Genomic DNA, 57,671 nt, shown 5'->3' on the forward strand with positions numbered 1-57,671 from the left:
CCTCCTAAAGTAAGCGTTTTCAATAATTTCATTATATAAGTTGTGTAGTGTTTTTTCAATTGTTATAGCAAAATTACTACTAGATTTGTAGGAATTTATGACAATTCTCCGACTTTATAATATTGCTCTTCATCAAAAGAGGTAATAATTTCGGGATAATTCATTAAATAAATACTATCTGCGCTATTAAACAACGTATGTTGTATTTGCGCCACTTCCTCATAAGTTTGAAATAGTGCTTTGTTCATTTGATAAGGTGCTGATAAATAATATTGTTTAATCTGATATTTTTTAAATGTATCGCATACTGTTTCTCCAATTACTACATGAAACGTACTATTAACCTGACCTGTCGGTATAATAATATTAAAATTTGTATTTTTTGCTGCATAATGAATAATATCCGTTGAATAACTTACTACTGAAATCTTTGTATTATTTTGGTTTAGAGTATCTATGACTCTGTATGACACAGGATGATTATCAAATGCAATAATATCATTATCTGCTATAGTAGCAATCTTCTCTTGTAATACTTTGTCAGACGCACGCATTTGATTCCCCCCTATTGTTCTAACTTTTTAATACTTTTAGCATAATTCAATTAATTAACAAAGTTCAACTACAAAAAGCAAATTACCTAAAAAAATACTATTATTAATAATAAATAGTAAAATATTTAACTTTTTATTAATTTTTGCCATTTCAGTCATTAACTATGCTAATATTATTGATTAATTAGCTATATTTTTTATATAATTACTAAGAGTAGATATACCGTTGAACTAATAATATACAATTATTAAACACTGTTTATTTATATTTTAAATTTTAAGTAGATTAGGATGATAAAGATGTTTCTTACTATTATATTGTTGATAATCATCTTTTTATTGATTATTGCTTTATATCTTGACCACCGGTTCATGCAAAATAAATTAGATACTGAAATTTATGCTAAAACACAATTAGTTAGAAAAATTAGCACAGTAACTAGTGAAAATACAAATTTGCGCAACCAAATGCTTAGCTTTGATGCTAATAACGATAAGCACCATCATGGTATTAGAAAGGCAAAACAAGATTTAACTGATATCATGACTAAACTTGTTGATAATAATCAATTAGCAAAATTTGAAATCATTTCGACGAGTAATTTGGCTGTCAAACATCCATTTTTTGAATACGCCCGTCCTTTTGACTATATTGTTATTACTGAAAAAGGATTATTCAATATCGACGTAAAAAACTGGAAGCAAAAAACGTTTTATCACTTTAATGTAGATCCTGAACAAGAAAACGACAATAACAATGATCTTAGCGATAAAACTGAAGACCAAATTGTTGGCCGTTATATCGCCAATAAATTTCATAGCCAATTTAATTCAACGCGTATGACAAGCTACACATTTATTGAACGTATTAAAAAGCACACTGTTATCTTTGATTTTTATAGCCAAGATCCATACAAAGAAGCAGCTTATAATACTAAAATGTTACAAGAAAAAATTAAAGAAAACGCGCATCACAACATTAAAAACGTTGGTCTGGTTTACTTTACAGATGGTTCAGTTAATCTAATAGATGGACCAACTGAACGTGAAAAATATGTTGAAACTGTTTCTTCAAAATCAAGTCTTAAAGATATTATAGAAGAAACTATAACTTCAGCTGACGAATCACTATCTAAAGAGCAATTTGATAGATTAGTTGCTCGATTTGAAGATTAAATTAAAAAAGCATTGTTATCGTTATTGATAACAATGCTCTTTTTTTATCCGGAATTATGTCACTTTAAACCATAATATTTTAAAAATATTAGTGATTTTTGCTCCAAATATTTAAATGTTTGGATTGTGCATCTGCTTGAGCTTTTTTAAACACATCACGATATTTACCATTTGGTGCAAAATATTTTTCTCTAGCTAAACCCTTTTGAACTAATACTTCATTAAACATCGTTTTCTTGTCTAACCATACGTATGCCAAGGTACGTCCATATCTATCTTTTGGTTCTTTATCGTATTCCAAATATACATCTTTGTTTGTTAAATGTTCTTTGGTAAAATTTGAAGCCGCTTTACCAAATGGTTGCACTGGTGTATTGGGTTTGACTGTTTCAGGTGTATCCATACCAATTAATCGTACTTTCAGTTCATTATTATCCTTATCTTTAGCGACAAATGTATCGCCATCTACGACTCTCTCTACATGGACTTTACTCGTTTTATCGGGACCTTTTTCTGATGTTTTACTATCGTTATTAGCAAATGGTCCACTATGATTTATAAATTGAAAAAACAGTACTCCGATTACGACAACACAACAGATTAATATAGTCACTTGTTTTGAAGATTTCATTGTTGCACCTACTTTACTAAATTAGTACCGATTTATCATATATAATATATTAAAGACCGTCAATAACTAATTCATTTATTGAATAAATAAAGCGTTTTTAAATGAATTTAGCAGTTTAGTGACAATATGATTTTTTGTATCTTTCTATAACTACATCATGTTATAATATCGATTGATAGGAGTTGAATACACTTGAGTATTTTTAAAGAAAATATGATTACAATAATTGCTGTTGTCATCGCAATTATTGTTGGATTAATCTTACAATATCAATTCCAACTACCAATGATCGTTTCTGCTATGTTAGCAATCTTTTTAGGGATTTTCGTAGGATTTATTATTGTAGTGATACAATCCATTATTGCTAAAAAAAATAAGAAGTAATAAAAGAGACAAACTTGAGCATTTTACATCATTATTACGTTATTGATGATGCTAAATCGACGTTTGCTCTTTTTTCAGCTTATATTTAATATTTTGCACTTCTTAAGTTTTAATTCGTATTTATCGGGTAATATTTATTTTAGTTATAAGAATAACTAAAGGTTTTATGGTGACAATGTTTTTCAATTTAGTAAGTGATGATATTACAAAGGGGCCGAACGACGTTCATGAAAATTATTAATCTTTTAAAAGAAACTGAAGATATAAAATACACTGTTCAAACAAGAAAAGGTAACATGTTTGAACATCGCATACCAATTCATACACCTAGTGATCAAGTAAGTAAAATACTTTTTCTAGTTGAACAATATAATGATAAATAAAATTAAACCTTTAGGTCAATCAAAGATGACCTAAAGGTTTTTTATATCCACCCTTTTTCATGGGCTTTCTTCCATGCTTCAAAACGATTTTCAACTGCTAATTTATCAATAATATTGGAAGTATAATTTCTAACGGTACCGTCTGATAAAAATAAAGTTTGCGAAATTTCTTTGCTTGTTAAACCCTTGCCTATTTCCGTTAACACAAGTTGTTCTTTCGCAGTTAAAGGGTTTTTGTCTTTGAACATCGTAGTCACTAGTGAATCGCTATATTCTTTATTTCCTGCCATTACATGGTGCATCGTCTCTACAAGTTCATCTACCGAACGTTCTTTTAATACATATGCATCTACATCATTTGCTACTGCCGATTCAAAATAACCTGGTCTTTTAAATGTAGTCACTATGATAACTTTAATATTTAATTGTGCTTCCCTAATATGACTTAAAATTTCAAGACCGGTCATAGTAGGCATTTCAATGTCTAAAACTGCAATATCAGGCTTATACTTTTGTATATCTTGCCATGCTTCGCCACCATCACCTACTGTTGAGACAATATCTATTTCATCATGGAGTTCCATTAATTGAACCATTGCTTGCCTTAGCATAGATTGGTCTTCTGCTATTATTGTCGAAATCATTGTTCAACACTCCTTGGTATTAAGACTTCAATACATAAACCCTCGTCATTATATGTGATTAACGTGCCATTTAATATATTGACGCGTTCTTGAATACTTTTCAGTTCAAGTTGTTCCACATCATCTACGCCAACTCCATCGTCTTTAATAATGAGTTTCAACTCTTTGTCACCCAATTGTATTTGTCCTTCTATTTTAGTGGCTTGTGCATGTTTTACTATATTATTAATTGCTTCTCGTAATATCATTGCCATTATAGATTGTCTAGTTGTTGATAGCTTTTCAGCATACTCCGCATTACTAAATTCAAACGTTAAATTTGCCTCTCTAAGCATATAACCTACAGTATCTACTTCTTCCTTAAAGGAACTTATTTTGAGATCGTTAATAATCGAACGTACTTTGTTTAATGAATCTTTAGAAATACGATTTACTGCAGTCATTTCTTCTATAGCTTTATCGGGTTTATTAGTAACTAATTTAGCAGCTAATTCAGATTTTAAACTAATACTCGCAAAAACATGACCTAGCGTATCATGAAGATCCTGAGCAATACGTGTTCTTTCTTGTTCAGCAATAAGCATATTAATTTGAGCATTCTTTTCATTCATTTTTATTTTAAGTTTACTTGTTTCTACTCTCTTAAAATTACTAATTGTGATCATTAAAATAACTAAATAATAAACAAATAGCATGAGTGCAGTATCGTATTCGCTAAACCACGTAATTATTAAACACGAAATCATAGTCAACAGCATTAATGTAAATGCTAACGACTTTATGGTCACCTTTAATAAAAAAGGTAACGCAAAAGCACTAAAAAAGAAATATAAACTCATATACGGTGAAACATTATAGACAAAGTAAATAATACAAAGATAGTGAATCAATAAAGATAGCATTAACCAGTGCTTAGATAATACGGTAAATAAAAATAAAAGTGTACAGTAAGAAATTACAAATATTATAAAAATAATTACATAAATCCAATAATCGCCATTAATTTCCATAGTAAACAAAGGTGTTATGGCAAAAATTAAATATACTAAACTCGATAATTCCAGAAATCCTACATTAAAGCGTTTAATCATACTTCCACTTCTCTTCTTTTTCTAATAAGTAAAGCTATTATCAAAAATAGTATACTATAACCTATTAAAATAAAGAAAGCATGGTAGCTAAATGGGTCACCTTTCCCAATATCAAAAGCAACCTTTTTCAAATTATACGTTGGCGTTGCATGTGAAATTTGTTTTAACCAATCTGGAAATTGTGTTGTTGGATACCACAATCCGCCGATAACAGCTAAACCTAAATATAAAATACTGCCAATGCCACTCGCTTTTTGAACATCGTTTAATTGTGCAATTAACACTCCTATTCCTAAAAATGTACTCGCCCCTATCCACAATATGACTCCCGAAGAAATCCATTCAGTTAATGTCATATTAACGTTTTTAAAAAAATGAGCTACGGTAAATATTACTACTATAGAGATTGCAAATTGAATCATGACTTTGAAAATTTTAGCACCATAATATTGATAAGGACGTAAAGGTGTACGGATAATGTTTTTATACCAACCCGTTACCTTTTCAGTTATCATTTCCATTGGAAATTGCATTAAACAAAAGTTTGATAAACTGAAAGCCGTCATGCTATACATATATTCTTTGTCGAATGCTTTTTCAGCATCTTTTGGCAAATCTAAAATCGAAGTGAAAATGATATAAAATATTAATGGTAGTAAGATTGCTAACATTAAATTTACTCGTTTTCTTAACGTTAAGCGTATTTCAGTAAGAAAATATTGTTTCATCATACGTAGTCCTCCTCATTTTTACTAAAAATTGATTCTAATAGACTCGTTTTTGTAATTTCAATTTCATTCAAATCCACTTCTGCCTTTAATAAAATTTGTATTGCTTCATTTACATTATCTGTTTGTATTTGATAACTATCTTTAACTTTAGTTATTTGCTTATTATTAAACTGAGATTGCAAATATTGATGTTTTAAAGGTAATTTAATTACCGAAGTGTGTTGATTTGCTTTTAAATTATTAGGACTATCATTCATAACAATTTTACCTGCTTCAATAACGACAACTTTGTCAGCCATACGCTCTACTTCTTCAATATAATGCGAAGTATATAAAATCGTAACGCCTTGGTCCTTTAAATCATCTACAATATCCCAAAAATGTTGTCTCATTTGCACATCCATCGCGCTTGTAGGTTCGTCCAAAATTAAAAATTTAGGCTTACCGATTAATGCAAGACCAAAATCAAGAATTCTCTTTTGCCCTCCGGATAATTTGTTAGCAAACTCAGACATCTTCTGTTCACCAAAGCGTGTAATATTAGTAAATTGTTCATAAGAAATAGGGTTTTTATACATATTGGCAAATAAATAATATAATTCTTTAACCTTGATTAATTCGGGAAATACTGTTTTTTGAAACATAATACCTAAGTGAGCTTCATTTAATAACGCTTCATCATCGTTAATTGTTCCAGTCGTAGGGTAACGGTCGCCAATAATGATATCTATTAAAGTAGATTTACCAGCACCATTGGGCCCAATTAAGGCAGTGCACATACCTTTAGTGATGTCAAAAGTCGCATTGTTTACTACCGTTTTATTTTTATACTTTTTTGATATGCTATTTATTTTAATCATGCTCTTCACCTCACATTTAAGTTACTTTAATTGTAAAAAATAACTAATTAAACATGTAGTGTATATTGTCATAAATACGGGATGACAAATGTCATATAAATACTAAGTTTACATAATAAAATTATTGTTTTATAAAAAACAAAAAAACCACCAAAGTTAAAAACACTTTGGCGGCATTAGATATGAATATATTAGTTTTTTACTAAAGTTAAAAAAGCAGTGAACTTTTCTTCTGTAGCAGGATATCTTTGTTCTTCAAATTCACGTACTGTCGAGTTTAATAGTTTATAATCTGATACATCATCACTTTTAAGATATTCGTTAATTTTCTTTTCCAACTCTTTTAATGAATCTGCTTCTAAAATTTCTAATTTAACTTCTTGCATGTTCTTCACTTCCTTAAATTATGGTTATCATTTATATACCCAATAAGTTGTGAAATATTCAATAAAAAAACGACCATAGTCTTAACTATGATCGTTTAGATTAAGTGCTAGTCCCCTTTACTTAGCACCTAGTATTGTTTCATGTATTGTTCTCTTTCCCATTCAGACACTTGTGTTCTATAGTAATCCCATTCAATTGATTTAGAATTTAAGAATTGATTATAGATATGGTTACCAAGTGCTTCTTTAATCACTTTGTTTTCACGCATTGATTTAAGCGCAGTGTATAATTGTGAAGGTAAATCTTCGATACCGATTGCTTCACGTTCCTCACGGTTCATTTCATAGATATTTTGGTTTACTGGTTCTGGTACTTCTAATTTATTTTTGATACCGTCTAAACCAGCTTGTAAAATAGCAGCTAATGCCATGTATGGGTTTGCTGCAGGGTCTACTGAACGAATTTCAACTCTTGTTGATAATCCACGTGAAGATGGTACACGGATAAGTGGTGAACGGTTTTTACCACTCCAAGCGATGTAACATGGTGCTTCATAACCTGGAACTAAACGTTTGTAAGAGTTTACTAATGGGTTACATACAGCCGTGAAACCACGTGCATTTTTAAGAATACCAGCAATAAAGTGGTAAGCATCTTTTGTTAATTGCATGTCGCCATCTGGATCAAAGAACGCATTTTCTTTACCGTTAAACAATGATACGTTGAAGTGCATTCCGCTACCATTAACACCAAATAATGGTTTTGGCATAAATGTCGCATGTAGGTTATGTTGACGAGCAATTGTTTTAACAACTAGTTTGAACGTTTGGATGTTATCACAAGCTGTTACAGCGTCTGCATATTTAAAGTCGATTTCATGTTGTCCTGGTGCTACCTCGTGGTGACTTGCTTCAATATCGAAGCCCATGTCTTCTAATTCTAGTACGATATCACGACGACAGTTTTCACCTAAGTCTGTTGGTGCCAAGTCGAAGTAACCACCATCATCATTTAATTCTAATGTAGGTTCACCTTTTTCATCTAATTTGAATAAGAAGAACTCTGGTTCAGGCCCTAAGTTTAAGTCAGTGAATCCTAATTCTTGCATTTCTTTTAGCGTACGTTTTAAGTTCGCACGAGGGTCACCTTCGAATGGTGTTCCATCTGTTTTGTAAATATCGCAAATTAAACGAGCAACTTTACCTTGACCAGCTGTCCATGGGAAAATCACCCAAGTATCTAGGTCTGGATAAAGATACATATCAGATTCTTCGATACGTACGAAACCTTCGATAGAAGAACCATCAAACATCATTTCATTATCTAAAACTTTTTCTAATTGGCTGACAGGAACTTCAACGTTTTTAATAGTTCCTAAAATATCTGTGAATTGTAATCTTAAGTATCTTACATTTTCCTCTTTGGCAAACTTGTGAATATCCTCTTTTGTAAATGTACGTTTTGGCATTATGTAATGTCCTCCAGTAATTTTATTTAATAAATCGTGATAAATCTCCACGATTTATCGGTAAAGCTTCGCGTTGTGGTTTTTGTGTAGTATCCACAATCATTCTTTTTCTAATCTCTTGTTCTTCTGTTGTTAAGTGTGCATGATCATCATTGAAGATTTGTTTAATACCTTTAATATTAAAACCTTTTTCAATTAAGTTTTTAATTTCTAATAGTTTTTCTAAATCATTTAATGAAAACATGCGCTTGTTGCCTTCTGTTCTTGAAGGTGTAATGAGTTCATGTGTTTCGTAATAACGTATTTGTCGCGGTGATAATTCACTTAATTTACTAACAACACTCATAGAGAAGACGGGCATATTTCGTCGCAATGCATCTTTTGACTTCATCTCCATCACCTCTATTTTTGAACTTATAAATAATTTAGCATACTTAACAAAGTAATTCAAAGATATGTCATGTTTCCTAACATATTTACAAAAAGCGTCATTTCAGTACTTCAAAAGACATCTACACTAATCGCTTATAAATTTTTTGAAAATTTCCACATTTTTTTCGTAATAATTCATAATTTCAACATAAAAAAACACCAATTCTTATTAAATAAATTGATGTTCTTTCTATTAATTAATTTTTAAAATTATACTAAGTTATTTTCTTTTAAACGTTCAACTGCTCTTGTAACAGCAATTTTGACATGCTCATATGTTAAACCACCTTGAATATATGCTTCGTAAGGCGGTCTAATCGGCCCATCAGCTGATAGTTCAATAGATGACCCTTGAATAAATGTACCAGCAGCCATAATCACATCATCTTCATAGCCTGGCATATAAGCTGGTTCAGGACTGAAGTGCGCATTTACCGGTGATGCGTGCTGGATACTTTGGCAAAATTGTATCATTTGTTCTTTATCTGTAAATGTTACTGTCTGAATTAAATCAGTTCTCGTAACATTATATTTTGGTGTTGTAGTCATACCGAGCTTATCTAATAATAGACTCGTAAATAACGCCCCTTTTAAACTTTGGCTCACCACGTGTGGCGCTAAAAAGAATCCTTGATACATATCTTGTAGCGTATCTAAAGATGCACCCGCTTCTTTACCAATGCCTGGTGCAGTTAAACGATAACCACAACGTTGAATCAAATCTTTTCTACCAGCAATATAGCCACCTATTTTCGCTAAACCGCCGCCTGGATTTTTAATTAATGACCCTGCAATTAAATCTGCTCCACATTCGATCGGCTCACGTAACTCAACAAATTCACCATAACAGTTATCTACAAAGACAATGACTTCAGGAAATTGTGCTTTGATTAATTGAATTGCGCACTCAATTTCATCTAAATTGATAGATGGTCGTTGATCATATCCTTTAGAACGTTGAATTGCGACAACTTTCGTTTGGTCACTCATATGTTCTAACACTGCTTGGGTATTAATAGCACCATCTAGCAAATCAACCTTATTATAGATTACACCATGTTCTTGTAAACTTTCTATGCCATCGCCATTGATACCAATCACTTCTAACAATGTATCGTATGGATCACCAGTGATATATAGCAATTCATCATTGTATTTCAATGTGCTTTGTAAAGCTAATGTTATAGCATGTGTACCCGAAATGATTTGAGGACGGACTAATGCATCTTCAGCTTTAAAAGTACGTGCATAAATTTCTTCTAAATGATCTCGTCCAAAATCATCGTATCCATAACCTGTTGTCCCTTGTAAATCACTTTCGGTAACTTTGACGGCATGAAAGGCATCTAATACTTTTTCTTGGTTAGTTAGCGCAATTGCTTCAATTGCATCAAAATATGGTCTTAATGTTGTTTCGGTTTCTTTTACTAGTTGCTTAATGGCTGTCATTCACTTTTACTTCCTTCATTTACTTTTTCATAACCTTTAATTTCATATGTTTCTTGTTCCTCATTAAAATTCAATTCGGTAACAAGTGTGTGTTGTTTTAAATAATATAATCTATCCGCTTCACTACTAGCTAATGTTTCTTCGTAATAAGTTAATGTTCTTTTTATTTCTTCAATAAGTAGATTATTAACTACATCGATATCTTGTTTATCTTGGCTAGATACAAATACATGCGGTTTATTAGAAGATGGTTGTACACCTTCATGTAAATCCTTTTTATTAAAAATAATCGCCTGTGGAATTTGTTCCATATTTAAATCTTTTATTATTTTATTTACTGTATCATATTGGGTTTTATATTCAGGATGACTACTATCTACAACATGCAATAATAAATCAGCATCTTTAGCTTCTTCTAATGTAGACTTAAAGGCAGCAATTAAAGTTGTAGGTAATTTTTGAATAAAACCTACCGTATCTGACAAGATAAAATTAAAGCCTTCATTTATTTTGATCTGACGCGTCTTAGGATCCAAAGTAGCAAAGAGTAAATCTTGTTCATACGTACTCTCTTGCGCTAAGGCATTAAACCATGATGATTTCCCCGCATTAGTATAGCCAATTAATGCGACTTGAAAGACATTATTTTGTTCTCTCTTAGCTCTATAGCGTTCACGATGATCTACTACAGTTTGTAATTGATGCTTAATCTCATTCATACGTGTACGAATATGACGTCGATCCATTTCTAACTTCGTTTCACCTGGACCTCTCGTACCAATACCGCCACCTAATCTAGATAAACTTCGACCATGTCCTTGCAGACGTGGCATTAAATAATCTAATTGTGCTAATTCGACTTGCAGTTTACCTTCTTTACTACGTGCACGTAAGGCAAAGATTTCCAATATTAACTGCGTACGGTCAATTACTTTAATATTAAGTTGACCATTTAAAGATTTAGACTGTGCAGTCGTTAATTCGTCATTTGTTACTACCACATCTATATCATTAAACGTAATATAGTCTTTTATTTCTTCTAATTTACCTTTACCTACATAATATTTATTATCAAAGTGTGTTCTATTTTGTGTGAATTGTGCTTTAACATCTAACTTACAAGTAGTTGAAAGTGCTGCTAATTCTTCCATAGTGGATTCAAAATCAAATTCTTCTTCCTCTTGGGCATGCACCCCAACTATAACTGCACTTTCGAGTTTTATTTTTGTATCATGTGTTTTCTGTTGGCTCATGTCATGCACCTCATTTCAAAGTTTTTCTAAGCCATTTTATCATAGTGTGAATATAAAGACTATCATAGTAAATTATGTTAAATTAATATTAACAGAGGTGATAACAATGAGTATTTATGATATTGCGGTACAAAAGACAAACGGTGAAGAATATACATTAGACACTTATAAAGGAGATGTACTTCTCATCGTTAATACAGCAAGTGAATGTGGATTCACACCACAATTCGAAGGATTACAGCATTTATACGAACAATATAAAGATCAAGGTTTAATGATTCTTGGTTTCCCATGTAACCAATTTGGTGGTCAAGAACCTGGTTCTGGTGAAGAAGCTACGCAAAACTGCAAAATTAATTATGGCGTCTCTTTCCCAATGCATGAAAAAATTGATGTTAAAGGACCAAATCAACATCCATTATTCAAGTATTTAACGGATTCACAAAATGGTTTCCTCAATGAAAAAATTAAATGGAATTTCACAAAATTTTTAGTTGATAGAGAAGGTAATGTTATTAAGCGCTTCTCTCCACAGAAGAAACCGGAACAATTAGAAGAAGATATTAAAGCATTACTTTAATTTACATTTTCAGAAATATAAAAGAGGTTATAACAAAGCTGATTTTATACGTTACGCTAACGTAAGCTATCAGTTAAGTTATAACCTCTTTACTTTGACATTAATATTTTGGGGTTACTCGCTATCGTCGATTGTAAAAGTACTAATTGCATGCTTGTAAATCAAGTGTTGTTTTTCTTGTGAAAACAAGCATACTGTTGACTCATCAAAATCTTCGATTACACCTTTAATTTGAAAGCCATTAATTAAAAAGACAATCACGTTTGTCTTTTCGGCTTTAAAGCGCCCTAGGAATTGGTCTTGGTTGTTGTTCTGTGTAGTCATCTTACTAACTCCTTCTGTTTATTTGGGCGGAAACCTCATCTAAGATTAATGAAAGTGACTTCGTCTCTTTATTTAACCAAATCACGTCCAGTTTATTCTTAAACCAAGTCATTTGGCGTTTTGCATAATTTCGTGAGTGTTGCTTTAGCTTTTCTGAAGCTTGTGCTAACGAAACACTCCCTTTTACTACTGGTACTATCTCTTTATATCCAATAGCTTGCATACTTTGACATGATTCATATCCATGTTCAACGAGCTGTTCTACTTCACTTAATAATCCGTTCTCCAACATTATATCTACGCGTTTATTTATTCTGTCATATAATAGGTCACGCGACATTTCCATCCCTAATAATAATGTATCATAATTTTCTGTGAATTGTTGCATTTTCTTGCGAGAACTTAAAAGTTTTTTTGTTTTTAAATAAAATTGGATTGCGCGTAATACTCTTTTTCGATTATTTGGATGTATTGCTGTTGCTGATTCTGGATCAAACGACTTTAAGTAGTCATGTAATTCTTGATTTGAATAATTTTCAAATTGTTGCATTTTCTCGTCTAACTCTTTGGCTTTATCCTCACTAATCGTCTCATCCTCAAAAGCATAATTGTAAATAAGTGATTGTATATAAAGACCCGTACCGCCTACAATGATAGGTGTTTTACCTTTAGCAGTTATCTTGCTTATTAATGTTTGTGCTCTATTTTTAAAGTCGTATGCCGAAAAAGTATCATCTGGGTTTAAAATATCGATCATATAATGTGGAACGCCATCCATTTCTTCTGTCGATACTTTTGCTGTACCAATATCCATACCTTTATATACTTGCATAGAATCTCCACTAATAATTTCACCATTAATTCGTTTTGCTAATTCAATACTAAATTCAGTTTTCCCCACAGCTGTTGGTCCAACGATAACAACGATGAACGGTTTCTGTTGTTGCAAAATTATCACTCACTTTTCTGTATTCTCTGCGCTCTTAAAATTTGTTTATCAATCCATTCAAACATATGGTGCCATATCGTATCATGTTCTTTTTCCAATAAAATTTCATGGCGTTTATTTTTATATAAATGCACCGTAATATGTTTTACGTTGCCACGTTTAAATAATTTACCAAGTTTGTGGATACCTTTTCCGTAATTACCCAATGGGTCTTCTTTCCCAGAAATCATTAGTATCGGCATATTAGGATTCATCTGAGTTATAAATTTATGCTTACTCGTTTTGACAATATATTTTACAGTTTGATAAATCAATTGATTTGAAACTAAAAATCCTGTTCTTTTATCTTTAATAAATGCTTGAACTTGTGCATCATCTGATGACAGCCAATCACTTTTAGTTTTCAGATGTTCAATTCGTTTATTTAATGATTTATACATTAAATTGTTTACCCAGTTTAATCTTTTACGCTTACCACAAATGAGTGTTATACATTTCAGTGCTACTTGTAACGTATAGCCTACAATTTTCGGATAATAACCTGTACCTGTTAAAATCAATCCGTTAATGGACTGAGGATATTTTTGTGCAAACACTCGTGCGATAATTGACCCCATTGAATGACCAATGACAATATATGGTAGATCTTTATAATTGGCACATAAAGTTTGCGCGATTTCAAATGCATCTTCTGCTACTTGATCAAAATCATCTATATGTCCTATGTTCTTTTCAAGTTCTTCTTCATTATGACCTCTATGATTATGTCGAATGACATCATATCCTTGTTGATTTAAAGCTGCTACCAATTCGTCATATCGTCCCATATGTTCTGCCATGCCATGAAAAATATGCACTACACCGATTGTAGACTTTTTAGCCTTATTTAATTTAACTTCTAACGTTGCACCGTCAGCAACAGTTATTTTTAAATTATTTTGTCCCATGTAGTTTGCCTCCGATCATGACTTTAAAGATTATCTTAATTCCATATACAATGTTATTTACCACAAATAATAAGATTATAGTCACTATAGCATATTTAAAACAATACTATTTTGAACTATGCGTTTGTATATACATTTTATAGAACTTAGTACTCTCATACAACAACCACACTCAAAATTTTATCTTCCCTTATGTAATAAAAAAGTTACTCTAGAAAGGCATATCCAATCTAGAGTAACTTTTAAAAATTAAATTTTTACGAAAAGCGAACTGTGTAACTTTATTATTCTTTAACCGCTGGTTGATTGTTACCAGTTTGTGCTTCGTTGATTGCTTTTTCAAGTTCTTTAGTATATAAATCTTTTTGAACTTCGTTGTAGCCTAATAATTCAGCCATTACGTTGATAACTTTTTCTTTATAGTTTAATACATCTTTGATGTTGAAATAAAGTTTACCAGTACGACGAATTAAGAAGTCTGTTGGTTTAAATACCATTTCATTTTGGATTGAGTAAATAAGTTCAGTATAAATATCAAGAGGTAAGCCACTGTCTTGATTTTTAGCTGTTTGTGCAATTTTGAATAAATCTTCAGCATTTGAACCGTATTTAGAAGCAAAGTGACGTGCATTCTGCTCATCAATTTGGTAAGCTTTCGCATCTTCAACTTTTTGTTCAATGAAGTTTTCAAAGTTTGCACTACCACCTACGTCACCACCAGAAATTTTCAATTCTTTAGTAGCACAAGGTTTGAATTTAAGTTTGTATTCTTCTTTCAAGCGTTTAGCTAGTAAATCAACGATTTCTAGAGCCATGTGACGGTAACCAGTAAGTTTACCACCAGCAATAGTTAGTAAGCCTGATTTACCTTCCCAAACTTCGTCTTTACGAGAAATTTCAGATGGGTCTTTACCTTCTTCTAAGATAAGTGGTCTTACACCAGCCCATGATGATTCGATATCACTGTCTGATACGTTTACATCAGGGAACATATAATTAATTGCATCAATTAAATAATCTCTATCTTCTTGAGTTGCTAATGGTGAAGTTTTGTCGTTGTCGTAGAACGTATCAGTTGTACCAACATAAGCTTTACCTTCACGTGGGATAGCGAAAATCATACGTCCATCTTTTTCAGTATCAAAGTATACTGCTTGGCCTAATGGGAATTTAGATTGGTCGATTACCACATGGATACCTTTTGTTAAACGTAATTGTTTATTATTACGTGCATAGTCACCGCTACGTACTTCATCTACCCATGGGCCACTTGCATTGATAACTTTTTTAGCTTTGATTGGGTAAGTTTCACCATCAAGTTGGTCTTCAACATGAATACCATTTACTTTTTCGTTGTTATCATATGTGAAATGCACAGATTTAGTATGGTTAATGATAGTTGCGCCTTTTTCTTCAGCACGTTTCATAACTTCAATTGTTAAACGCGCATCATCAGTACGGTATTCAACATAAGAACCGCCACCTTTAAGGCCGTCTTTTTTAACTAATGGTTCTTTTTCTAAAGTTTGTTTTTTGTTTAACATTGTTTTACGTTCAGCTTTTTTAACGCCTGCTAAACGATCGTACATAGTTAAACCAATAGCAGTAGTAAATTTACCCATGCTACCACCTTTATGCATTGGTAATAACATACGTTCAGGTGTTGTTACGTGTGGACCATTTTCATAAACGATTGCACGTTCACGACCAGTTTCAGCTACGACACCAACTTGTAGTTGTTTAAGGTAACGTAATCCTCCGTGAACTAATTTAGTAGAACGTGAACTTGTACCTTGGGCAAAGTCTTGCATTTCTACTAATGCCACTTTCATACCGCGGTTACTAGCATCTAAAGCAATACCAGCACCTGTGATACCACCACCGATAATTACAACATCGTAATTATCTTCTTTTAAATTTTTCTTAATCTGTTCTCTTTTTAGTGTAGATAAACTCATAAACTGAGCGCCTCCTATAAATTAAAAAAGTAGAGACCTATCCTATACATATATTATTGTACGAACAGAGTCTCTACTTCTCATGTGTATTATTAACTTACCCACATTGTAGCATAGTTAATTATTAAAAGTCTAATTATATTTATTCTTCGTCTAATTTAAAAACTTGTGTTGCTTCAACAGCTTTTTGCCAGCCTTTATATAATTTCTCACGTTGTTTTTCTTCCATCTTAGGTTCAAATTTTTCTTCAAGTTTCCAACGATTAGCAATTTCATCTTTACTACTCCAGAAACCTACAGCTAAACCTGCTAAGTATGCAGCACCTAATGCAGTTGTTTCATTGATTTCTGGTCTTTCAACACCAACGTTTAATAAGTCAGCTTGGAATTGCATAATAAAGTTATTTTTAACTGCGCCACCATCGACACGTAAGTTATTAACTTCAATTTGAGAGTCACTGTTCATAGCTTCTAGAACGTCACGAGTTTGGTAACATAGTGATTCTAGTGTTGCACGAATAAAGTGTTCTTTTTCAGTACCACGAGTTAGACCAAAGATAGCACCACGAGCTTCGGCATCCCAATATGGTGTACCAAGACCAACGAATGCTGGTACAACGTATACGCCTTCAGATGATTCAACGCGTTCAGCATAGTTTTCAGTTTGTGGTGCAGAGTTAATCATGCGTAAACCATCTCTTAACCATTGAATTGCTGATCCTGAAACGAAGATTGAACCTTCTAGTGCGTAATTGACTTTCCCGTCTAAACCATAAGCAATTGTTGTTAATAAACCATTTTTAGATACTACAGCTTCTTCACCAGTGTTCATTAACATGAAACCACCTGTACCGTAAGTGTTTTTAACATCACCACGGTTGAAACATGCTTGACCAAATAGCGCAGCTTGTTGGTCACCGGCAATACCTGCGATTGGTACTTCATGTCCAAAGAAATGATAATCAATAGTTTTTGCATAAACTTCACTTGATTCTTTAACTTCCGGTAACATACTTTCAGGAATTTCTAGAATATCTAATAATTCTTTATCCCATTCTAAGTCATGGATATTGTAAACTAATGTACGGCTTGCATTAGTGTAATCAGTGATATGCGCTTTTCCACCTGATAATTTCCATACTAACCATGAATCGATTGTACCGAATAATAGATCGCCATTTTCAGCTTTTTCTCTAGCACCATCAACATTATCTAAAATCCATTTAACTTTAGTACCTGCAAAGTAAGGGTCTAATAATAAACCAGTTTTTTCACGGAATTTATCTTCTAAACCTTTATCTTTAAGCTCTTGACAAATACCTTGAGTTTGACGAGATTGCCAAACGATTGCGTGGTAGATTGGTCTGTTTGTTTTCTTATCCCATACGACAGTAGTTTCACGTTGGTTTGTAATACCAATACCTGCAATTTGTTCTGGGCTTATATCGTTTTCGTTAAATACTTCTGCAATGACTGCTAAAACAGAAGTCCAAATTTCGTTAGCATCGTGTTCAACCCAACCAGATTTAGGGAAGAATTGTTTGAATTCACGTTGTGCAACTCCTTTAATCGTACCGTCCTGATTAAATAAAATTGCTCTAGAACTAGTTGTTCCTTGGTCTATAGATAGAATATATTTTTCCATAATAGTCTAACTCCCTTTCTCAATATCATCTCTTATACGTTCAATAACCATTTTAAAGTTAAATAAATCATTATTAAAGATTTTTGCTATAAATTCTTTTTTTCATAATTAAATTAATATTATCCCATTTACTGTAACATGCGCTTTGACTTAATTAATAAATAGATTCAACATCTTTTTGTTTATTGCTTTTGTTCAATACTAAACCTAATACTAATGCAACGATAACTACGATAAGACCAATCACTGATCCAGCATCAAAGTCACCTTTGTAGAATAATCTATAAACTACTGCACCAAGCATACCGCCTGCGATCGGTCCTAAAACTGGAACGATTGCGTATCCCCAATTTGATTTCCCTTTACCAGCGATTGGGAAAATAGCATGTGCAATACGAGGACCAAGGTCACGTGCAGGGTTAATAGCATATCCTGTTGGACCACCTAAACTTAAACCAATTGCAATGATTAAACCACCAACAATTAGTGGGTTTAGACCGTCAGCAATTTTGTTAGTACCGATATATAATAATCCTAAAGTAAGAATCATAGTACCAATAATCTCACTGATAAAGTTTGCAAAGTAGTTTTTAATTGCAGGTGCGGTAGAGAAAACACCTAACTTCGCATCTTGATCTTCTGTAGCTTTCCAATGTGGTAAATACATTAACCATACAAGCATACCACCAAAAATACCGCCTAACATTTGGCAAATTATGTAACCTGGAACCATACCCCAAGCAAGTTGTCCATCCATTGCCATTGCTAAAGTTACTGCTGGATTCAAGTGTGCACCTGAAATATCGCCTACTGCATAGGCACCCATTGATACTGCAAGTCCCCAACCTACTGCGATAACTATCCAGTCAGCTCCAAAGCCGCCTGTTTTTTTCAAATTGACGTTGGCACAAACGCCACCACCAAATAATACTAAAATTGCTGTTCCCAAAAATTCAGCAAAATATACACTCATAGAGATTCCTCCTAAAAAAAGACAAAGAGACTTCTACAAATTAAAGCCAGTTGAACCACCGGTTTTCTCACTTGTAGAAATCTCTCATCTCTGTTCTAATATTAACTTGATTTAATCTTACACTTATATTGTAAGCGTTGTCAACAAATTCGTAAAAATTTTGTCACATTTATTTTTTAAATATGCAATTATTCATGTTATAAATTTTTTATTTTACACGTAAATACTGTGATATATCATATGTTAGCGATAATTAAATTATTTAAGATTACACATGCAAAAGACCGTTAAAGTAATTACTTTAACGGTCAGATATTTTACCATAAGCTACGATCGCTCGAAGTGATATATTTTGCACCAGAATTTATTGCCTGTTTTACTTCATCTTGTTCTTTAATTAAACCACCAGCTATTACCTTAGCATTTGTTTCATCTCCAATAACCTTTATGGCTTTACTAGCTATGCCAGGTAATACTTCGACAAAATCAGGTTCTACTCGGTTGATCAACTCAATACTACGGGTTAGTGCATGGCTATCAATAACAAATACTCTTAGTATTGACGTCGTATTCAACGCCTTAGCTTTTTTAATTACTTTTGTTTTAGTAGAAACAATACCTTTAGGTTTATAATTTTGAATAATATATTCACATGCAAATTCATCATGACTCATCCCTTTAATTAAATCAATATGGATATATGTCTCTAAATTATTTTTGTCTAGTAGCTCCATTATGCTTTTTAAATGTCCGATATGTGTATCTAACAGTACACATTCTTTATAATCCGTGTTAATTAGCTTTTCTAAATCCTTCATTGTTCTAATTGCAGGTAAAATATGTTGTTGCATTGGTTATGCCCCCTACATTATTCGTTTGAATAGTCTTTCTAATTCATAATTACTAAAATTAATTATAATTGGTCTGCCATGAGGACAAGTGAATGGATCTTCAGTTTCTCTTAACTGATCTACTAAATCGGCCATTTCATTATTTTTTAAATAGTGATTGGCTTTAATTGATTTTTTGCAACTCATCATAATTGCCGCTTCTTCGCGAATTTTACTAATGTTAACTTTTTTATGTTCTAATACGTATTCAATCATGTTTTTAATAATGTCTTCGGCTTCGACTTTAGGAAACCAAACGGGATAACTATCAACAATATAATCATGACCACCAAATGGTTCTAATTTCACACCTACTTTAGCTAATTCATCTTTATATTGTTCGATAATCATCAGTTCATCTTTTGAAAAATGAAAAGTTAAAGGTATTAATAGATTTTGTACTTCATTAGAAACGTCGCCTATCTTATCTCTAAAATATTCATATTTAATTCGTTCTTGTGCTGCGTGTTGGTCTATCATAAACATACCATTCTCGTTTTGAGCGATAATATAAGTACCATGAACTTGACCTACAACTTCCATGTAAGGTACACGTCTGGATGGAGAACTCGTTACTTTATCTTTAACTTCATCCTCATCATTAAGCGTATCATCCATCGTATCATTAGTTTCAACATCTGCTAAAACTTCTCTTTGCTGTGCTCTATAACTATCTACGTCTTCTTTTATATTATCAGTTGATGTATGCGTCGTTTGAATGTCATTCTGTTCTTTTGGCTGCTTAGTTTCTTCCACACTATCATATGACTGTGTAGGTTGTTCAGATTGTGTCTGTTGCGTATCTTTACGTTGTTGATCAAATTGAATTTTTTGTTGTTCAAATTGTTCTAAAACTTTATTCTTTTTATTGATTTTATCAATATCATTATGCGGAATTAATATTTTATCTTTAAATGCGTGTTGAATCTTTTCAACTATAAGTTTATATAATTGTTCTTCTTTAGATAATCGTACTTCTAGTTTAGTTGGATGCACATTCACATCTACTAATATAGGGTCCATCGTAATATTAATATAACAAATAGGATAACGACCTATTGTTAATAATGTATGATAACCTTCTAAGATTGCCTTATCCAATATAAAGTTTTTAATATAACGACCATTGATAAAAATAGAAATATAGTGTTTATTACTTCGTGAATGTTCTGGTTTCGCAACAAAACCTTCTAAATGATAGTCACTTGTATCACCAGCTATATGCACTAAATCTTTGGCCACTTTCATACCATATATTTCGGCCATGACTTCATTTGTTCTACCAGAACCATTTGTATGAATAATCGTCTTACCATCAGCTACTAATGAAATACGAATATCTGGATGACTCATGGCCATCCTGTTAATAATATCGGTAATTTTACCCAATTCTGTATATAAACTTTTTATATATTTTAATCTCGCAGGAGTATTATAAAATAGTGATTCGACTCTTATGTCCGTGCCTCGTTTAGCTTTTGCAGGCTTTTTATTTAAAATAGCACCATTTTCGGCATAGATTTCATGTCCTTCTTCATTATCGGTACACGTCTTCAAAGTCACCTTTGCTACAGATGAGATACTTGCTAATGCTTCACCACGGAAACCTAACGTTCTAATATGGAATAAGTCGTCATCATCATCTAATTTACTCGTTGCATGACGATGAAATACTAAATCTAAATCATCTTCACTTATCCCAGTACCATTATCTACAACTCTAATAGAAGCTACACCTGATTCTTCTACTTCTATATTAATTTCGGTTGCTTGTGCATCGATAGCATTTTCTAATAATTCTTTTACTACTGAGCCGGGTCTTTCTACCACTTCACCCGCTGCAATTTTATTTGCTAGTGAGGTTTGTAATTCTTTAATTTTACCCACTAAAGCTCACCTCTATTTCAATTGATTTTGTAATTCACTTAATTTAACCAATGCTTCAATAGGTGTCATATTTGATAAATTCATATTTTTAATGGCTAATTCCGTTTCGCTTTCTGCCGGTTGTTGTTCAAACAAGTCAAAGGCAGCTTGTTCAAATTGATTGCTATTAGAATCCACTTCTTTTTGCTCATCAACTTGCATGTCACCTTCATCTTGTGGTGCCTGTTTAGCAACCGATTGACCAGCATTATGTTGTTCAAATTGTTCTAGTATAATTTGTGCTCTGTCTATTACTTCTTCAGGTAAATGTGCTAATTTCGCTACTTGAATACCATAACTATCATCCACTGCACCATCTTTTACCTTATGCAAGAAGATTAGTTCACCTTTATATTCATTTGCAGCCACATGAACGTTTTTCAAACTTGGTAGTGTTTGATCTAAAGTCGTCAATTCATGATAGTGCGTAGAGAATAACGTTTTGGCTTTTGATGTATGGGCTACATACTCAATCATAGACTGAGCTAATGCCAAGCCATCATAAGTAGAAGTACCACGACCGATTTCATCAAAAATAATTAAGCTATGTTCAGTCGCGTTAGCCAATGCTTTTTGCGCTTCTAACATCTCTACCATAAAAGTACTTTTACCAGACACTAGGTCATCGGCTGCACCAATACGTGTAAAAATTTGGTCGAATATCGGTACCACGGCTGAACTACATGGTACATAAGCGCCCATTTGAGCCATAATACTTATTATCGCTACTTGACGCATATAAGTAGATTTACCTGACATATTTGGTCCAGTAATAAGATAAATAAATGTGTCTTGGTTAAGTTTACAGTCATTAGGCACATAGTCATTGTGATCCATCACTCGTTCTACGACTGGATGACGAGAATCTTGTAATTGCAATGTTTTATCTTGACTGAAAGTTGGTCTAACATAATTATACTTTTGCGCAATTTCCGCAAAACTTTGAAGACAATCAAGTTCCGAAATAATTTTAGCTTGTTGTTGTAGTCTTTCAGTATAAGCCTTAATATGTTCACGTAATTCACTGAATAATTGGTACTCTAACTCAATAGCTTTATCTTCCGCACCAAGAATAATATCTTCTTTTTCTTTTAACTCATCTGTAATAAAACGTTCTGCATTTGATAATGTTTGCTTACGGTTATATCCAAATTGGCTTGGATCGAACCCTTGTAAATTCGCTCTAGTAATTTCAATAAAATAACCAAAGACTTTGTTGAAACTAATTTTTAGTGATTTTATGCCGGTACGTTCCCGTTCTTTACTTTGTAATTCAGCTAACCAAGACTTACCATTTTGTGACGCTTCTAAATATTCATCAAGTTGTTTATTAAATCCTTTTTTAAATAAACCACCATCTTTAACGGAAATTGGTGGTTCTTCCACTATACTATTCTCTAATACAGTCAATAAATCATCCAACGGTTCTAATGCTTCAAAATGAGCAGGCATTTTGTCATCAAAATCGTTAAGTAAAGCTTTAATATTAGGAATTTCCATTATAGAATGTTTGAGTTGGATTAAATCTCGTGCATTAACATTACCGTAACTAACACGTCCTACTAGACGTTCAATATCATATACTTGGTTTAAATATCCACGTAACGTATCTCGTTCAATAAAATGCGCAATAAATTGTTCCACAGTATCTAAACGTGCATCTATTTGCTGTTGATGAATTAATGGACGATCAATCCATTGCTTTAATCTTCGCGCGCCCATTGGCGTTTTCGTTTCATCCATTAACCATAGTAACGTGCCCTTTTTTGATTTTAATCTAATACTTTCGGTTAATTCTAAATTACGCTTAGCGTAAAAATCCATTTTCATAAAGTCGACCGCTTCATATTTTGCAACGGATTCTATATGAGACAAATCTCTTTTTTGCGTATGATGTATATAATCTAATAATAATTGTGTCGCAGTGTACATCGTTTCATCTTCTAACTGATTGACGCCATATTTCATATCCGAAATTGTTTCCGACACAGTTATTGTTTCGGTAGTTAAATTGATTTGTCTTTGTAATTGATCAGGTATTGGCTTATGAACGACAATCTCATTAGGATTAATCGTTGTAATTTCATTAATTAAAGTCGCTTCATCATCAAAATGCGTAGCTTTTAATTCACCGGTAGAAACGTCACAATAACTTAGTGCATAACAATCGTTATTATGAACAAAACTTAAAATATAATTGTTTTGCGTATCGTCTACGCCACCGTGTTCCATTACTGTACCTGGCGTTACGATTCTTACGACTTCTCGTTTCACCATACTTTTTGTTAATTTAGCATCTTCCATTTGCTCGCATATAGCAACTTTATAACCATTATTTATCAGTGTTTCGATATAACTATCTGCTGAATGGTATGGTACACCACACATTGGTATCGGATTTTCTTTCTTGGCATCTCTTTTTGTTAACGTAATTTCTAATACTCTTGATGCTTCTTTTGCATCTTCAAAAAACATTTCATAAAAGTCGCCTAGTCTAAAAAATAATAAACAGTCCTGATATTGTGCTTTAATTTTTAAATATTGTTGCATCATTGGAGTTTCATTTGCCATCTCTATAGTTCACAATCCTTTTTCTTCTATATGTAATAGAATAATATTGATACAGTTTATGTATATATGACATTTTTATTATTCTCTATATATTTAACTCTTAAATTTTAACATAAAAATATCTTGAAACCTATTTATGATAATTTATAATACACCATAATATAAGTAAAAAACACGAGACTTTTAATTAACTTTTCCATAACCTAAACAATCTTAGGAAACTCAAAATTAAATGTTAAAATCTCGTGTCGTCTAATATTTATGATAAGAATTTTTTTAATAATCCTTTACGTTTTAAAATCATTAAGATGATGTAGCTTATAACGGAACCGATAACACTTGAAACTATAAAAGCTAACATTAAAGGTTTAACTACAAAGTTATCTAACCCAATAATCCAAGCCACTGGTATACACATTAAGCTACCAATAATACCTGTACCAATAACTTCTCCAACCGCAGCCATAAAAATATGCTTACGATAATAGTAAAATCCACTTGCAAGTAACACACCGATTATACTTCCAGGAAAGGCAAAGGCGCTACCTGTACCAAAAATTAATCGTAACACCGATGAAATAATAGCTTGTGCCAGTCCGAACCAAGGCCCAACAAAAACGGCACATAATACATTGATTAAATGCTGAACTGGAGCAGCTTTAATTGGTCCTAATGGTATAACTACGATACTACTTAACACAACATTTATAGCTATAAACATCGCTGTTAATGTTAATTTTTTTGTGTTCAACTTAGCTTCACCCTTCCCTCTTACGATTCACAATTTATTTATTGTCGTCATTTTCATGCAATCGATTCAATTGATCAGCCATTGTACTAATCATCATTTGCAATAAATCATTGGCTTCATATTGTAATGCTCTAAATTCTTCAACGATGGGCAGTGCATTGATATCTTGCTCAATCCCACTTATTTTACCTTCTGATTGTTTCAAAGCTTCAGTTTTGCCGTAATTTTGCAGATTAACCGATTGTTTTTGATTACGTTTTAACTCTTTCATACGTGCTTCAATATTAACATTGTTATGAATTTGTTGTTCTACATCATGATAATCACGTACCGTATCAAGTGATTGAATTTTTGCTACAATGTCATCTGCTTCAGCTAAAATATCTTCTTTACTATACACTAATGGGTCACCACAGCTTTATTAGTTTCTTCAATAAAAGTACCATTTAATGAATATTGTTTTGCTTCGTCTATTTTTACTTTTACAATTTTACCAATCATAGACTTAGGTGCTTTAAAGTTTACTAGTTTATTCTTTTCAGTATAACCAGATAATACAGTATCATCTTTTTTACTTGTTCCTTCACAAAGAACATTTACTGTAGCACCTTCATATTGGCTCATTGCTTTTTCTGAATAATAACCGACTTTTTTATTTAATATTTGTAAACGTTCTTTTTTGACGTCTTGCGGCACGTTGTCTTTCATTTTAGCAGCTGGAGTGCCGTCACGTTGTGAATAAATATAAGTATATGCATGTTCAAACTCAACTTCATCATACAACGATAACGTTTCTTCAAATTGTTCTGCCGTTTCATTCGGATAACCAACAATAATATCCGTCGTTAACGCTACGTTAGGAATAGCTTCTTTAATGCTATTAACTAATGCTAAATAACTTTCGCGTGTATATTTACGTCCCATAATTTTTAATACTTGGTTATTACCTGACTGTACTGGTAAATGTATATGAGGGACAATATTGCCACCATTCGCAATCACATCGATCATTCTATCAGTGAAATCCCATGGATGACTTGTTGTAAATCTTACACGAGGAATATCAATTTTTGAAATATCTTCTAATAAATCACCTAAACCGTAGTCAAGCCCGTCGATATCTTTACCGTAGGAATTTACGTTTTGTCCTAGTAAAGTGATTTCCTGATAACCTTGACGTGCCAAGTCTCTCACTTCATCGATAATATCTTCTGGTCGTCTACTACGTTCCTTACCTCTTGTAAACGGCACGATACAGTATGTACAGAATTTATCGCAACCATACATAATATTAACCCACGCTTTAATATTACCAGCTCTTACTTTAGGTAAGTTTTCAATGACATCGCCCTCTTTAGACCACACTTCGACAACCATTGCTTTTGCTAAATACGCTTCTTCTAATATTTGAGGTAAACGATGTATATTATGAGTACCAAAAATCATATCAACGTTTTGATAAGATTTTAAAATTTTGTTAACTACTGATTCTTCTTGTGACATACAACCACAAACACCAATTAGCGTTTCAGGACGTTCTTTCTTAAGATGTTTTAAATTTCCTATTTCACTGAACACTTTATTTTCGGCATTTTCTCTTATTGCACAAGTATTAATTAAAATAACATCAGCTGTATTAATATCGTCAGTGGCTTCAAATCCTAATGCAGATAATATGCCCCCCATAACTTCTGTATCATGTGCATTCATTTGGCAGCCATATGTTTTAATTAGGAAAGTTTTCCCTTTCCCCATATTGCGATATTTTTCTTCTATTTGAAAATCATCATTGTATTTAATTGTTTCTTTACCGCGTTTTTTTGCTTCTTTTAAACTTGGTGGCTGATAAACGTGTTCGAAATACTTACTGTAATCTTTTGTTTCTTTCTTAGCAGCTTTTTTATCACGTTCATCTAATATGTTAATTGAAGTATGCTTTCTCTGCTCTTCATTCACTTTACAAAACCCTTTCTATGTCAAAGCACGAACAACACTTCTCTGTGAAGCGTTGCTTATGGCGTGCTAGTTATATGCCGTAAACCATTATTTTATTATATTAAATTTAATATCAAAGTGCAAAATGAATATAAAATTGAAGTGACTTAATCACAAAGTAGAAAATTGAATTACTCTTGGGGTATGTTGTTAAAATTCGTCATATTTACCAGTTAATGTTTCAATCGTTATCCCTTCAGGTACATGATAAAACTTTACTTGGCTAATCGTGCTTGGTACTTCTAGCTCAACCATACGATCATTTAATTTCTGAATCAAAATAAGACATTCATTCATGTCACCTTGAATTGTAGTTTCTAAAGGTCCCACTCTATATGGTAAACCTGAATCTTGTATTATTTTGATTGCCTCATCTACGTAAGGTATAACATCTTCATTGTTAGGCGTTTTAGGTATAATTTGAATACTCATTAATGTATCATCCATAACAATCGCCCCCTCATTAATTTTATTTAAGTTTAACAAATTAAGCGCTTATGAGATAGTTAAAATCGAGTATTGCTTATTTTTTGCTATTAATTATATAGAATAACAAAAAGATTAATATAAATTATTTTAATTGCCCTAATATTTCAGCACATGTATTGGCTAATTCATGCATGCGTGGAGACCAATTTGTTTCATCTTCTCTATCGTATAAATTAAATTTATTATTTTTAAATAGTTTTTTACGTAGTGCAACGGTAATTTCCAATTGTACTCCTTGTGAAGTCGTACTTTGATTAACAAAATTATCTTTATGTATACCTGACATATGGTGAGGTGCAGGTGCCACTGTTATGCCTATATTAGTAAACGCTTGTGCTAGTTTTGCTTTTAATTCTTTATCTCGCCCACCGATATATATAACTTCTTTTGTCCCATTACAACCATGTATTGAAAGTACATGCTTTTTTCGAGGTACCATTTGTAATAATTGTGGTTCATCAAAATGTCTTGAAGTTACATGCAATTCATTATTTTTATTTCTTTTACACCCTTTAAAAGTATAAAATGAAAAATCACCTTTACGCGCTATGAGTTGAGCGAGTTCAGATGTACCACGTTCAATTGCGCCTCCATGAACGGCAGTAATGAGGTTTGGGCTCGAATTATCGATGAGTTCAATGCAAAAATCTTCATTTTCTTGATTGTACTGAAAAAGTTGGGTCATTGACTGATACTTGTCTACCATGGTTCATCTCCCTCCGGGTTTTATTCCACATAGTAAAACCTAGAACGTTTTATTGACAAAACTCGCTCTAGGTTTACTTACATAGTTAATTATACAAATTGTCCAATTAATTCATTAAATTGGTTTTCATCAATCTTAATATCTTTTTTAGCTAAAGGTGTATCGTCTAGTTCTGCGATTTGAGATTCATATGAAGGCGTTTCTGTATCTTGGTATACAATACCTTTTAATAATGACTCATAAGCTAAAACATTTTGCATTGCTTTTTGCTTGTCTGTAACATCATAATCTTCGATATCATCGATGCTAGTCAAGTTCTCTTTAAACCAATCATAAGTGTTTACTTTATTGTAAGTTACACATGGAGAGAATACATTCACAAATGAAAAGCCGTCATGATTAATCGCATCTTCTATCATTTTAGTTAAGCCCTTGATATCGCTAGAAAATCCTTGTGCTACAAATTTTGCACCAGAAGAAATAGCAATTTCTAATGGGGCTACATTTTGTTCGATATTTCCTTTAGGCGTTGACTTCGTTATAAAACCTGGCGCTGATGAAGGTGAAGTTTGTCCTTTAGTTAAACCATATATTTGGTTATCCATGACAATATAAGTCATATTCATATTTCTGCGTAAAGCATGGATCGTATGGCCCATACCGATAGCATAGCCATCACCGTCACCACCAGAAGCAATAACTGTTAAGTCTTTATTTGCCATCTTCACGCCTTGCGCTAATGGTAATGAACGACCATGTATACCATGTACACCATATGCATTAATATAACCAGACAATCGTCCAGAACAACCTATGCCTGTGATAATCGCAACTTCTTCTGGTTCCAGTCCTACATTTGCTGCAGCTTTTTGAATCGCGGCTTGTACTGAAAAATCACCACAACCTGGACACCAGTTGGGCTTCACATTATTTCTAAAATCTTTAAATGTTGCCACTTAAACCAGCTCCTTAATTTCTTTAGCTATTGCTAAACCTTTTTCTTCAATTTCATGAGGCAAGAACGGCGTACCGTCATATTTCGTTTGATTTACTAATTTATCGCCTAAATTTACATTCATTTTTATTATATTTGCAAGTTGACCTTGATAGTTGTGCTCAGCGACAACTACTTTTGATGCTTTATCAACTGCTTCTTGAATAATTTTATTCGGGAATGGATGTAATTGTCTGATCTGTATGTGATTAACTTTGATGTCTTGTTTTTCCAGACGTTCCTTTCCTTCCTGAATAGCACCTTTAGTTGAAATAAAGCCTATATATAAAATATCCGCTTCAGAATGTGCTTCGTCTATTTCAACTGGCTCATTAATCAATAAGTGTTGTGTTTTACGCATACGTTTTTCCATTTGTTGTTGTCGATTGTCTGCCGCTTCACTCGTTTTACCTTCTTCGTTATGTTCAACACCTGTAACGTGATGTATACCACCTTTTAATCCTGGTATTGGTCTAGGAGATACACCGCTTTCTGTTAAAGCATAGCGTTTGAAGTAAGCTTTATCATCTTCATCTCTCTCAATGTCACTTTGTAGTAATTCACCACGATTAATTTCTATCTTATTGTAATCTAATTGTTTCACCGTTTGTTTACCTAATGATAATTGTAAATCACTTAGTACGATTACTGGACATTGATAAGTTTCAGCTAAGTTAAATGCTTCCATCGTTAAATAAAAAGCATCTTCTGCATCTGTCGGTGCTACTACAATTTTAGGAATATCTCCGTGTGTCCCGTAAATCATTTGCATTAAATCTGATTGCTCTTGTTTAGTAGGTAAACCTGTAGATGGACCACCACGTTGCGTATTAATTACGACGAATGGTGTTTCAGTCATACCAGACAGACCAATTGCTTCCATCATTAAGGACAAACCTGGCCCAGCACTTGCTGTAAATGAACGTACACCAGCATAGTTAGAACCAATTGCCATATTAGCAGCAGCAATTTCATCCTCAGTTTGCACAACTGTACCTCCAACTTTAGGCAAGTTCTCTATCATATACTCCATTATTTCTGATGCTGGAGTAATAGGATATGCAGCCATAAATCTTGAACCTGCAGATAATGCGCCTAAACCAATCGCATCATTTCCAATCATATATAAATGTGGATTTTCGTTAGTATTGTCTAATTCGAAGTCACCAGTAACTGTTTCTAATTGTTCTTGCATCAAACGATAACCTTCATTTAATGCTTGTATATTCATTTCTACAACTTTATCGCCTTTCTTTTCAAACATATTCGTGATTAAAGTTTCAAAAGTTGCAGTATCTAAATTCATAAGTGAACAAGTAGCACCCACTGCTACCATATTTTTCATTAATGCAGTGCCCAAGTCTTTGGCAGTTGCAGTAAAAGGTAAATCTATTAATTGTGCTTTGCAATCTTCAGGCTTTTCAGGTTTCGCCTTACTGTCTGCAAGAATAACGCTATCTTCTCGCATTTCGTGATGGTTCACTTCGATAGTTTCTTGGTCAAAAGCTATCAAAATATCTAAATCATCGCTTATCGCATGGACAGGCGTTGTTGATACTCTAATTTTATTGTTTGTATGTCCACCTTTTATACGACTAGAAAAATGTCTATAGCCATATAGATAGTAGCCTTTGCGGTTCATCGCCGTAGCAAAGATTTCTCCAGTTGATTCAATGCCTTCACCTTGTTGGCCGCCCACTTTCCATGATACTTGTGATTTCATATCAACTTGCCTCCTAGTGGTAAAATAGTTCATCTTTAATAATACCAAATAAAACCACCCTATTACTATGTATAGCGCGGTTAAAATTTATTTTCATACTAATGGACGATACTAATTAAACGGATGATCGTCATTAATTAACACACGTTCAATATGTTTAGTCTGTCCGTTTTTATCTAAATCAATAATGACTCCAGACAGTACACTTCTACCTTCTTCTGGAAGTACATGTCTTTGCGGTAGACTCGTAATAAATCTATTGATTACTTCGTCTCTATTAATACCTAAAATGCCATCGTAGTATCCAGTCATACCAACATCAGTAATATAACCAGTGCCATTTGGTAATATTCTTTCATCTGCAGTTTGAATATGAGTATGTGTCCCGACCACCGCACTTACACGACCATCTAAATACCAACCCATTGCATTTTTTTCCGATGTTGTTTCCGCATGAAAGTCCACGAAAATATAGTCCGTTTCTTTTTTCGCTTCTTCAATCAATATATCTGCTTTTTTAAATGGGTCATCTATGTCTTGCATAAAAGCACGACCTTGCAAATTAATGATTGCTAGTTTAATGTCATTTATCTGAATAAAACGCATACCAACACCTGGCGCTTCATCTGGAAAGTTTGCAGGTCTGACCATTCTTTTGGCATCGTCTATAAAGTCATAAATTTGGCGCTGACCATAAGTATGATTGCCCATAGTCATAAAATCGACGCCTTCTCTTAATAATTGCTTATAAATCTTCTCTGTTAAGCCTTTGCCGTGTGCGGCATTTTCAGCATTAACTATCGTGACCGTTGGACGATAATGTTGTTTCAACTTAGTTAAATAAGTACTAATCGCCTCTCTGCCAATTTTGCCAACCAAGTCACCTATAAATAATATTCTCACTGCGAGTCATCCTTTCTCAGTGCTAGTTTAATGCATATTTCGACTTTAGGAAAGTATAATGTAAAAATTTATGTTAGATATTTGTTAGATATTTGCTAGATATTTTGTTTTAAGTTGTGTTCACGTGGTAATTGAAATATTGTAAGCTTAAAATAATTTATTAGGAGATGTAAATAATTCATGTCAATTAATATTGATCCCGAAAATTTTGCAAACTTAGTAGTTTCAGCAAATCCTTCTAAGAGTGATGATGCTGAGGAAGTAGCTAAAGAAAGCTTAGAACTTTATATTAACGCTTATCGTTTAGCGGAACGTTATTCTAATATTTCAACAAATTCTTATGATACAGCTGAAATTATTCAAGAAGTGAAGAAAACTGATTTAGAACTCACATAATTTTATTATTTTAATAATGAATGTATATAAAAAAGGTTGCCATATTGGCAACCTTTTTATTTTGCATATTCAACTGCCCTAGTCTCACGAACAACAGTCACTTTAATATGGCCAGGGTATTGAAGTTCATCTTCAATTTGACTTTTTATGTCCCTTGCTAAGCGATGTGATTTTAAGTCGTCTATAGCATCCGGTGATACAATTACTCGAATTTCTCTACCAGCTTGTATTGCAAATGCTTTATCTACACCATCGTAACTTTCTGATAAAGTTTCTAAACGCTCTAGTCTTCTGATATAGTTTTCTAAAGTTTCTTTACGAGCGCCAGGTCTAGCTGCTGATAATGCGTCTGCAGCTGCTACTAAAATAGATATTATAGATGTAGGTTCTACATCACCATGGTGTGAATGAATAGCGTTAATTACTGTTTCATTTTCATTGTATTTTTTCGCTAATTCCACACCAATTTCAACATGGCTGCCTTCAACTTCATGATCAATTGCTTTACCAACATCGTGAAGTAGTCCCGCACGTTTAGCTAATGATACATCCTCACCTAATTCAGCAGCAAGCATGCCACTTAAATATGCCACTTCAATAGAATGTTTAAGCACATTTTGGCCATAGCTTGTACGATATTGTAAACGACCTAGTATTTTTACTAAATCTGGATGCATATTATGCACATTTATTTCAAATGTAGCTTGTTCCCCTGCATCTCTTATAATATCGTCTACTTCTTTTCGAGCTTTATCTACCATATCTTCAATCCGTCCAGGATGGATTCTTCCATCTGAAACAAGATTTACTAATGCTGTTCTAGCAATTTCACGTCTGATTGGGTCAAATCCTGATAGAATTACCGCTTCAGGCGTATCGTCTATGATTAAGTCGATACCAGTAAGCGTTTCAAGAGTTCTAATATTTCTACCCTCTCTACCAATAATTCGACCTTTCATTTCATCGTTAGGTAAATTAACAACTGATACTGTTGATTCTGACGTATGTTCCGCCGCCAATCTTTGTACAGTAGTTGCTAATAACTCTTTTGCATTTTTATCGACTTTTTCTTTTGCTTCTTTCTCTTTTTCCTTAACAAGTATTGCAATATCTTGTGACAGTTCTTCCTCAACTCTTTGAAGTTGCTCGTTAGCTGCTTCTTCTTGACTGAGACCAGAGATGCGTTCTAATTCTTGTTCATGTTTATTTATTAATGATTGAACACTACTCTCTTTTGCATCTACTTGTTGTTGTCTTTCTTCAAGTTTAGATTCTTTTTGCTCTAAAATTTCATCTTTTTTATCAAGCAAATCAGATTTACGTTCCAAATTTTCTTCTTTTTGAAGTAGGCGAGATTCTTGCCTTTGAAGTTCTCCTCGTCTTTCACGAAGTTCATTTTCAACTTGCTCTTTTAAGATTTGGTTTTCTTCTTTTGCTTCAAGTAGTTTTTCTTTTTTTACATTATCTGCTTCTTTATTCGCCTGATCGATGATATCTTCAGCAGTTTGTCTTGCTTGGATTTGTTTTTGTTGCAACAAATTTCGGGCAATAAAATACCCTACAACAACGCCCAGAATAATTCCTAGCAAAATGAGTAGGAGGCCTAATAAATTCACATAAACACCCCCCTTTTTCTAGGATTTGCGCTTTATATAAAAATAAATATGATTTTATTGAACTATATAATAATCATACAATGTAATTGTACGTTTAAAAACTAAGAAGTGTCAAGGTATCAACCTACAATAATATAATTTCATTTTAAATAGCGTTTTAATAGTATTTAAAAATATCTTAATTACTTTTTATTATAACTAATAAATGAATCATTTATGCTATTAAATAATAATTAAACGTTGCTATAATGCACTTTTCGAAGGTTGCTCATTTATAATTTATCTTAGCTGTATCTATTTATATTCAATCAATAAACTCACCTTATTATCTCAAAAATTTTACGACTTTAATATTCGCACATTAAGCAAAAAAGAGAAGTTTTATCTTCAAGCGATAAAACTTCTCTTTTAATGAAATGCTATATTATATTATTCTTCATCAAATAATGAATCTGGAACGTTATCTTCACTTTCTGATTCTTCAACATCACCATCAAATATACCTAATTTTTCACGTAATTTTTGGTTAATGTCTTTTTTGATTTCAGGGTTTTCTTTAAGGAACATCTTAACATTTTCCTTACCTTGACCCATACGTTCTCCATTGTAAGAATACCAAGCACCTGATTTATCTACGATTTCGTGCTCAACACCTAAATCAATTAATTCGCCTTCTTTAGATATACCTTTACCATACATAATATCTACTTCGGCAACTCTAAATGGTGGTGCAACTTTGTTTTTAACTACTTTAATTTTTGTTCTGTTACCGACAATTTCTTGTCCTTGTTTTAATTGTTCTGCACGGCGAACTTCTAATCTTACAGAACTATAGAATTTAAGCGCACGGCCACCAGGTGTTGTTTCAGGGTTACCGAACATAACGCCGACTTTTTCTCTGATTTGGTTAATAAATACTGCTGTTGTATTTGATTTAGAAATCGCACCTGATAATTTACGTAATGCTTGAGACATTAGACGTGCTTGTAAACCAACGTGTGTATCTCCCATTTCACCTTCAATTTCGGCTTTCGGTGTTAATGCTGCAACAGAGTCGACTACTACGATATCCACTGCGCCACTTCGCACGAAGGCTTCTGCGATTTCAAGACCTTGTTCACCATGGTCAGGTTGAGATAAATATAAATTATCTATATCTACGCCTAAAGCTTCTGCATAAACTGGATCTAGCGCATGTTCAGCATCGATAAATGCTGCAATACCGCCTTTTCTTTGCACTTCTGCAATGGCGTGTAGCGCAACAGTAGTTTTACCAGAACTTTCTGGTCCATAAATTTCAACAATTCTACCTTTAGGGTATCCGCCTACTCCTAGTGCGTTATCTAATGTTACTGAGCCACTTGAAACACTTGAAACTCTGCGCCCTTTATTATCGCCCAATTTCATAACTGAACCTTTACCAAATGATTTTTCCATATTTTTTATTACTGTATCTAAAGCTTTTTGACGATCGTTATCCAATGATGAACCTCCTAAATGAGTTTAATCTCTATTAATTATCTTAATCACATCATACATGGATTATGATAATTTATCAAGCATTTTGCGAATATTTGTTCGCTATTAAATTGTTAAAACTTCATATAATCGAACATGCGTACCTATAATTTAAAAATTACGCCATGCCATCAGTGTTTAATAAAATTTAGTAATCTTATAAGCGCATAATTTGGTGTTCTAGATTTAATTAGGTTTCTAGATTGTGCAATGTTGAATGATTGTACGTGTAATTTATCTTCTGACAATATTCCTAAATAAACTTTACTATCGTCATATAATAATGCAATTCCCATTTCTGTTTCAAATAAATCTTTCACAATCGTTGCGCCGACTGCTAACTGATTATTGATACCATTGCTCTTTGTTATAAACTTATCAGAATGAGGTAACATGCCTTTCAATTTATTTGCATCATTGTAATCTTGCAATCTACTATATAGCTTGCCATCGGTTACACCATCATATATTGCAAACGAATGACCTACTTTTTGCATAACGGCTTGTTCAAGTTTAATATCATCTGAACCATAATAATAGTCACCGATTCGTGTTAAAATTTCTTGCTTAATAGGCGCAATTAAATCATGGCATTCACGCGTAGTTTGTCCATTAGCAGTTAAACGTATATTAACCTCATGTGTCCCAGCCAATGGCGCAATTGTTGGATTACTTTGATCGTCGATTAAATCCATTAGCTCCGTTTCTACGCGAGATTCTCCAATACCAGCAAATCTAAGTAGTTCTGAAAAGATAACTTGTTCTCCATCTAGCAAATGAGGTAATAGTTCATTTTTAGCCATTGGTTGCATTTCTTTTGGTGGACCTGGCAGTAAGGCGATACGTTTGCCATCAGTTTCCACTAACATTCCTGGTGCCATGCCGACCTTATTTTCTAATACTTTTGAACCTTCAATAACTAATGCTTGTTGTTTATTATTAGGCGTCATAACTTGATCTTGTTGTTTAAAATAATCCTCGATATACGTTAATGCTTGGTCATCTGTAACTAAAGAACGACCAAGTATGTTAGCTACTGTATGTTTAGTTAAGTCATCTTTAGTAGGTCCTAATCCCCCGGTTAGAATTACGGTGTCGTTATTATTTAAAGCATTCGTCACTACACGTTCTAGTCGTTCAGGATTGTCACCTACCACAGCATGTTCTAACACACTGTGACCGATACCGTTTAATAGTTTTGATAGGTATTGTCCATTAGTGTTGGCAATTTGACCTAATAATAACTCTGAGCCAACTGCTATAATTGAAACTTTCACAATTCATTACCTCCTTCAATATGTATACAATGTACGTATTAACTATACCCTCTATTATAAAACTAAATTTCTTTAAAAATCTAAGAATAGTAATTGGGAAAATTAAACGCTACGTATGATTAAAATAATTATTTTACCTACTGACTTTTTGTACAATTTAAAAAAAGGCAGAAACCAAATTGATTTCTGCCATAGTTCATAACAATATATTATTTTGCTTTAAATACATCTCTGCCTTTATAGAAATATTCAACACCAGAAAGAATAGTAAAGAATACGCCAATATAAAGGAGTACTTGGCCTAATGGGAAACCTATCCATGTCGCTAATGGGTCACCCAATAGAATCCAAATTAACGCTACCATAGTAACTGCAGTTTTAATTTTACCAAGTTGACCTGCAGCACTTACGAAACCTTGTTCGATTTGTAATAAACGCAGTCCTGTAACTGCAAATTCTCTAGCGATAATAATTATTGCAACGACAGAATTAGTTAAGTCTATTTGTACCAATGCAATAAGTGCAGCAGATACTAATAATTTGTCCGCTAATGGATCTAAGAATTTACCCATATTCGTAACTAATTGCCATTTTCTAGCTAAATAGCCATCGGCAAAATCACTTAATGAAGCTACTATAAATATTATGCCACTTATAATTAACTCGATTCTTACATTATAACCACCGATAAACGACACTGTTCCAAAACCAAAATTTGCCAATGCAAAAATTAAAAATACTGGAATTAGTATAACCCTAAAAACCGTTATCCAATTCGGTATGTTCATATAAAATCCTCTTTTCTATTTATATCTTAACTCGTTGACTTCTTATAATATGATTACCGCTAAAATCCATAGCACGATAGTAATAAGAATAACGGCACTAATAACGACTGCCAATTGCAGTGGTTCTTTATCTTTTCTTCTATATGACGGCGCTTCACCATTAGAAAAAGCATGAATTGCTTCATTGATGTCACTATTTCTTCTATTCGGAATTTCGTCTCTATGAGAATCAATCAGCTGCTCCGAGTCAATATTAACTGCCTTAGCATATTTAATAATGAAACCTTCAGCATAATCAGCTTTTTTTAAGCCGTTAAAATCATTGTTTTCAATTAACTTTAACGTTTCACGTTTAATATGTGTTTTACCTTCTAATTCATTTAGCGTCATGCCCAAACGTTCACGGCGCCCTTTCAATGTCTGACCAATAGTATTCACGGCAAGATTACTCCTTACTTCACTACAATTTTATTAAAAGAAACCAAAACCATCACCGAAGTCACCAAATCCATTTTCGCCAAAATCTAAATTATTTTTTCTTTTGACAGTATTTTTCTTCATTTCTTCATAATGAATTTCTTGGTTTTTATTTTCTCTTAACTCAATTATATAATCAAAATCATTCATTTCGTAATCACTTGTTTCGACAAATAAATCTGGATGTTCAACGACTTTAATCGCTGGTAAATTCATAACTTCTTTCACTAACTCTTGGTGTTTAGAATCTGATTCTCTAGCGGTAACGGCACCATCAATAATGTAAACATGGTCAGAATCATATTCTCCTTTAATCAATGAACTACGCACAGTCTGTTTAATAAGTGTAGAACTAATAAACAACCATCTTTTGTGCGCACATACACTACCAGCAACGATTGATTCTGTTTTACCAACGCGAGGCATACCTCTAATACCTATCAATTTATGTCCGTTTTCTTTAAACAATTCCGCCATAAAATCTACTAACAAACCTAAATCTTCGCGTTCAAAACGAAATGTCTTTTTATCATCGGCATCTTGCTCTATGTAACGTCCATGTCTTACGGCTAGTCGGTCACGTAATTCAGGTTTTCTTAACTTCGTAATAGAAATATCGTCGATTTCGCTTACGATGCCTTCAAAACGGCTAACTTTTTCTAAGTTGTCCGATTTAATAAGTAAACCACGTCGTGCTTGTTCAACACCATTAATGGTAACAATACTAATACCCATCATGCCTAAAAGACTTGAAATATCACCTAATAAACCTGCGCGGTTCATAGTAATTTCATATTCTAAATACCATTCTTTTTTTGTAGTAACTGTCATATTTAACACCCCTTAGTTTTCGAGCAGTGACAAGTTTAAACAATGATACAAACGGACGTATATATGTTTGTTATCGTTTGCATTTAATTATATGGTCATTATAACACTGAATATTAATTTCGTGGAACAAATTATCGGCTTACTTTTATAAATACCAACCACCGTTAACTTTTTGAACGGTACCTGTAACACTTTTAGCAAAAGGATGGCAAAGATATGCACAAGTATGCGCAATTTCTTCCGGTTCAATTAAGCGTTGTTGTGGTAGCTCATCAAGGATATGTTGCAATTCCTCATCACTCCACACCTCAGACATACGCCCTCGTACAATACCTGGAGTAATTGCATTAACCGTAACAGTCGTTAATGCTAATTCTTGACTCATCGCTTTAACAAAACCAATTTGTGCGCTTTTCATTGCCGAATACACTGATTCTAAACTAGCGCCAGTTTCACCCCATATAGATGAAATCACGATAATTCTACCATTATCACTGCGACGTAGTTGATCTACAAAATATTTAGACAATCTTATAAATTCACGTACATGAAGACGATAAGCGTCATCAATTTGTTCATCCTGCATATCTTGAATTTGTCCATAAAGCGCATTGCCACCTGAATATATTAAGCAATCTAAATTATGTATAAAACCAAAAACTTTATTATAATCAGATGTTGCTAATAAATCGCATTGTACAAATTGCACCGCACGATTTTCAAATTGATTGGTTAAGTCAGTTAAATTTGCCGAATTATACTGCACGATAACTTCATAACCTTCATCTAATAAGCGTGTAACGATCGCTTTTCCTATCGAACCAGAACCGCCTATAACCAAGGCTTTCATATTATTTCATCTCCAAACGGCTATCAACCATTTGTTCTAAATTTAAACATTGTTTAGCAGTGTCATTAACACTTTCTAGCGTAATATTTTCTACTATTTCTAACATATCGAATAGGCTTACCCCTTCAAAATGTAATTTAGTATACTGATTGGCAATATATTCTGGTGAGTTTAATCCTGAAATAAATTCTCCAATAAATTGTTTTTTCAACAATTCAAAAGCTTCATTATCTGTTAATTTACCTTGAGATTTTTCTAATTCTGCTAATAATAATTGTTTTAGTTCATCTGGCTTTTGAGTCGCACTTGAAATGATTGAAAAGCTATACGTTGGTTCTAATATAAATTGATAACCAAATGTATCGTCTATCAATTCACTATTAAGTAACGATTGGTAAAAATCTGTTTCCTCACCAAATACAAGTTCAAAAAACAATGTCATTTCTAAATCTTTGCGTACATATTGATCGGCAGAAGCATTTACTAATGGTTTATTTTTAAAACCGAGCATTAATCTTGGTGATTGCAATTTCATTTTTTCTGACACAAATTGTTGATTAACTTCTTCTTTTTCAATTAATGGATCGCGTTGTATTTCAGGTTGTGCTACTTTATCTCTTTTATCTTCATGTTCAGTTACGATATTTAAAATTTGTACTGGGTCGACATCGCCCACCACGAACAACACCATATTAGATGGATGATAAAAAGTTTCATAACATAAATATAAATCATCTTTAGTTATCTCATATATACTGTCGACACTACCGGCAATATCTACTTTAATTGGATGAGTGTCATACATCGCTCTTAATGTGTTAAACATGATTTTATAACCAGGTTGTTCTTGGTACATTTTAATCTCTTCGGCAATAATACCTTTTTCTTTGTCTACAGTTTCTTTCGTAAAGTATGGCGTTTCGACCATCGTGAGTAAACGCTTAATATTCGTTTCAATTTGGTCTGTAGCACTAAATAAATAACTCGTACGGTCGAAACTTGTAAACGCGTTGACTTGCGCATTATCTTCTGCAAATGCTGTAAATAAGTCATCTTCTTCATTTTCAAATAACTTATGTTCTAAAAAGTGAGCAACACCATCTGGAACTGTTATGTATGAATCTTGATTATGAGGTTTAAACTTACTATCTAATGAGCCAAATTGCGTTGTATATGTAACAAATGTCTTTTGAAAGCCTCGTTTAGGAATAATAAAAACGTCTAAACCATTGTCTAATGTTTCTTTGTACACATATTCGTCTATTTGTTGGTAATATTGTTCCTCCATTATGCTTCTCCTCCCTTAGTCAAAATATATATAGTATCTAAGACAGTTGCTTGGGCTAAAGCGATAATTTGGTCGCGAGAAACATTCATTATACCTTCTATATATGTAGACTCTGTCATATCTGACTCGAGTAGCAAGTTATTATTTAAACGTTCTATAATACTTTTAGGTCTATCTTCCGCTTCTCGTCGTTGTGAAATAATCACTTTTTTAGCTAAATCTATTTTTTCATCAGTAAAGTCACCTTGTTGGAACTTTTCAAATTCTTCAATTATCGTCGTTTGAGCAGTCTCGTATTTATCAGAGGCTACTCCACTCAACACAAACATATAGCCATTTTTACTATCAATTTGTGAATGTATTGAATAAGCTAAACTTTGTTTTTCGCGTACTTCATTAAACAATACTGATGATGGGTCTCCACCGAACATCATGTTTAATACGACAAAGGTAAAATAATCTTTTTCTCCAAATTTGCTTGGGAATTTAAAACCCATATTTAATTTCGCTTGATCAATTTCATCATATTCAACTACAACATGCGGTAATTGATTTTTAGGTTTTACTTGAACGTCATTGAATGATTCAAATTTAAATGGCTTTAATTTGAAGTATTTATTTATATTTGAATTAACTTCAGTTTCATCGACATTGCCCACTACGTATACTGCGCAATAGTCATTTTCAATCATAGATTGATATGTATTATATAAAGATTCGTTCGTGATATGTGCTATTTTTTCTACTTGCCCTGTAGAAAGTTGGCTATATGATTGGTCACCAAACATATGTTGAAGCAAATTTAGAAAAGCGAGTTGTGATTTATTATCTTCAACTGCTTCTAATTTTTTAGTTAATAAAGACTTTTCTTGTGCTAATAACGTTTCGTCAAATAAGCCATCCTTAATTAATGGATGCCAAATCATTTCTTTTAATAGTTCGATACCTTGTTCAAATAAAGGCGTAGTATCTTTTAAATATTTCTCGTTAACTAACTCTAAAGATATAGTAATGACATGCTTATCTTTAAATTTAGAAACATAACTATTTACATATGCACCATAAAGTTCAGATAACTTTCTATTAAAAGCTTTATCTGTAGGATACTTTTCGGTAGCCCTCATAAGTATTTTACTAAGTAACGACCTAGAAGTGATCGTCTCATCATCTAATGGAGCCATAAACTTCAATGTAATCATCGTCGTTTTAAACTTAGTTGTCGGTAACACACTTACATGAAAATTATCTTGTGGTTTTATATTTTCCAATAATTTTCCCCACTTTCATTTTTAGTTTATACTCTATTTCTTACCGTTTTAAATTTAACTAAACTACTTTTAAAGTAATTAAATGAATAAAATACAGGTTTATCATTTTGATCATAATGAACTAACTTTAACAACATTAAACCTTCATGAGGCGAAGCATTCAATAAATCAGAGATATGCGGTTCATAACTTATCGCTTCTATTTCAGTTTCAGCATAGCAAATTTCTTTATTAGAATTTTGTTCAATCGCATTTAAAATGGATTGTCGATTTTCTTGATATTGGAAACAGGTTAAATCATCATTCGGAATTTTATCCAAACAATAAACGACAGGAAATTGATCTGCTGTACGTATACGCTCAATAATCGTTACGAGTGTTTTATCTTCAATTTCTAACGTATAAGCATCTAATGAAGTAGCTGGTTTTTCATCTAAACTTATAAATTCAGTACCCGCATTATAACCTTGCTCTTCAATCATTTTACTTATACTAACTAATTCCCCTAAAGGGTAAAGGAAAGGATGTAGTGGTTTAACACTAACACCTTCCTCTAAATTATTAGTTAAAATTTGTTCTGTTATCAATTCATCTACGCCATCGTAGACATCATCTGTTTTAACTTTTAGGTCTCTAGCAATGCTTAAATAACTTGGCAGTTTATCACCATTATTTAATTTACCGGCCTTAATTTGGTTTAAAATCCATTCTTTAACTTTATACACTGAAGTTAATTCCATATTTACACCTCATCGCTATTTAAATCAACTAATATTTGTCTTGGTTTGCTTCCTTTTTGTGGCCCGATTACCTGATTACTTTCTAAATCATCCATCAATCTTGAAGCTCTATTATAACCTATTCTGAACTGACGTTGTAATAATGACGTACTTGCTTTTTGTTGATCTATGACAAATAAGTAAGCTTCATCATAAAGCGGATCTTCACTCTTCATTTCAGATTTCTCTACAGGTTCATCCGGTTCCATCTCTTTAACGTAGTTTGCTTTTTGTTGATCTACAACGTAATTAACGACATCTTGTACTTCTTGTTCGCTTAAAAATGCGCCTTGTACACGCGTACGTATTGAACCTCCATTAGCAACATACAACATATCACCTTTACCGAGAAGTTTATCCGCGCCACCGCTATCAATGATTGTTCTTGAATCGGTTTGTGAACTAACGGCAAACGCTATTCTTGATGGAATGTTATTTTTGATGATACCAGTAATAACATCTACCGAAGGACGTTGTGTAGCGATAATTAAATGTATACCTGCTGCACGTGCCATTTGTGTTATACGTTGAATGGCATTTTCGACATCTTTACCAGCAACCATCATCAAGTCGGCTAATTCATCAACGATAGTGACTATATATGGTAGTTCTGCTTGTTTTTCATCAAGTTCTTCATTTTGACGACGAATATATTGGTTGTAACCTTCTATATTTTTAGTAGAAGAATGTTGGAACAAGTCATAGCGTCTTTCCATTTCAGCAACAACTTTTTCTAATGCTTGTGCTGCTTTATGCGGGTTGGTAACTACAGGTGTTAACAAATGTGGTATGCCGTTATAGACATTTAATTCCACCATTTTCGGGTCGATTAACATTAATTTCACTTCGTGCGGTTTAGCATTTAATAAAATACTCGTAATAATGCCATTAATGCAAACGGATTTACCACTACCAGTAGAACCAGCCACTAATAAGTGAGGCATTTTGTTTAGTTCGACTGTAATAGGATCGCCAGAAATATCTCTACCTAAGCCAACTTCTAGTTTGTTTTCAGCAGGGAATTTTTCGTCTAAGACTTCTTTTAGCGCTACAAGTGAAATTTTATCATTTGGCACTTCAATACCTACCGCTGAACGCCCAGGTATTGGAGCTTCAATTCTGATATCTTTCGCTGCTAATGCTAATGCTAAGTCATTATTTAAGTTCACAATTTTACTTACTTTGACACCTTGTGCCGGTTGTATTTCATATTGTGTAACTGCAGGACCTATCTTAATTTGAGTTACTCTGGCATCAACACCAAAATTTTTCAGTGTAGTTTCCAGTAAACGTCCTTTTTTCTGTACTTCAGTCTTAGAAGTAGATTGTTGTTTCGCAGGTTGCTTAAGTAAACTCAATGGCGGTATCTTATAAGCTACGTTTTCTACTTCTCCTGCATCAGAAATTGAGCCAGAATTATCATAATCAGTATTTGCTTCAGTTTCTTGAGCGTCTTCAGTGTTTGTATCGCGCATTCTATCTTTACGTGAAGGACTAGTAGTAGCTGATAATGCAGGATTATTGTTATCAGACTCATTGTCGTTTTCTTGTAATTTTTGTTGAGCTTTAGTTTCTGAATCATTATGCCCATAAATAGGAATCGCTGATTGTGGTGTTTGTTGTTCGCTCTCAGTTACTTCTGGTAAATCACTCACATCTTTTATATTACTCGCTTCGGCTTCTTGTTCTGCTTTTTTCTCTGCTTTCACTCTTGCTCTAGCTTCTTTTTTAACTTTGTTTTGCTGTCTTTTCTCACTCAATTTGTAAGAAGCAGATTCACTTTTTACTTTAGCGTTATCAAAAAAACTTTTAGCTACATCTCTATGACGATGTTTTAATATCAACACAATACTAGAAATAATTAATAAAATTGTTGCTATAATCACACCAACTATTGATATAAGTGGCGTTAAAATTTCTAGTAAATAGTATCCTAGTAAACCACCGCCAAAATTTGGGAAGTGTGAATGTTCGTAAGATCTATAGACAAATGACAGTACTGGCTCTCTTTTAGATTGGCTTGTATGAGCAAAATGAAATACGATTTGTGTTAATAATAATAAAGTCAATTGTAATACTATCGCGCCAACCGTTCTTCTAGTCTTGGGTATCCCTTTATAAAATGTTATAAATATTGTTGCTACTAATATTAATATATACGTTAAATATCTACTCATGCCAAATAAATAGTTGAAAAAACTATCTAACATGACACCAACAATGCCTAATTGAAAAACAGCTAATACCGTTAAGATTATAACAATTATCGCAAAAATATATTTTAAGGCGTTATCACCTTGTTTGTTTTTACGACTTGCCGTTTTCTTTTTAGTATTAGTAGGTTTTTTCTTAGCAGTTGTTCTTTTTTTCGTTTGTGGCAAAATTCACACCTTCTTTTACTAAATCTATGTATAAGTGCTGTTTAAATTTAACGTGTCACATTGCATTAAAATTGTTTTATTCTAATAATTTTTAAGTAATGCTAACGGAATTTAAACTACACTTCTATTTTATAAATCGCTATTAATGACACAAAGAGGTAGAAACTTTGCGCTATATGATTAAAGCTCAAGTCTCAACCTCTTCAACTATGTGTTAATATTAGATTTCCGAAATCACTGGAATGATCATTGGACGACGTTTTGTACTTTCAAATAACAGCTTACTAATTTGGTCGCGCATATTTTGTTTGATTTCAGACCATTCGATTCTTTTTTCCATGAGTCCTTGTTCTACAATTTCGCGCACTTTTTCTTCAGCTTCATTTAATAGTTCTTCACTTTCACGCACATATACAAATCCACGTGACTGTATCTCAGGACCAGCAGCAATGCGTCTGTTTTTAGGATCCAATGTCACTACTGCAATAAATATGCCATCTTCTGCTAACAAATGACGATCTCTTAAGACGATATTACCGACATCACCAACACCAATACCATCAATTAACACATTACCTGAATTTACTTTTTCATTTAAAATCATTTCTTCGCCGTCATAATTAACAACGTCACCTTTTTCTACTAAAAAGATTTTCTCAGGTTGAACGCCTGCTTCGTTTGCTAATTTGGCATGCGCAATTTGCATTTTAAATTCGCCGTTAACAGGTATGAAGTACTCTGGCTTCATAATGTTAATCATCATTTTTAATTCTTCCATACAACCATGGCTTGATGCATGGATTTTTTTATTATTTGGTAAGACGTCTGCACCAGCTCTCACAAGTTCATTTAACGTATCGCCGATAATAACTTCCATATTGGCAGATGCTGTAATAGCTAAAAATACTGAATCGCCTTCTTCAATATTCATAATTTTGTGTTTTTGTTGTGCCATTTGGCTCAACGCTTCAATTGGTTCACCTTGCATACCAGTCGCAATAATAATAACTTCGTTTTTAGGATAGTTTTCAACTTCATTTATTGGAATGAGTAAGTCTTTTGGTATATCAAAATAACCCATTTTACGTGCAATACTAAAAGAACTTTCAAGAGATCTACCTAAAAATGATACTTTTCTATTTAACTTGCTAGCGACATTCAATACTTGTTGAATGCGGATAAAGTTAGAGGCATAACATGAAACGATTAAACGACCTTTGACTTTAGTAAACGCATCGTACATATGCGATTCTATAACATTTTCAGGCGTATTGTAGCCGGGTTTTTCTGCCTCTGTAGAATCACTAATTAGTGCGAAAACGCCTTCGGCACCAATTTCAGTCATATGTTTTAAATCGGGTGCATAATGACCTTGTAAACTTTGATCGAATTTAAATTCGCCAGTATAAACGATTGAACCATATGAAGTATGGATACACACGCCTAAACTATCTGGAATACTGTGCGCTGTACTAAAGAATGTTACATTAACACCTTTAAAACGCATAACAGATTCATTATTAACTGTATAATATCTAACTTTTTTATCTATATTACGTGATCTCATGTTTTCTTTAACTAAAGCAATCGTTAGTTTTGAACCGTATACTGGCGCATCAACTTGTTCTAACACATAAGTTACCGCACCAATTGCATGCTCATGTCCATGTGACAAGAAGATTCCTTTTAGTTTATGTTTGTTTTCTATAACATATTGAATATCTGGTATAACGATGTCGACACCTAGCATTTCATCCTCAGGGAACATTAAACCAGCATCTAACATAAACATTTCATCGTCTACTTCAACGATATACATATTTTTCGCAATTTCTCCGACTCCACCAAGGGGGATTATGCGAATATTTTTATTTTTTTTCTTAATTAAACTCAAAATTGTACCTCCTAATTTTAATCCCCGACCATATATAATCTCATACTATATTATAAGTTATCTTAGGCTCTATGTACACTATTAAAGTAATTTCCATATCATTCAATTTTTGTATGTAATTTAACTTAATAAATAAAATGAAACTAGTTTAGTCATTTACACACTCCCTTAAAACTATAGTGTGAAATGATTGTTTAAACTAGTTTCATAAATTAATGATATTTAATTATTTACTTTCTAACACTTTGTGAGATGCATTCACACGACCTTGTTTGTCGATTTCAGTTACTTTAACTTTAAGTGTATCACCAATTGCAAGTACGTCTTCTACTTTGTTAATACGTTCGTTAGCAATTTGTGAAATGTGAACTAATGCATCTTTACCGGGGAACAATTCAACAAATGCACCGTATTTTTCGATACGTTTTACTTTAGCATCATAAGTTTGACCGACTTCCGCTTCACGCGTAATGTCTTCAATAATTGATTTAGCTTTGTTAATTGCATCTTGATCTATTGCACCAATAAATATCGTACCATCTTGTTCGATATCTAATTTCACGCCAGTTTCATCGATGATTTCATTGATTTTTTTACCGCCAGGTCCAATAACGTCTCTAATCTTGTCTGGTTTAATGTTCATTGTAACAACTTTAGGTGCATAAGCACTTAGGTCGCTTCTAGGTACATCAATTGTTTCAAGCATATGATTTAAGATAGCCATTCTACCTTCACGTGCTTGTTCTAATGCTTCTTGGATAATTTCTTTAGTTAGACCATCGATTTTGATGTCCATTTGAATAGCTGTAATGCCTTCTGAAGTACCGGCAACTTTAAAGTCCATATCTCCTAAAGCATCTTCCATACCTTGAATATCAGTTAAAATTGTATAACTATCATCTCTAGTTACTAAGCCCATAGCGATACCAGCTACTGGCGCTTTAATAGGTACACCAGCGTCCATCAATGCTAATGTAGAACCACAGATTGATGCTTGTGATGATGAACCATTTGATTCAAGGACTTCACTTACGATTCTAACTGTGTAAGGGAAATCTTTAATATCAGGAATAATTTGTTGTAACGCACGTTCACCTAACGCACCATGTCCGATTTCTCTTCGTCCTGGAGAACGTACCGGTCCTGTTTCACCAACAGAGAAGTTAGGGAAATTATAGTGATGCATAAAGCGTTTTTCTTCTTCAGCACCTAAACCATCAATAATTTGATATTCGCTTAGTGAACCTAACGTGACTACAGATAACGCTTGTGTTTGTCCACGTGTGAATAAACCTGAACCATGCGTTCTAGGTAATAAACCAACTTCAGAATCTAACGGTCTGATTTCATCAGTTTTACGACCATCTGGTCTGATTTTTTCTTCAGCGATTAATCTTCTTACTTCACCTTTAACTAAGTCATTTAATATACCTTTAATTTCTTTAAGTAAAGTTTCATTGTCAGGATCTTCTTCATCGACAAATTGTTCAATTACGGCATCTTTTAAGGCATCTAAATTATCGTCACGTTGTTGTTTATCAAAAGTTAACACAGCTTTTTTCAAACCTTGTTCTTCCGTTAAACGCGTTACTTTGTCTACTAATTGTTCATCTTGTTCTATCGGTGTGAATTCTTGTTTTTCAGGTTGCAAATGATCAATAATTTGTTGTTGGAAGTCGACTAGACGTTGGATTTCCTCGTGTCCGAAAAAGATTGCTTCTAGCATTTCTTGTTCAGTAATTTCACTTGCGCCAGCTTCTACCATATTTACAGCATCACGATGACCAGCAACTTCTAAATCTAATCTAGAAACTTCTCGTTGTTCTACTGTTGGATTAATTACAAATTGTCCGTCTACAAGTCCAACGTTAACACCTGCAATTGGTCCTTGGAACGGTATATCAGAAACACTTAATGCAACTGATGAACCAATCATAGCTGCCATTTCAGGTGAACAATCTGGATCGGCACTAAGCACAGTATTCATAATTTGAACATCATGTTTATAACCTTTTGGGAACAATGGACGAATTGGTCTATCAATAAGTCGTGCTGTTAAAGTAGCATCATCGCTAGGACGGCCTTCACGTTTTTTAAAACCACCTGGGATTTTACCTGCTGCGTACATTTTTTCTTCAAAGTTAACCATTAAAGGGAAGAAATCCACATCACGTGGTTCTTTTGAAGCAACAGCAGTAGAAAGTACTACCGTGTCTCCATAACGTACAAGCGCAGCACCATTAGCTTGCTTAGCTAATTGTCCTGTCTCGATTGTTAATGAACGGTTTGCCCATTCAGTTTTAAAAACTTTTTTCTCTTGAGACATTATAAATCTCCTCTCCTATATCTAATAATCCTATCATATCATTTATTTAAGTAATTTTATATTAGTATATTTAAGTATTATCAACCTATTTCTTATCGAACAACTACTATAATATACTAATTTTTGAGTTATAAAAAAAGAGCAGGATAGAAATCCAATCTATACTAGATTTCGTCGTCCCACACCATAGTAAAAATGACTAATATTGAAAGTGATTTATGTTGAATACACACAATATAGACGAAAATTACCGATAAAACATTTCAGGCCGAGACAAAGTTGTGTCCCGGCCTGAATATAAACGTCTAAAGATTAACGACGGATACCTAATGATTTAATTAATTCACGGTAACGTTGGATATCTTTACCACGTAAATAGTTAAGTAAGTGTCTACGACGACCTACCATTTTTAATAAACCACGACGTGAATGGTGGTCTTTTTTGTGTGTACGTAAGTGAGTGTTTAATGCAGTGATTTCTGCAGTTAATACAGCTACTTGAACTTCTGGTGAACCAGTGTCTGCTTCATGCGTACGATATTCTTTAATAAGTTCGTTTTTGCGTTCTTGTGAAATTGCCATAATCAATTTCCTCCTATTTAATTAAAAAGTATCCTTTATCCGAGCAAAGCGTCGGAGACTCAACTTGCCAAGGTAAAGGTGTTAAAATGTAAATTTTATACATTCGACTTAGATATTATATGATACATCATCGCCAAAATCAACCGATAATAAATATTTAGCCTGTTCTTTATCTTTATGCATTTGTTCAACTAACGGATCGATACCATCAAATTTAACTTCTGGGCGTAAAAAGTGATGCCAATAAACAACTACGCGCTCACCGTAGATATCTTCTTTAAAATCAAATAAATTCACTTCAATTACGACCTGCGCTTGTGAAGGATCGTGGAATGTAGGTTTAACGCCTACATTAGCAACGCCTCTGTAAATTTTTTCTTCAGCACCAATCTTCATACTAACAGCATAAACGCCTTTTTTAGGCAGCACATAATCGCCACTTGGTTGCACATTGGCAGTTGGAAAACCGATTGTTCTACCTCTTTTTTCTCCTTGTACAACTGTACCTTTAATTTGGTAGCGATAACCTAATTCTTCATTTGCTTTAGTTAAATCGCCCTCTTTTAAAGCACGTCTAATTTCTGTCGTTGAAATTTTTTCTGATTCAATTTCTAATTTACTCACTATAGTCGTTTCACATTCATCTAATTCGCTTAGTGTCATCATATTACCTTTACCAAATTTACCAAAAGTAAAGTCAAAACCAGCTATTATTTTCACCACATTATTTTTTAATATGTAGTCTTTCACAAAGTCTTCTGAACTAACATCGGCAAATTTCGAAGAAAAATTGATTACAATACAGTAATCAATGCCATATTGCTCGATTATATCCAATTTATCTTCGATAGGCGTTAAATAGTCTGTTCTTTTACGTTCAGGGTTTAAGACAACTGAAGGATGTGGGTCAAATGTCATAACCGCTTTTTTTAAATTACTTTCTTCAGCTTTTTGAATTAAAGTATCAAATACTTTAGCATGCCCTTTATGCATGCCGTCAAAAAATCCAAAAGCCATAGCTACAGGCTCTTTAATGAATTGATCTTCTTGAATTGGATGTGTAACTTCTATAACTTTCATACAAATACTCCTTTAGTTAAAAACCCGCTTAGGCTTAATTTCATCAGTTTTAGTTGAATGAGGTTCATATATCGCTAATACTTTTTCCGTACGTGCATCTAACATTACTATTTTACCAGAAATTGGTTCATTAAAATCATTAATAGCGAACTTTTGTCCGTTTAATATTTTGTTCTTCATGTCGTCTTCATCAATTTTGATAGAAGGCAAACCTTTCAATCCATATTCTATAGCAAATAATTTTTCCTGTAATGCTTCTTGCTCATGTAATTGTGAGATTTCTTCTAAAGATAAACTTTCATCGATATTAAATCCACCACTACTTGTACGCGTTAATTTAGACATATGTGCCGGCAAGTCTAGCGCTTTACCAATGTCTGTCGCTAACGTTCTTATGTAAGTGCCTTTACCACATTTAACAATTAAATCGAATTGACAATGACCATTTTCATAAACCAAATCACTATTTCTTTCAATTTGGTAAATATTAACTTGTCTTACTGGTCGTTCAACTGTTTCGTTGTTTCTTGCATATTCATATAGCTTTTTACCTTTTACTTTTACAGAAGAATACATCGGTGGTATTTGTGTGATTGTACCTTGAAAAGTTGCTATTACTTCATCTATTTCAGCACTATTTAATGTATTATTGTCTACCTGTTTCGACTCTAAAATATCACCCGTTTGATCTTCTGTGGTCGTGCTTGAACCTAAAGATACTGTAGCATGGTAGGTTTTCCCCATATCCATTATGTAGTCACTAACTTTAGTTGCTGGCCCAATACAAATAGGTAATACGCCATCAACTTCCGGGTCTAATGTGCCAGTATGTCCTATTTTTTTAGTTCCTAATATTTTTCTTAATTTAAACACGACGTCGTGACTCGTCATGCCTCTATCTTTATATACTGGTAAGATGCCATTATACATATTTGAAAACATCCTTTTCTCATATTGTCTAAGCGATAAAAAGCTGGAACTTAAACCATCAATGATTTACGCTCCAGCTTCTCTTTAATCCTTTTTATGCAAGTCTTGAATCATACGTTCAATCTTATTACCATAATCGATTGATTCATCGTACTCAAAGTTTAATTCTGGTACGATACGTAATCTCATACGTGAAGCTAATTCAGTTTTAATAAAACCTTTAGCTTTCTCTAATCCTTTAAACGTATCATCAATTTGTTTTTGTTCACCTAAAACAGTTAAATAAACTTTAGCAATTGAAAGATCGTTTGTAAGTTCAACATCTGTTATTGTTAAAAATCCAATTCTTGGATCTTTTACTTTATTATTTACAATATCCATGATTTCCTGTTTCATTTGTTCGCCTACGCGTTCTGCTCTCATGTTCATCATTTTCACCTCACGATTGTTTATGAGCTAACTTACTTACAAATTATATGATAGTTCGATTATTATCGTCAAACCTTTCATCACAATCTTTATTAATTTTAAAATACATGTCTAGCGCTATTTATTGAAATTTTTTTAAATAACTTTTACAAATTAACCTTACAGTTACGCACTATTAAAATGCCTAACTGTTAAAAATTGTAATAATGTTACAAATACAATTAGTTGTTTCATATAAATTATGCCTAACTGTACATTTTATCTACTTAACTGTATATTTTTTTATCTTCCCAATTCGTCTTTTACTTAATTCTTTTGAGTTTCAAATTAATTATACTTAATTAATACTACGGGCAATATAAATATGGTAATATAAATAATTAGAGTGTAAAAATTTCATTTATGCTGTAATTAGGAGGTATTATTTGAATAAACCTGAAAGGCTTTTGTACATATATACGCGTTTATTAAATGGTAAACATTTAAAGAAGTCCACTTTAGCACAAGCATTAAACATTAACTTACGATCTGTTCAAAGGGACTTTAGTGATATTAACAATTTCTTATATGAAGATGAAGAATGGCGAGGACTTAATGCTAAAATTGTTTATGACAATATTTTAGAAACACACAGTTTACAAACATTTCCAATGAAAATCCGACAACAAATGTTAATTACTTTGTTGTATCAAATTAAAGGAACTTTGCCTGTTGTACATGAAGATATTTATAAATTTATAGAACAATATTCATTTTCCAGTACGAACCATAAAATATTGGTACATAATTTATTGAGAAAATTCCATATCAAAGAAAAGGATTATAATTATAGTTCATTTATTCAAGTTGCACGTTGTATAGATGCCAAATACAATATGACAATTACAACACAATCAGGGACTAACCTATATGTGAGTCCAATTAATATTCATGTCATTGATGATGAATTTTGGATGACCTATGTCAAAGATAATTTAATAGATGCAATTAAATTTGAAGATATAGCTCAACTTAATGAAACTTCTATCAACTATACATTTGCGGATATGACGATTAAAAATATGATTACGCTATCAATTAGTGTAAGTTTTTGGCAATATGTTTCTACAGAATATAATGTTATCTCATCCTATGAAAAAGACGATAAAATAATTGCTCAAATATTAATGTCTAAAGTTGAGTGTTTTGCACTAATTAAAAAATATTATAAACATATTAAATTAATAGCTCCAGATTCCTATAGAAATGAATTGATAAATCAATTAAAAACCATTATTGATCATTATTTATAATAATAAGAGGCAGAACTGATCATCGTTTCAGCTCCACCTCTTCTATAATTGCATTTTACATGGTTACTATTTATTTTTTAATGCTTCCATTCTTTTATAAAAATCTGACTTCCCATTTAATCTTTCTTCTTTTAGTTGTTGATTCCATTTATAGTATTCACATTTTGATAATTTTCTTTTTTGCTTTAACTTTTCACGTTGCTCTCTATAACTTAAAATATTACCCACAGTAAAATATTTATTCTGTTTTGAAGCATAGACAAAAGTATTATCTAACAGCTCTTGTTTTTCTTCTTCTGTAAAAGCTTTACTAAAATACGAGCCCCAGAGTTCTTCTTCTCTTACAATATAAATACGTTTTTTATTATCATGGAACATCATTTTAAATAAATCCGCATTTTGTTGTTGAGACGGTAAAACAGCTAAAGTGTATAAAAAATCTTTAGGCACGCCTGCTTGGTAAGTCGTTTGATACGAAAAATAATTAAAAATCATTAATCGATTAGGATCGATATTAAATTGCTTTAAAATCGAGGAATCTCCATAAAAGTATTTCATAAACCAGATATGTTCATCTTCATAAGGTAAAAATCCTTTTTTACCGTTAAATTTCAAATCGCCTCTAAAGTCTTGTAATATTCTATTACGCAAGTGAATCTTTCTTTGTCCATCGATATTCGGATTATCAGTTCTAAAATCATTTTCTGGTTGTTTATTTAAAATAATAATATCTGCAGTTTCTGGATTGCCAAAATATGGTTGAGGAATCATAGGATTAATTGTACAATTTTCAACCATTATTTTCTTTCTATTTTTATCAACTGTCATTAAGCCATTTGCAAAATTTAACAATTTTTTAAATTTAGGTAATTCCGTAAAATTTTCACCGAATCGTTCACGACAATGAGCAAGGTCCTCTAGATGTAAAAATGCAGTTTCATCGTTATTTTCAGCAATTGCATTTAATGAATTTTCACTATACTCGTAATTATATTGCGCTAAGTATTTACTCCAAAACTGTTCTATATTTGTTAAATACTTATTAGTCATAAATACTCCTCCAACGTTTGTTTACGTGTTAATTATATAAACACACCTAGACACCTGATGTCATTAAATATAAATTGTTGTAATTACAACAAAAAAGTTACACTCCTATTATATTTTAGAAGTGTAACTTTTTTAAGTATAATTATAGAAGTATTATATTATTTATCTTTCAACTTCAACCATTTCGTATGCTTCGATGATGTCGCCTTCTTTAAGATCATTAAATTTCTCAACTGTAATACCACATTCATATCCTTGAGCTACTTCTTTAACGTCATCTTTGTAACGTTTTAAAGTATCTAATTCACCTTCGAATTGTACTACACCATCTCTAATTACACGTACGCCAGCATTACGCGTAATTTTACCATCAGTTACATAACTACCTGCGATAGTACCAACTTTAGAAACTTTGAATGTTTGACGAACTTCTGCTTGACCAATAACTTGTTCTTCAAATTCTGGATCAAGTAGACCTTTCATCGCTGATTCAATTTCTTCAATTACGTTGTATATTACACGGTGTAAACGCATATCTACATTTTCAGCTTCGGCAGCACGTTTAGCTCCACTATCCGGTCTAACGTTAAAGCCGATAATAATACCATTAGATGCATTAGCCAAAGTAACGTCTGATTCATTAATTGCACCTACAGCAGTGTGAATAATTCTAACATTAACGCCTTCAACGTCTATTTTCATAAGTGATGCGGCTAATGCTTCAACTGAACCTTGAACGTCACCTTTAATAATAACATTTAAGTCTTTCATTTCGCCTTGCTTCATTTGTTCAAATAAGTTGTCTAATGAAACGTTTTTACTTTCTTGACGTTGTTGTAAAATATTTTCTTCGTGACGTGCTTCACCAATTCTTCTAGCTTGTTTTTCATCAGAGAATACAACAAAACGGTCACCTGCTTGAGGCACATCGTTAATACCTGTAATTTCAACAGGAGTAGAAGGGCCCGCAGTTTTAATTCTTTGTCCAAGATCATTTACCATAGCACGGATACGACCATACGTATTACCTACTACAAGTGAATCTCCAACATTTAACGTACCATTTTGTACTAATAAAGATGCTGATGGGCCACGCGATTTATCTAATTCAGCTTCAATAACTGTACCAACTGCACGGTTATTTGGATTAGCTTTTAATTCTTGTACTTCTGATACAAGTACAATCATTTCTAATAAATTATCGATACCATCACCACTTAGTGCTGAAAGTGGTACGAAAATTGTATCGCCGCCCCAATCTTCAGGAATTAAACCGTATTCTGTTAATTCTTGCATAACACGGTCAGGGTTTGATGTTGGTTTATCAATTTTATTAACAGCAACGATTGTAGGAACATTAGCTTCTTTAGCATGATTGATTGCTTCAATAGTTTGTGGCATTACACCATCATCAGCTGCAACTACTAAAATTGTTATGTCTGTAACTTGAGCACCACGTGCACGCATAGTAGTAAAAGCAGCATGTCCTGGTGTATCTAAGAAAGTAATAGTTTTTCCTTCATTTTCTATTTGATAAGCACCAATATGTTGCGTAATACCACCTGCTTCACCAGCTGTTACTTTAGTGTGGCGAATAGAGTCTAATAATGTCGTTTTACCATGGTCAACGTGTCCCATAATTGTAACAACGGCAGGTCTTTCAATTGCATCTTCATCGTCAGTTGCATCTTCGAAGTAAATAGCTAAATCTTCTTCATCTACAACTTCTTCTTTTTCAAGTTCTACGCCATATTCATCTACGATAACTTCTAAAGTTTCATCATCTAATGATTGGTTAATATTCGCCATGATTCCTAATAAGAAAAGTTTTTTAATAACATCAGAAGATTCAACATTTAATTTGTCAGCAAGTTCACCTACAGTTATACCGTCTTGATACGTAATTTTAGAAGGTGTTTCTTTTGTTGCTTGTTGCTCTTTATTATTTTGTTTGTTGTGTTTCTTGTTGTTTTTATTATTTTGCTTTTTGTTATTTTGTTTCTTATTATTTTTAGCGTCTTTTTTGTTGCCTTGAGCAGGTTTTTGAGAACTTTGTTGTTTTTTATTGTCTTGTTTTTGACCTTGTTCTTTAGATTGTTGAGCTTGGCCATTATCTTTTTGATTGTTGTCTTTTTTATAAATTTTGTCTAAAGCAACAATTTGGTTGTCTTCTAACGCTTGCATATGGTTAGAAACCTCAACGTTCATTTTCTTAAGTTCATCTATAACATCTTTACTTTTTAAATTTAATTCTTTGGCATATTCGTAAATTCTTTTTTTACTCATATAGTCACTCCTTACGATATTCTTCTATCATTGACAATAACTTTTTTGCAAAACCTTGGTCAGTAATTCCTACGTTAACACGTTCTGCTTTACCTAAAGCTTGTCCTAGTTCTGATCTAGTTCCAAATATACGAAATGATATATGGTAACTTTCACATTTGTTCTTTATTACTTTTTTCGTGTTCTCTGAAGCGTCCTCAGCTATAATGACGAGTTGGATTTTATGTTTTTTTATTTCGTTGATAATGACTGATTCACCTGTCTTAACTTTTCCCGCTCGCATAGCTAATCCCAAAAAATTTACGATTTTCTCTTTCATCATTTAGGTATCTCTTCACGATAAATCAGACGTATTATTTCTTTATAAACTGGATCTAAAGTTTCAGCATCTGATTTAAAGTATTTTTCAAGCACGCCTTTTTGTTGCGCTTTTTCAACTTCATTTACATCTTTAGAAACATAAGCACCACGACCTTGTTTTTTACCTGTCGCATCTGCAAATATTTCCCCTTCTTTATTAATGACGACCCTAATCATGTCTTTCTTAGGATGCATTTCATTAGAAA

The 57,671-nt window shown here is 32.8% G+C and carries 56 protein-coding genes (2 of these 56 running past the window's edge); 6 read left to right on the top strand and 50 right to left on the bottom strand.

Going from position 1 to position 57,671, the window contains the following annotated elements; genetic code table 11:
• Positions 1-32: the start of a hypothetical protein gene (locus C7J89_RS09195; RefSeq protein ID WP_061855513.1), read on the bottom strand. 601 nt of this gene lie to the left of the window's left edge; the window shows 32 of its 633 coding nt (coding positions 1-32); its start codon is at positions 30-32; the stop codon falls past the left edge of the window.
• 63 nt (positions 33-95) lie between these two features.
• Positions 96-554: a sugar phosphate isomerase family gene (locus C7J89_RS09200; RefSeq protein WP_061854776.1), complete on the bottom strand. Its 459-nt coding sequence runs from the start codon at positions 552-554 to the stop codon at positions 96-98.
• A gap of 300 nt (positions 555-854) precedes the next feature.
• On the opposite strand from C7J89_RS09200, the gene C7J89_RS09205 reads away from it, so the two are divergent.
• Positions 855-1,730: a hypothetical protein gene (locus tag C7J89_RS09205; RefSeq protein ID WP_061854777.1), complete on the top strand. Its 876-nt coding sequence runs from the start codon at positions 855-857 to the stop codon at positions 1,728-1,730.
• 88 nt (positions 1,731-1,818) lie between these two features.
• Here C7J89_RS09205 and nucI read toward each other — a convergent pair whose 3' ends face one another.
• A complete protein-coding gene (nucI, locus tag C7J89_RS09210) occupies positions 1,819-2,361 on the bottom strand; it encodes a thermonuclease NucI (RefSeq protein WP_103295232.1) in 543 nt (180 codons plus the stop codon).
• Between the two features lie 192 nt (positions 2,362-2,553).
• On the opposite strand from nucI, the gene C7J89_RS09215 reads away from it, so the two are divergent.
• Both C7J89_RS09215 and C7J89_RS13240 read left to right on the top strand, forming a co-directional pair.
• Entirely contained in the window at positions 2,554-2,745 is a 192-nt protein-coding gene (locus C7J89_RS09215) for a hypothetical protein (protein WP_061854779.1), read from the top strand.
• A gap of 227 nt (positions 2,746-2,972) precedes the next feature.
• Positions 2,973-3,128 carry a hypothetical protein gene (locus C7J89_RS13240; RefSeq protein WP_157881584.1) on the top strand — a complete coding sequence of 52 codons (156 nt, stop codon included), beginning with the start codon at positions 2,973-2,975 and terminating at the stop codon, positions 3,126-3,128.
• A 41-nt stretch (positions 3,129-3,169) separates the two neighbouring features.
• Here the strand turns inward: C7J89_RS13240 and C7J89_RS09220 are convergent, their stop codons facing one another.
• From C7J89_RS09220 to hflX, 9 genes are all read right to left on the bottom strand, one after another.
• A complete protein-coding gene (locus C7J89_RS09220) occupies positions 3,170-3,772 on the bottom strand; it encodes a response regulator transcription factor (RefSeq protein WP_061854780.1) in 603 nt (200 codons plus the stop codon).
• The gene (locus C7J89_RS09225) at positions 3,769-4,518 is read right to left on the bottom strand and encodes a sensor histidine kinase (RefSeq protein WP_233432428.1); all 750 of its coding nucleotides are present in this window, start codon (positions 4,516-4,518) and stop codon (positions 3,769-3,771) included. The genes C7J89_RS09220 and C7J89_RS09225 overlap by 4 nt, the downstream gene beginning before the upstream one ends.
• A gap of 341 nt (positions 4,519-4,859) precedes the next feature.
• Positions 4,860-5,594: an ABC transporter permease gene (locus C7J89_RS09230; RefSeq protein WP_061854782.1), complete on the bottom strand. Its 735-nt coding sequence runs from the start codon at positions 5,592-5,594 to the stop codon at positions 4,860-4,862.
• A complete protein-coding gene (locus C7J89_RS09235) occupies positions 5,591-6,454 on the bottom strand; it encodes an ABC transporter ATP-binding protein (RefSeq protein ID WP_061854783.1) in 864 nt (287 codons plus the stop codon). Before C7J89_RS09235 ends, C7J89_RS09230 begins: the two co-directional genes overlap by 4 nt.
• A 191-nt stretch (positions 6,455-6,645) precedes the next feature.
• A complete protein-coding gene (locus tag C7J89_RS09240) occupies positions 6,646-6,840 on the bottom strand; it encodes a hypothetical protein (RefSeq protein ID WP_061854784.1) in 195 nt (64 codons plus the stop codon).
• Between the two features lie 128 nt (positions 6,841-6,968).
• Positions 6,969-8,309 carry a type I glutamate--ammonia ligase gene (gene glnA, locus C7J89_RS09245; RefSeq protein ID WP_103295234.1) on the bottom strand — a complete coding sequence of 447 codons (1,341 nt, stop codon included), beginning with the start codon at positions 8,307-8,309 and terminating at the stop codon, positions 6,969-6,971.
• Positions 8,310-8,331: 22 nt separating this feature from the next.
• Positions 8,332-8,700: a MerR family transcriptional regulator gene (locus C7J89_RS09250; protein ID WP_048794015.1), complete on the bottom strand. Its 369-nt coding sequence runs from the start codon at positions 8,698-8,700 to the stop codon at positions 8,332-8,334.
• A 251-nt stretch (positions 8,701-8,951) separates the two neighbouring features.
• Positions 8,952-10,190 (bottom strand): methionine gamma-lyase family protein, encoded by a 1,239-nt coding sequence (locus tag C7J89_RS09255; RefSeq protein ID WP_103295235.1) that lies wholly within the window; start codon positions 10,188-10,190, stop codon positions 8,952-8,954.
• The gene (gene hflX, locus C7J89_RS09260) at positions 10,187-11,443 is read right to left on the bottom strand and encodes a GTPase HflX (RefSeq protein WP_103295236.1); all 1,257 of its coding nucleotides are present in this window, start codon (positions 11,441-11,443) and stop codon (positions 10,187-10,189) included. Before hflX ends, C7J89_RS09255 begins: the two co-directional genes overlap by 4 nt.
• A 106-nt stretch (positions 11,444-11,549) precedes the next feature.
• Here hflX and C7J89_RS09265 point away from each other — a divergent pair, with 106 nt between their 5' ends.
• Positions 11,550-12,023, top strand: a complete 474-nt coding sequence (locus C7J89_RS09265) for a glutathione peroxidase (RefSeq protein WP_061854788.1) — start codon at positions 11,550-11,552, stop codon at positions 12,021-12,023.
• 114 nt (positions 12,024-12,137) lie between these two features.
• On the opposite strand, the gene hfq is transcribed toward C7J89_RS09265, so the two are convergent.
• The 17 genes from hfq to C7J89_RS09350 form a co-directional block, all read right to left on the bottom strand.
• A complete protein-coding gene (gene hfq, locus C7J89_RS09270; protein ID WP_061854789.1) occupies positions 12,138-12,347 on the bottom strand; it encodes an RNA chaperone Hfq in 210 nt (69 codons plus the stop codon).
• Positions 12,348-12,351: 4 nt separating this feature from the next.
• Positions 12,352-13,296 (bottom strand): tRNA (adenosine(37)-N6)-dimethylallyltransferase MiaA, encoded by a 945-nt coding sequence (gene miaA, locus C7J89_RS09275; RefSeq protein WP_103295237.1) that lies wholly within the window; start codon positions 13,294-13,296, stop codon positions 12,352-12,354.
• A 5-nt stretch (positions 13,297-13,301) separates the two neighbouring features.
• A complete protein-coding gene (locus tag C7J89_RS09280; RefSeq protein ID WP_061854790.1) occupies positions 13,302-14,243 on the bottom strand; it encodes an alpha/beta hydrolase in 942 nt (313 codons plus the stop codon).
• A gap of 284 nt (positions 14,244-14,527) precedes the next feature.
• Complete coding sequence (locus C7J89_RS09285) at positions 14,528-16,201, bottom strand: glycerol-3-phosphate dehydrogenase/oxidase (protein ID WP_061854791.1); 1,674 nt, start codon at positions 16,199-16,201, stop codon at positions 14,528-14,530.
• 142 nt (positions 16,202-16,343) lie between these two features.
• Positions 16,344-17,846: a glycerol kinase GlpK gene (glpK, locus tag C7J89_RS09290; RefSeq protein ID WP_106884408.1), complete on the bottom strand. Its 1,503-nt coding sequence runs from the start codon at positions 17,844-17,846 to the stop codon at positions 16,344-16,346.
• A gap of 154 nt (positions 17,847-18,000) precedes the next feature.
• A complete protein-coding gene (locus C7J89_RS09295) occupies positions 18,001-18,819 on the bottom strand; it encodes an MIP/aquaporin family protein (protein ID WP_061854793.1) in 819 nt (272 codons plus the stop codon).
• Between the two features lie 317 nt (positions 18,820-19,136).
• Positions 19,137-19,670 (bottom strand): glycerol-3-phosphate responsive antiterminator, encoded by a 534-nt coding sequence (locus C7J89_RS09300; protein WP_061854794.1) that lies wholly within the window; start codon positions 19,668-19,670, stop codon positions 19,137-19,139.
• Between the two features lie 12 nt (positions 19,671-19,682).
• Positions 19,683-21,596, bottom strand: coding sequence for a DNA mismatch repair endonuclease MutL (gene mutL / locus C7J89_RS09305; RefSeq protein ID WP_103294815.1), 1,914 nt, complete (start codon positions 21,594-21,596; stop codon positions 19,683-19,685).
• A 12-nt stretch (positions 21,597-21,608) separates the two neighbouring features.
• Positions 21,609-24,206: a DNA mismatch repair protein MutS gene (gene mutS / locus C7J89_RS09310; protein WP_103294814.1), complete on the bottom strand. Its 2,598-nt coding sequence runs from the start codon at positions 24,204-24,206 to the stop codon at positions 21,609-21,611.
• Positions 24,207-24,465: 259 nt separating this feature from the next.
• The gene (thiW, locus tag C7J89_RS09315; RefSeq protein WP_061854797.1) at positions 24,466-24,957 is read right to left on the bottom strand and encodes an energy coupling factor transporter S component ThiW; all 492 of its coding nucleotides are present in this window, start codon (positions 24,955-24,957) and stop codon (positions 24,466-24,468) included.
• Positions 24,958-24,991: 34 nt separating this feature from the next.
• Positions 24,992-25,357: a YlbF/YmcA family competence regulator gene (locus C7J89_RS09320; protein ID WP_103294813.1), complete on the bottom strand. Its 366-nt coding sequence runs from the start codon at positions 25,355-25,357 to the stop codon at positions 24,992-24,994.
• Positions 25,357-26,913: a tRNA (N6-isopentenyl adenosine(37)-C2)-methylthiotransferase MiaB gene (miaB, locus tag C7J89_RS09325; protein ID WP_103294812.1), complete on the bottom strand. Its 1,557-nt coding sequence runs from the start codon at positions 26,911-26,913 to the stop codon at positions 25,357-25,359. Before miaB ends, C7J89_RS09320 begins: the two co-directional genes overlap by 1 nt.
• A gap of 189 nt (positions 26,914-27,102) precedes the next feature.
• Complete coding sequence (locus C7J89_RS09330) at positions 27,103-27,399, bottom strand: thiamine-binding protein (protein WP_061854800.1); 297 nt, start codon at positions 27,397-27,399, stop codon at positions 27,103-27,105.
• 124 nt (positions 27,400-27,523) lie between these two features.
• Positions 27,524-28,147, bottom strand: coding sequence for a poly-gamma-glutamate hydrolase family protein (locus C7J89_RS09335; protein ID WP_103294811.1), 624 nt, complete (start codon positions 28,145-28,147; stop codon positions 27,524-27,526).
• A gap of 89 nt (positions 28,148-28,236) precedes the next feature.
• Positions 28,237-29,103 carry a 2-oxoacid:ferredoxin oxidoreductase subunit beta gene (locus C7J89_RS09340; RefSeq protein WP_103294810.1) on the bottom strand — a complete coding sequence of 289 codons (867 nt, stop codon included), beginning with the start codon at positions 29,101-29,103 and terminating at the stop codon, positions 28,237-28,239.
• Positions 29,104-30,864 (bottom strand): 2-oxoacid:acceptor oxidoreductase subunit alpha, encoded by a 1,761-nt coding sequence (locus tag C7J89_RS09345; RefSeq protein ID WP_103294809.1) that lies wholly within the window; start codon positions 30,862-30,864, stop codon positions 29,104-29,106.
• Positions 30,865-30,975: 111 nt separating this feature from the next.
• A complete protein-coding gene (locus C7J89_RS09350) occupies positions 30,976-31,767 on the bottom strand; it encodes a TIGR00282 family metallophosphoesterase (RefSeq protein ID WP_103294808.1) in 792 nt (263 codons plus the stop codon).
• A gap of 180 nt (positions 31,768-31,947) precedes the next feature.
• Here C7J89_RS09350 and C7J89_RS09355 point away from each other — a divergent pair, with 180 nt between their 5' ends.
• Positions 31,948-32,163, top strand: a complete 216-nt coding sequence (locus C7J89_RS09355) for a hypothetical protein (protein WP_061854805.1) — start codon at positions 31,948-31,950, stop codon at positions 32,161-32,163.
• A 56-nt stretch (positions 32,164-32,219) separates the two neighbouring features.
• Here C7J89_RS09355 and rny read toward each other — a convergent pair whose 3' ends face one another.
• From rny to rbfA, 17 genes are all read right to left on the bottom strand, one after another.
• Positions 32,220-33,779, bottom strand: a complete 1,560-nt coding sequence (rny, locus tag C7J89_RS09360; RefSeq protein ID WP_061854806.1) for a ribonuclease Y — start codon at positions 33,777-33,779, stop codon at positions 32,220-32,222.
• A gap of 429 nt (positions 33,780-34,208) precedes the next feature.
• Complete coding sequence (gene recA, locus C7J89_RS09365; RefSeq protein ID WP_061854807.1) at positions 34,209-35,261, bottom strand: recombinase RecA; 1,053 nt, start codon at positions 35,259-35,261, stop codon at positions 34,209-34,211.
• 167 nt (positions 35,262-35,428) lie between these two features.
• Positions 35,429-36,574: a CinA family nicotinamide mononucleotide deamidase-related protein gene (locus tag C7J89_RS09370; RefSeq protein WP_103294807.1), complete on the bottom strand. Its 1,146-nt coding sequence runs from the start codon at positions 36,572-36,574 to the stop codon at positions 35,429-35,431.
• Between the two features lie 209 nt (positions 36,575-36,783).
• The gene (pgsA, locus tag C7J89_RS09375) at positions 36,784-37,362 is read right to left on the bottom strand and encodes a CDP-diacylglycerol--glycerol-3-phosphate 3-phosphatidyltransferase (protein ID WP_061854809.1); all 579 of its coding nucleotides are present in this window, start codon (positions 37,360-37,362) and stop codon (positions 36,784-36,786) included.
• A gap of 42 nt (positions 37,363-37,404) precedes the next feature.
• Entirely contained in the window at positions 37,405-37,800 is a 396-nt protein-coding gene (locus C7J89_RS09380) for a helix-turn-helix domain-containing protein (protein ID WP_061854810.1), read from the bottom strand.
• A gap of 33 nt (positions 37,801-37,833) precedes the next feature.
• Complete coding sequence (locus tag C7J89_RS09385) at positions 37,834-38,670, bottom strand: DUF3388 domain-containing protein (RefSeq protein WP_103294806.1); 837 nt, start codon at positions 38,668-38,670, stop codon at positions 37,834-37,836.
• Between the two features lie 145 nt (positions 38,671-38,815).
• Positions 38,816-39,520 carry an elongation factor P 5-aminopentanone reductase gene (ymfI, locus tag C7J89_RS09390; RefSeq protein ID WP_103294805.1) on the bottom strand — a complete coding sequence of 235 codons (705 nt, stop codon included), beginning with the start codon at positions 39,518-39,520 and terminating at the stop codon, positions 38,816-38,818.
• A 1-nt stretch (position 39,521) separates the two neighbouring features.
• A complete protein-coding gene (gene yfmH / locus C7J89_RS09395) occupies positions 39,522-40,808 on the bottom strand; it encodes an EF-P 5-aminopentanol modification-associated protein YfmH (RefSeq protein WP_103294804.1) in 1,287 nt (428 codons plus the stop codon).
• Positions 40,808-42,076 (bottom strand): EF-P 5-aminopentanol modification-associated protein YfmF, encoded by a 1,269-nt coding sequence (gene yfmF, locus C7J89_RS09400; protein WP_233432429.1) that lies wholly within the window; start codon positions 42,074-42,076, stop codon positions 40,808-40,810. The genes yfmH and yfmF overlap by 1 nt, the downstream gene beginning before the upstream one ends.
• 26 nt (positions 42,077-42,102) lie before the next feature.
• Entirely contained in the window at positions 42,103-42,816 is a 714-nt protein-coding gene (locus tag C7J89_RS09405) for a GntR family transcriptional regulator (RefSeq protein ID WP_103294803.1), read from the bottom strand.
• A gap of 2 nt (positions 42,817-42,818) precedes the next feature.
• Positions 42,819-45,236, bottom strand: coding sequence for a DNA translocase FtsK (locus tag C7J89_RS09410; RefSeq protein WP_103294802.1), 2,418 nt, complete (start codon positions 45,234-45,236; stop codon positions 42,819-42,821).
• Between the two features lie 220 nt (positions 45,237-45,456).
• Positions 45,457-47,130 carry a ribonuclease J2 gene (rnjB, locus tag C7J89_RS09415; RefSeq protein ID WP_103294801.1) on the bottom strand — a complete coding sequence of 558 codons (1,674 nt, stop codon included), beginning with the start codon at positions 47,128-47,130 and terminating at the stop codon, positions 45,457-45,459.
• Positions 47,131-47,356: 226 nt separating this feature from the next.
• Positions 47,357-49,456 (bottom strand): polyribonucleotide nucleotidyltransferase, encoded by a 2,100-nt coding sequence (gene pnp / locus C7J89_RS09425; protein WP_103296155.1) that lies wholly within the window; start codon positions 49,454-49,456, stop codon positions 47,357-47,359.
• A gap of 312 nt (positions 49,457-49,768) precedes the next feature.
• Complete coding sequence (gene rpsO / locus C7J89_RS09430) at positions 49,769-50,038, bottom strand: 30S ribosomal protein S15 (RefSeq protein ID WP_061854819.1); 270 nt, start codon at positions 50,036-50,038, stop codon at positions 49,769-49,771.
• A gap of 108 nt (positions 50,039-50,146) precedes the next feature.
• Positions 50,147-51,118, bottom strand: coding sequence for a bifunctional riboflavin kinase/FAD synthetase (locus C7J89_RS09435; RefSeq protein ID WP_103296156.1), 972 nt, complete (start codon positions 51,116-51,118; stop codon positions 50,147-50,149).
• Between the two features lie 12 nt (positions 51,119-51,130).
• Positions 51,131-52,048 carry a tRNA pseudouridine(55) synthase TruB gene (truB, locus tag C7J89_RS09440; protein WP_103296157.1) on the bottom strand — a complete coding sequence of 306 codons (918 nt, stop codon included), beginning with the start codon at positions 52,046-52,048 and terminating at the stop codon, positions 51,131-51,133.
• Between the two features lie 84 nt (positions 52,049-52,132).
• Positions 52,133-52,480, bottom strand: coding sequence for a 30S ribosome-binding factor RbfA (rbfA, locus tag C7J89_RS09445; RefSeq protein ID WP_048794052.1), 348 nt, complete (start codon positions 52,478-52,480; stop codon positions 52,133-52,135).
• Positions 52,481-52,902: 422 nt separating this feature from the next.
• Between rbfA and C7J89_RS09450 the strand changes: the two genes are divergently transcribed.
• Positions 52,903-53,769, top strand: coding sequence for a hypothetical protein (locus tag C7J89_RS09450; RefSeq protein ID WP_061854822.1), 867 nt, complete (start codon positions 52,903-52,905; stop codon positions 53,767-53,769).
• A gap of 66 nt (positions 53,770-53,835) precedes the next feature.
• Here the strand turns inward: C7J89_RS09450 and C7J89_RS09455 are convergent, their stop codons facing one another.
• From C7J89_RS09455 to rnpM, 4 genes are all read right to left on the bottom strand, one after another.
• A complete protein-coding gene (locus tag C7J89_RS09455) occupies positions 53,836-54,819 on the bottom strand; it encodes a hypothetical protein (RefSeq protein WP_103296071.1) in 984 nt (327 codons plus the stop codon).
• Between the two features lie 162 nt (positions 54,820-54,981).
• On the bottom strand, positions 54,982-57,105 hold the full coding sequence (gene infB, locus C7J89_RS09460; protein ID WP_061854824.1) for a translation initiation factor IF-2: 2,124 nt from the start codon (positions 57,103-57,105) through the stop codon (positions 54,982-54,984).
• A gap of 4 nt (positions 57,106-57,109) precedes the next feature.
• Positions 57,110-57,427, bottom strand: coding sequence for a L7Ae/L30e/S12e/Gadd45 family ribosomal protein (locus C7J89_RS09465; protein ID WP_061854825.1), 318 nt, complete (start codon positions 57,425-57,427; stop codon positions 57,110-57,112).
• Positions 57,424-57,671 carry the 3' portion of an RNase P modulator RnpM gene (gene rnpM / locus C7J89_RS09470; RefSeq protein ID WP_048794056.1) on the bottom strand. Its footprint extends 37 nt past the window's final position, so only the last 248 of its 285 coding nucleotides appear in the window; its start codon lies beyond the right edge, outside the window; its stop codon occupies positions 57,424-57,426. The genes C7J89_RS09465 and rnpM overlap by 4 nt, the downstream gene beginning before the upstream one ends.

It is taken from the genome of Staphylococcus kloosii (assembly GCF_003019255.1).
GTDB classification, from domain to species: Bacteria; Bacillota; Bacilli; order Staphylococcales; family Staphylococcaceae; genus Staphylococcus; species Staphylococcus kloosii.

Bases quoted from the DNA above. Each gene is read 5' to 3' on its own strand.
- C7J89_RS09200 (WP_061854776.1), bottom strand. From the start codon at position 554: ATGCGTGCGTCTGACAAAGTATTACAAGAGAAGATTGCTACTATAGCA.
- C7J89_RS09205 (WP_061854777.1), top strand. From the start codon at position 855: ATGTTTCTTACTATTATATTGTTGATAATCATCTTTTTATTGATTATT.
- nucI (WP_103295232.1), bottom strand. From the start codon at position 2,361: ATGAAATCTTCAAAACAAGTGACTATATTAATCTGTTGTGTTGTCGTA.
- C7J89_RS13240 (WP_157881584.1), top strand. From the start codon at position 2,973: ATGAAAATTATTAATCTTTTAAAAGAAACTGAAGATATAAAATACACT.
- C7J89_RS09220 (WP_061854780.1), bottom strand. From the start codon at position 3,772: ATGATTTCGACAATAATAGCAGAAGACCAATCTATGCTAAGGCAAGCA.
- C7J89_RS09225 (WP_233432428.1), bottom strand. From the start codon at position 4,518: ATGATTTCGTGTTTAATAATTACGTGGTTTAGCGAATACGATACTGCA.
- C7J89_RS09230 (WP_061854782.1), bottom strand. From the start codon at position 5,594: ATGATGAAACAATATTTTCTTACTGAAATACGCTTAACGTTAAGAAAA.
- C7J89_RS09235 (WP_061854783.1), bottom strand. From the start codon at position 6,454: ATGATTAAAATAAATAGCATATCAAAAAAGTATAAAAATAAAACGGTA.
- C7J89_RS09240 (WP_061854784.1), bottom strand. From the start codon at position 6,840: ATGCAAGAAGTTAAATTAGAAATTTTAGAAGCAGATTCATTAAAAGAG.
- glnA (WP_103295234.1), bottom strand. From the start codon at position 8,309: ATGCCAAAACGTACATTTACAAAAGAGGATATTCACAAGTTTGCCAAA.
- C7J89_RS09250 (WP_048794015.1), bottom strand. From the start codon at position 8,700: ATGAAGTCAAAAGATGCATTGCGACGAAATATGCCCGTCTTCTCTATG.
- C7J89_RS09255 (WP_103295235.1), bottom strand. From the start codon at position 10,190: ATGACAGCCATTAAGCAACTAGTAAAAGAAACCGAAACAACATTAAGA.
- hflX (WP_103295236.1), bottom strand. From the start codon at position 11,443: ATGAGCCAACAGAAAACACATGATACAAAAATAAAACTCGAAAGTGCA.
- C7J89_RS09265 (WP_061854788.1), top strand. From the start codon at position 11,550: ATGAGTATTTATGATATTGCGGTACAAAAGACAAACGGTGAAGAATAT.
- hfq (WP_061854789.1), bottom strand. From the start codon at position 12,347: ATGACTACACAGAACAACAACCAAGACCAATTCCTAGGGCGCTTTAAA.
- C7J89_RS09280 (WP_061854790.1), bottom strand. From the start codon at position 14,243: ATGGGACAAAATAATTTAAAAATAACTGTTGCTGACGGTGCAACGTTA.
- C7J89_RS09285 (WP_061854791.1), bottom strand. From the start codon at position 16,201: ATGAGTTTATCTACACTAAAAAGAGAACAGATTAAGAAAAATTTAAAA.
- glpK (WP_106884408.1), bottom strand. From the start codon at position 17,846: ATGGAAAAATATATTCTATCTATAGACCAAGGAACAACTAGTTCTAGA.
- C7J89_RS09295 (WP_061854793.1), bottom strand. From the start codon at position 18,819: ATGAGTGTATATTTTGCTGAATTTTTGGGAACAGCAATTTTAGTATTA.
- C7J89_RS09300 (WP_061854794.1), bottom strand. From the start codon at position 19,670: ATGCAACAACATATTTTACCTGCAATTAGAACAATGAAGGATTTAGAA.
- mutS (WP_103294814.1), bottom strand. From the start codon at position 24,206: ATGGCAAATGAAACTCCAATGATGCAACAATATTTAAAAATTAAAGCA.
- C7J89_RS09330 (WP_061854800.1), bottom strand. From the start codon at position 27,399: ATGGATGATACATTAATGAGTATTCAAATTATACCTAAAACGCCTAAC.
- C7J89_RS09335 (WP_103294811.1), bottom strand. From the start codon at position 28,147: ATGGTAGACAAGTATCAGTCAATGACCCAACTTTTTCAGTACAATCAA.
- C7J89_RS09345 (WP_103294809.1), bottom strand. From the start codon at position 30,864: ATGAAATCACAAGTATCATGGAAAGTGGGCGGCCAACAAGGTGAAGGC.
- C7J89_RS09355 (WP_061854805.1), top strand. From the start codon at position 31,948: ATGTCAATTAATATTGATCCCGAAAATTTTGCAAACTTAGTAGTTTCA.
- pgsA (WP_061854809.1), bottom strand. From the start codon at position 37,362: ATGAACATACCGAATTGGATAACGGTTTTTAGGGTTATACTAATTCCA.
- C7J89_RS09385 (WP_103294806.1), bottom strand. From the start codon at position 38,670: ATGACAGTTACTACAAAAAAAGAATGGTATTTAGAATATGAAATTACT.
- ymfI (WP_103294805.1), bottom strand. From the start codon at position 39,520: ATGAAAGCCTTGGTTATAGGCGGTTCTGGTTCGATAGGAAAAGCGATC.
- yfmH (WP_103294804.1), bottom strand. From the start codon at position 40,808: ATGGAGGAACAATATTACCAACAAATAGACGAATATGTGTACAAAGAA.
- C7J89_RS09405 (WP_103294803.1), bottom strand. From the start codon at position 42,816: ATGGAATTAACTTCAGTGTATAAAGTTAAAGAATGGATTTTAAACCAA.
- pnp (WP_103296155.1), bottom strand. From the start codon at position 49,456: ATGTCTCAAGAGAAAAAAGTTTTTAAAACTGAATGGGCAAACCGTTCA.
- rpsO (WP_061854819.1), bottom strand. From the start codon at position 50,038: ATGGCAATTTCACAAGAACGCAAAAACGAACTTATTAAAGAATATCGT.
- C7J89_RS09435 (WP_103296156.1), bottom strand. From the start codon at position 51,118: ATGAAAGTTATAGAAGTTACACATCCAATTCAAGAAGATCAATTCATT.
- truB (WP_103296157.1), bottom strand. From the start codon at position 52,048: ATGTATAATGGCATCTTACCAGTATATAAAGATAGAGGCATGACGAGT.
- rbfA (WP_048794052.1), bottom strand. From the start codon at position 52,480: ATGATGAACATGAGAGCAGAACGCGTAGGCGAACAAATGAAACAGGAA.
- C7J89_RS09455 (WP_103296071.1), bottom strand. From the start codon at position 54,819: ATGACTAATAAGTATTTAACAAATATAGAACAGTTTTGGAGTAAATAC.
- infB (WP_061854824.1), bottom strand. From the start codon at position 57,105: ATGAGTAAAAAAAGAATTTACGAATATGCCAAAGAATTAAATTTAAAA.
- C7J89_RS09465 (WP_061854825.1), bottom strand. From the start codon at position 57,427: ATGATGAAAGAGAAAATCGTAAATTTTTTGGGATTAGCTATGCGAGCG.